Source organism: Streptomyces sp. NPDC046977, from assembly GCF_040644455.1.
Taxonomy (GTDB): Bacteria; Actinomycetota; Actinomycetes; order Streptomycetales; family Streptomycetaceae; genus Actinacidiphila.
The window spans coordinates 349659-403944 of the sequence record NZ_JBEYWO010000005.1 but is presented as its reverse complement, the minus strand read 5'-3'; the positions used below and the strand labels follow the sequence as shown (position 1 = coordinate 403944).

General features: G+C 73.4%; 59 protein-coding genes (2 of these 59 only partly in view). 25 read left to right on the top strand and 34 right to left on the bottom strand.

Going from position 1 to position 54286, the window contains the following annotated elements; all coding sequences use genetic code 11:
- From ABZ883_RS11160 to ABZ883_RS11150, 3 genes are all read right to left on the bottom strand, one after another.
- A protein-coding gene (locus ABZ883_RS11160) for a hypothetical protein (protein WP_360905104.1) crosses the window boundary here: on the bottom strand, positions 1-547 show its beginning. The gene continues 704 nt to the left of window position 1, outside the view; 547 of the gene's 1251 nt are visible here — the first part of the coding sequence; the start codon lies at positions 545-547; its stop codon lies beyond the left edge, outside the window.
- 84 nt (positions 548-631) lie between these two features.
- A complete protein-coding gene (locus ABZ883_RS11155; protein WP_360905102.1) occupies positions 632-1147 on the bottom strand; it encodes a SigE family RNA polymerase sigma factor in 516 nt (171 codons plus the stop codon).
- Positions 1148-1292: 145 nt separating this feature from the next.
- Positions 1293-1517, bottom strand: a complete 225-nt coding sequence (locus ABZ883_RS11150; protein WP_360905099.1) for a hypothetical protein — start codon at positions 1515-1517, stop codon at positions 1293-1295.
- Positions 1518-1935: 418 nt separating this feature from the next.
- Here ABZ883_RS11150 and ABZ883_RS11145 point away from each other — a divergent pair, with 418 nt between their 5' ends.
- Both ABZ883_RS11145 and ABZ883_RS11140 read left to right on the top strand, forming a co-directional pair.
- Entirely contained in the window at positions 1936-2139 is a 204-nt protein-coding gene (locus ABZ883_RS11145) for a cold-shock protein (protein ID WP_360905096.1), read from the top strand.
- 310 nt (positions 2140-2449) lie between these two features.
- A complete protein-coding gene (locus ABZ883_RS11140; RefSeq protein WP_360905094.1) occupies positions 2450-2752 on the top strand; it encodes an SCO5918 family protein in 303 nt (100 codons plus the stop codon).
- 46 nt (positions 2753-2798) lie between these two features.
- On the opposite strand, the gene ABZ883_RS11135 is transcribed toward ABZ883_RS11140, so the two are convergent.
- From ABZ883_RS11135 to ABZ883_RS11120, 4 genes are read right to left on the bottom strand one after another with little or no spacing between them, the layout of a single operon-like run.
- Positions 2799-4082 (bottom strand): ABC transporter permease, encoded by a 1284-nt coding sequence (locus tag ABZ883_RS11135; RefSeq protein ID WP_360905091.1) that lies wholly within the window; start codon positions 4080-4082, stop codon positions 2799-2801.
- Positions 4079-4759 carry an ABC transporter ATP-binding protein gene (locus ABZ883_RS11130; RefSeq protein WP_360905152.1) on the bottom strand — a complete coding sequence of 227 codons (681 nt, stop codon included), beginning with the start codon at positions 4757-4759 and terminating at the stop codon, positions 4079-4081. Before ABZ883_RS11130 ends, ABZ883_RS11135 begins: the two co-directional genes overlap by 4 nt.
- A gap of 59 nt (positions 4760-4818) precedes the next feature.
- A complete protein-coding gene (locus tag ABZ883_RS11125; RefSeq protein ID WP_360905088.1) occupies positions 4819-6249 on the bottom strand; it encodes a peptidoglycan-binding protein in 1431 nt (476 codons plus the stop codon).
- On the bottom strand, positions 6246-7208 hold the full coding sequence (locus ABZ883_RS11120) for a hypothetical protein (protein WP_360905085.1): 963 nt from the start codon (positions 7206-7208) through the stop codon (positions 6246-6248). Before ABZ883_RS11120 ends, ABZ883_RS11125 begins: the two co-directional genes overlap by 4 nt.
- Positions 7209-7446: 238 nt before the next feature.
- Between ABZ883_RS11120 and ABZ883_RS11115 the strand changes: the two genes are divergently transcribed.
- A complete protein-coding gene (locus ABZ883_RS11115) occupies positions 7447-8235 on the top strand; it encodes a hypothetical protein (protein ID WP_360905082.1) in 789 nt (262 codons plus the stop codon).
- A gap of 18 nt (positions 8236-8253) precedes the next feature.
- Here the strand turns inward: ABZ883_RS11115 and ABZ883_RS11110 are convergent, their stop codons facing one another.
- The 4 genes from ABZ883_RS11110 to ABZ883_RS11095 form a co-directional block, all read right to left on the bottom strand.
- Entirely contained in the window at positions 8254-8997 is a 744-nt protein-coding gene (locus ABZ883_RS11110; RefSeq protein ID WP_360905079.1) for a carbonic anhydrase, read from the bottom strand.
- Between the two features lie 184 nt (positions 8998-9181).
- A complete protein-coding gene (gene fmdA / locus ABZ883_RS11105; protein ID WP_360905076.1) occupies positions 9182-10432 on the bottom strand; it encodes a formamidase in 1251 nt (416 codons plus the stop codon).
- Between the two features lie 67 nt (positions 10433-10499).
- Entirely contained in the window at positions 10500-11120 is a 621-nt protein-coding gene (locus tag ABZ883_RS11100) for an AmiS/UreI family transporter (protein WP_360905073.1), read from the bottom strand.
- A gap of 45 nt (positions 11121-11165) precedes the next feature.
- Complete coding sequence (locus ABZ883_RS11095) at positions 11166-11450, bottom strand: FmdB family zinc ribbon protein (protein ID WP_360905070.1); 285 nt, start codon at positions 11448-11450, stop codon at positions 11166-11168.
- Positions 11451-11859: 409 nt separating this feature from the next.
- Between ABZ883_RS11095 and ABZ883_RS11090 the strand changes: the two genes are divergently transcribed.
- From ABZ883_RS11090 to ABZ883_RS11075, 4 genes are all read left to right on the top strand, one after another.
- Positions 11860-12291: a hypothetical protein gene (locus ABZ883_RS11090; RefSeq protein ID WP_360905149.1), complete on the top strand. Its 432-nt coding sequence runs from the start codon at positions 11860-11862 to the stop codon at positions 12289-12291.
- Positions 12292-12463: 172 nt separating this feature from the next.
- Positions 12464-13015, top strand: coding sequence for a SigE family RNA polymerase sigma factor (locus tag ABZ883_RS11085; protein WP_360905067.1), 552 nt, complete (start codon positions 12464-12466; stop codon positions 13013-13015).
- Positions 13008-13583 carry a hypothetical protein gene (locus ABZ883_RS11080; protein ID WP_360905064.1) on the top strand — a complete coding sequence of 192 codons (576 nt, stop codon included), beginning with the start codon at positions 13008-13010 and terminating at the stop codon, positions 13581-13583. Before ABZ883_RS11085 ends, ABZ883_RS11080 begins: the two co-directional genes overlap by 8 nt.
- Positions 13584-13703: 120 nt before the next feature.
- Positions 13704-14300, top strand: a complete 597-nt coding sequence (locus ABZ883_RS11075; RefSeq protein WP_360905061.1) for a hypothetical protein — start codon at positions 13704-13706, stop codon at positions 14298-14300.
- 21 nt (positions 14301-14321) lie between these two features.
- Here the strand turns inward: ABZ883_RS11075 and ABZ883_RS11070 are convergent, their stop codons facing one another.
- The 6 genes from ABZ883_RS11070 to ABZ883_RS11045 form a co-directional block, all read right to left on the bottom strand.
- Positions 14322-15260, bottom strand: coding sequence for a DUF4232 domain-containing protein (locus ABZ883_RS11070; RefSeq protein ID WP_360905059.1), 939 nt, complete (start codon positions 15258-15260; stop codon positions 14322-14324).
- A gap of 91 nt (positions 15261-15351) precedes the next feature.
- Positions 15352-16077, bottom strand: coding sequence for an SMI1/KNR4 family protein (locus ABZ883_RS11065; protein ID WP_360905056.1), 726 nt, complete (start codon positions 16075-16077; stop codon positions 15352-15354).
- Between the two features lie 36 nt (positions 16078-16113).
- The gene (locus ABZ883_RS11060; RefSeq protein WP_360905053.1) at positions 16114-16362 is read right to left on the bottom strand and encodes a hypothetical protein; all 249 of its coding nucleotides are present in this window, start codon (positions 16360-16362) and stop codon (positions 16114-16116) included.
- Between the two features lie 118 nt (positions 16363-16480).
- On the bottom strand, positions 16481-16705 hold the full coding sequence (locus ABZ883_RS11055) for an isocitrate lyase/phosphoenolpyruvate mutase family protein (protein ID WP_360905147.1): 225 nt from the start codon (positions 16703-16705) through the stop codon (positions 16481-16483).
- Between the two features lie 20 nt (positions 16706-16725).
- Positions 16726-17508: an isocitrate lyase/phosphoenolpyruvate mutase family protein gene (locus ABZ883_RS11050; protein WP_360905050.1), complete on the bottom strand. Its 783-nt coding sequence runs from the start codon at positions 17506-17508 to the stop codon at positions 16726-16728.
- A gap of 105 nt (positions 17509-17613) precedes the next feature.
- Positions 17614-18072, bottom strand: coding sequence for a PepSY domain-containing protein (locus ABZ883_RS11045; RefSeq protein WP_360905047.1), 459 nt, complete (start codon positions 18070-18072; stop codon positions 17614-17616).
- Between the two features lie 146 nt (positions 18073-18218).
- Here ABZ883_RS11045 and ABZ883_RS11040 point away from each other — a divergent pair, with 146 nt between their 5' ends.
- From ABZ883_RS11040 to ABZ883_RS11030, 3 genes are all read left to right on the top strand, one after another.
- On the top strand, positions 18219-18881 hold the full coding sequence (locus tag ABZ883_RS11040; RefSeq protein ID WP_360905044.1) for a response regulator transcription factor: 663 nt from the start codon (positions 18219-18221) through the stop codon (positions 18879-18881).
- Positions 18882-18913: 32 nt separating this feature from the next.
- Positions 18914-20494 (top strand): HAMP domain-containing sensor histidine kinase, encoded by a 1581-nt coding sequence (locus ABZ883_RS11035; protein ID WP_360905145.1) that lies wholly within the window; start codon positions 18914-18916, stop codon positions 20492-20494.
- Positions 20495-20735: 241 nt separating this feature from the next.
- Entirely contained in the window at positions 20736-22565 is a 1830-nt protein-coding gene (locus ABZ883_RS11030; protein WP_360905041.1) for a sulfatase, read from the top strand.
- Positions 22566-22582: 17 nt separating this feature from the next.
- On the opposite strand, the gene ABZ883_RS11025 is transcribed toward ABZ883_RS11030, so the two are convergent.
- Positions 22583-22897: a hypothetical protein gene (locus ABZ883_RS11025; protein ID WP_360905038.1), complete on the bottom strand. Its 315-nt coding sequence runs from the start codon at positions 22895-22897 to the stop codon at positions 22583-22585.
- A gap of 117 nt (positions 22898-23014) precedes the next feature.
- On the bottom strand, positions 23015-23419 hold the full coding sequence (locus tag ABZ883_RS11020; RefSeq protein ID WP_360905035.1) for a hypothetical protein: 405 nt from the start codon (positions 23417-23419) through the stop codon (positions 23015-23017).
- Between the two features lie 205 nt (positions 23420-23624).
- On the opposite strand from ABZ883_RS11020, the gene ABZ883_RS11015 reads away from it, so the two are divergent.
- On the top strand, positions 23625-24590 hold the full coding sequence (locus ABZ883_RS11015; protein ID WP_360905032.1) for a DUF1152 domain-containing protein: 966 nt from the start codon (positions 23625-23627) through the stop codon (positions 24588-24590).
- Here ABZ883_RS11015 and ABZ883_RS11010 read toward each other — a convergent pair.
- Together ABZ883_RS11010 and ABZ883_RS11005 are read right to left on the bottom strand one after the other, a co-directional pair.
- On the bottom strand, positions 24529-26400 hold the full coding sequence (locus ABZ883_RS11010) for an ATP-binding protein (protein ID WP_360905029.1): 1872 nt from the start codon (positions 26398-26400) through the stop codon (positions 24529-24531). The genes ABZ883_RS11015 and ABZ883_RS11010 overlap by 62 nt on opposite strands.
- The gene (locus ABZ883_RS11005) at positions 26397-27095 is read right to left on the bottom strand and encodes a response regulator transcription factor (protein WP_360905026.1); all 699 of its coding nucleotides are present in this window, start codon (positions 27093-27095) and stop codon (positions 26397-26399) included. Before ABZ883_RS11005 ends, ABZ883_RS11010 begins: the two co-directional genes overlap by 4 nt.
- 123 nt (positions 27096-27218) lie before the next feature.
- Between ABZ883_RS11005 and ABZ883_RS11000 the strand changes: the two genes are divergently transcribed.
- The 7 genes from ABZ883_RS11000 (at position 27219) to ABZ883_RS10970 (ending at position 32721) form a co-directional block, all read left to right on the top strand.
- On the top strand, positions 27219-27854 hold the full coding sequence (locus ABZ883_RS11000; RefSeq protein ID WP_360905023.1) for a hypothetical protein: 636 nt from the start codon (positions 27219-27221) through the stop codon (positions 27852-27854).
- A complete protein-coding gene (locus ABZ883_RS10995) occupies positions 27847-28455 on the top strand; it encodes a hypothetical protein (RefSeq protein WP_360905020.1) in 609 nt (202 codons plus the stop codon). Before ABZ883_RS11000 ends, ABZ883_RS10995 begins: the two co-directional genes overlap by 8 nt.
- Entirely contained in the window at positions 28439-29575 is a 1137-nt protein-coding gene (locus ABZ883_RS10990; RefSeq protein ID WP_360905017.1) for a hypothetical protein, read from the top strand. Before ABZ883_RS10995 ends, ABZ883_RS10990 begins: the two co-directional genes overlap by 17 nt.
- On the top strand, positions 29572-30282 hold the full coding sequence (locus ABZ883_RS10985; protein WP_360905014.1) for an ABC transporter ATP-binding protein: 711 nt from the start codon (positions 29572-29574) through the stop codon (positions 30280-30282). Before ABZ883_RS10990 ends, ABZ883_RS10985 begins: the two co-directional genes overlap by 4 nt.
- Positions 30279-31475, top strand: coding sequence for an ABC transporter permease (locus ABZ883_RS10980; RefSeq protein ID WP_360905011.1), 1197 nt, complete (start codon positions 30279-30281; stop codon positions 31473-31475). The genes ABZ883_RS10985 and ABZ883_RS10980 overlap by 4 nt, the downstream gene beginning before the upstream one ends.
- Positions 31476-31717: 242 nt before the next feature.
- Positions 31718-31999, top strand: coding sequence for an ABC transporter permease (locus ABZ883_RS10975; protein WP_360905008.1), 282 nt, complete (start codon positions 31718-31720; stop codon positions 31997-31999).
- A gap of 323 nt (positions 32000-32322) precedes the next feature.
- The gene (locus ABZ883_RS10970) at positions 32323-32721 is read left to right on the top strand and encodes a helix-turn-helix transcriptional regulator (RefSeq protein WP_360905005.1); all 399 of its coding nucleotides are present in this window, start codon (positions 32323-32325) and stop codon (positions 32719-32721) included.
- Between the two features lie 20 nt (positions 32722-32741).
- Here ABZ883_RS10970 and ABZ883_RS10965 read toward each other — a convergent pair whose 3' ends face one another.
- Positions 32742-33920, bottom strand: coding sequence for an NAD-dependent formate dehydrogenase (locus tag ABZ883_RS10965; protein WP_360905002.1), 1179 nt, complete (start codon positions 33918-33920; stop codon positions 32742-32744).
- A 115-nt stretch (positions 33921-34035) separates the two neighbouring features.
- Complete coding sequence (locus ABZ883_RS10960; RefSeq protein WP_360904999.1) at positions 34036-34980, bottom strand: LysR family transcriptional regulator; 945 nt, start codon at positions 34978-34980, stop codon at positions 34036-34038.
- A gap of 78 nt (positions 34981-35058) precedes the next feature.
- On the opposite strand from ABZ883_RS10960, the gene ABZ883_RS10955 reads away from it, so the two are divergent.
- Together ABZ883_RS10955 and ABZ883_RS10950 are read left to right on the top strand one after the other, a co-directional pair.
- Positions 35059-35475 (top strand): hypothetical protein, encoded by a 417-nt coding sequence (locus ABZ883_RS10955; RefSeq protein WP_360904996.1) that lies wholly within the window; start codon positions 35059-35061, stop codon positions 35473-35475.
- Between the two features lie 94 nt (positions 35476-35569).
- Positions 35570-36424 (top strand): class II glutamine amidotransferase, encoded by an 855-nt coding sequence (locus tag ABZ883_RS10950; RefSeq protein ID WP_360904993.1) that lies wholly within the window; start codon positions 35570-35572, stop codon positions 36422-36424.
- 46 nt (positions 36425-36470) lie between these two features.
- Here ABZ883_RS10950 and tsaA read toward each other — a convergent pair whose 3' ends face one another.
- The 3 genes from tsaA to ABZ883_RS10935 form a co-directional block, all read right to left on the bottom strand.
- Entirely contained in the window at positions 36471-36887 is a 417-nt protein-coding gene (gene tsaA, locus ABZ883_RS10945; protein ID WP_360904990.1) for a tRNA (N6-threonylcarbamoyladenosine(37)-N6)-methyltransferase TrmO, read from the bottom strand.
- Between the two features lie 9 nt (positions 36888-36896).
- A complete protein-coding gene (locus tag ABZ883_RS10940) occupies positions 36897-38906 on the bottom strand; it encodes a TerD family protein (RefSeq protein WP_360904987.1) in 2010 nt (669 codons plus the stop codon).
- A gap of 174 nt (positions 38907-39080) precedes the next feature.
- Complete coding sequence (locus tag ABZ883_RS10935; protein WP_360904984.1) at positions 39081-39776, bottom strand: Clp protease N-terminal domain-containing protein; 696 nt, start codon at positions 39774-39776, stop codon at positions 39081-39083.
- 197 nt (positions 39777-39973) lie between these two features.
- Between ABZ883_RS10935 and ABZ883_RS10930 the strand changes: the two genes are divergently transcribed.
- Together ABZ883_RS10930 and ABZ883_RS10925 are read left to right on the top strand one after the other, a co-directional pair.
- A complete protein-coding gene (locus tag ABZ883_RS10930) occupies positions 39974-40900 on the top strand; it encodes a hypothetical protein (protein ID WP_360904981.1) in 927 nt (308 codons plus the stop codon).
- Positions 40901-40973: 73 nt separating this feature from the next.
- On the top strand, positions 40974-41984 hold the full coding sequence (locus tag ABZ883_RS10925; RefSeq protein WP_360904978.1) for a hypothetical protein: 1011 nt from the start codon (positions 40974-40976) through the stop codon (positions 41982-41984).
- A 21-nt stretch (positions 41985-42005) separates the two neighbouring features.
- Here ABZ883_RS10925 and ABZ883_RS10920 read toward each other — a convergent pair whose 3' ends face one another.
- From ABZ883_RS10920 to ABZ883_RS10885, 8 genes are all read right to left on the bottom strand, one after another.
- Positions 42006-42797, bottom strand: coding sequence for a maleylpyruvate isomerase family mycothiol-dependent enzyme (locus tag ABZ883_RS10920; protein WP_360904975.1), 792 nt, complete (start codon positions 42795-42797; stop codon positions 42006-42008).
- 113 nt (positions 42798-42910) lie between these two features.
- Positions 42911-43918, bottom strand: a complete 1008-nt coding sequence (locus ABZ883_RS10915; RefSeq protein ID WP_360904972.1) for an ABC transporter permease subunit — start codon at positions 43916-43918, stop codon at positions 42911-42913.
- Positions 43915-44850 carry an ABC transporter ATP-binding protein gene (locus ABZ883_RS10910; protein WP_360904969.1) on the bottom strand — a complete coding sequence of 312 codons (936 nt, stop codon included), beginning with the start codon at positions 44848-44850 and terminating at the stop codon, positions 43915-43917. The genes ABZ883_RS10915 and ABZ883_RS10910 overlap by 4 nt, the downstream gene beginning before the upstream one ends.
- Positions 44847-45287: a GntR family transcriptional regulator gene (locus tag ABZ883_RS10905; protein WP_360904966.1), complete on the bottom strand. Its 441-nt coding sequence runs from the start codon at positions 45285-45287 to the stop codon at positions 44847-44849. Before ABZ883_RS10905 ends, ABZ883_RS10910 begins: the two co-directional genes overlap by 4 nt.
- 181 nt (positions 45288-45468) lie before the next feature.
- On the bottom strand, positions 45469-45927 hold the full coding sequence (locus ABZ883_RS10900) for a transglycosylase SLT domain-containing protein (RefSeq protein ID WP_360904963.1): 459 nt from the start codon (positions 45925-45927) through the stop codon (positions 45469-45471).
- A 758-nt stretch (positions 45928-46685) separates the two neighbouring features.
- Positions 46686-47495 carry a putative protein N(5)-glutamine methyltransferase gene (locus ABZ883_RS10895; RefSeq protein WP_360904960.1) on the bottom strand — a complete coding sequence of 270 codons (810 nt, stop codon included), beginning with the start codon at positions 47493-47495 and terminating at the stop codon, positions 46686-46688.
- Between the two features lie 105 nt (positions 47496-47600).
- Entirely contained in the window at positions 47601-48476 is an 876-nt protein-coding gene (locus ABZ883_RS10890) for a hypothetical protein (RefSeq protein WP_360904957.1), read from the bottom strand.
- On the bottom strand, positions 48473-49276 hold the full coding sequence (locus tag ABZ883_RS10885; protein WP_360904954.1) for a MerR family transcriptional regulator: 804 nt from the start codon (positions 49274-49276) through the stop codon (positions 48473-48475). The genes ABZ883_RS10890 and ABZ883_RS10885 overlap by 4 nt, the downstream gene beginning before the upstream one ends.
- A gap of 388 nt (positions 49277-49664) precedes the next feature.
- Between ABZ883_RS10885 and ABZ883_RS10880 the strand changes: the two genes are divergently transcribed.
- The 3 genes from ABZ883_RS10880 to ABZ883_RS10870 form a co-directional block, all read left to right on the top strand.
- On the top strand, positions 49665-51734 hold the full coding sequence (locus ABZ883_RS10880) for a putative Ig domain-containing protein (RefSeq protein WP_360904951.1): 2070 nt from the start codon (positions 49665-49667) through the stop codon (positions 51732-51734).
- 93 nt (positions 51735-51827) lie between these two features.
- On the top strand, positions 51828-52271 hold the full coding sequence (locus tag ABZ883_RS10875; protein WP_360904948.1) for a hypothetical protein: 444 nt from the start codon (positions 51828-51830) through the stop codon (positions 52269-52271).
- Positions 52272-52496: 225 nt separating this feature from the next.
- Positions 52497-54286: the 5' portion of an Ig-like domain repeat protein gene (locus ABZ883_RS10870; RefSeq protein WP_360904945.1), read on the top strand. 190 nt of this gene lie beyond the right edge of the window; 1790 of the gene's 1980 nt are visible here — the first part of the coding sequence; the start codon lies at positions 52497-52499; its stop codon lies beyond the right edge, outside the window.

Sequence of the window (54286 nt, the reverse complement as noted above, 5' to 3'; positions counted from 1 at the left end):
CGTCGGCCAGTTTCGTGATGGTGCACAGGTCGTAAGGGACCTGCAGCCGGTCCGGGCAGGAGGGGCGCTCGCTTCCCACGGTGACGCGGTTCAGCCCGACGGAGACCGCGCCACCGCCCTTGCCGTCGTCGTACACGACCTGGGCGTACGCCATGAGCCGCACGTCCACGCCCCGCCCCTGCTCGTCGCGGACCTTCCCCGCGGGGAGCAGTCCCTTGAGGGTGCGCACCATGTCGGCGGCGGAGAACTCGCCGTCGCTCTTCGAGGGCGGGGAGGGGACCGTCCGCTGGGCGGCCGCGGTCTGCTGTCCGTGCCCGTCACCGGCCGTGGGCACGAGCAGCGACCCGCCCACGCCGACGACGGCGACCGCCGCCACACCGGCCGCGACGGCGGCCCTGCGCCGCCGCAGCAGCGTGCGACCGCGCGCCCTGCCGGCGGCGGTCAGGGCGCTCCGGTCGGCCTCGAAGGCTCCGCTGGCAGTGAAGAGGGCCGCGCCGAGCCGCTCCTCGAAGTGGTCGCCGGATTCCTGGGGGTCTTCAACGGGCATGGCAAAACCGCCGTTTCTGCACGGGTGTCGGAATGTCAGGGATGTCGGGCTGTCGGACGGTGAAGCGAGGGGTGTGCGGGCCGGTCAGGGCGAGGCGTACTCGCCGATGCCGTCACCGAGCAGCACACGAAGGCGGGCCAGGGCGCGGACACAGCGCGTGCGCACCGCGGCCGAGCTGACGTCCATCACGTCGGCGGTCTCCTCGATGCTGCGGTCCTCCCAGTACCGCAGGAAGACCACGGCCCGGTCCTTGGGGGGCAGTTGGCCGAGGGCCTCGATCAGCGTCATCCGCAGCAGCGGGTCCGGGTGGGCGCCCCGCGCGTCGGGGAGCTCGGGAAGGACGTCGGTGGCCCGTTCCTTGCTGCTGCGACGCCGCTGATGGGTGAGGAAGACGCGGGTGAGGGTGGTCTGGGCGTAACCGGCCGGGTTGCCGACGCGGGAGACCCGTCGCCAGCCGGCGTACAGGCGGCCGAGCGTTTCCTGGACCAGGTCCTCGGCGAGATGGGTGTCCCCGCCGGTGAGCAGACAGGCGGAACGGTAGAGGTGCCCCGCGCGCGCCTCGGCGAACTGCGCGTAGTCGTCGTCCCGCCCCTGCCCCATCGCCCGCCCCTGTGTCTCCGGCTCCGCTGTCACCTCATTGATGCGGTGGGGTCCCGGAAATGTTTCACCGCCGGGCGCGGCGCCGCGGGGCACGCGAAAAGGTGGCCCCACGGCACTCGGGGCCACCAAAGAGGGGTCGCGTCGGTCAGAGCTTGTGCATGCCCTGGTAGGGGCTGACGATGCGGGTCAGCTGGGAACCGAAGTCGACGAGCAGTGCCCCGCCCGCGGCTTCCTCGGCCATGACCTTTCCCAGGCCGTGCTGGTCGTGGGAGACGCGGTCCCCCACGGCGAAGTGCTTGACGACCGGTTCGGCGGGCGCCTTGAAGGGACTCGTGGGCAGGTGGCGCGGGGGCGCGGATCTCTTCGTCATTGCCGCCAGTATGCGTGGTGCGGACGCCCGGTGCATAGGCTCGGGCCCGCACCCTGACGGGGCACAGACGTCCGGACGACGTCCCCCTGCCCCGCCGACCTGGCGCGACGGCCCCGGCGGGGCCCGCGGGCCGCCCCGAATCCGCTGCCCGGGAACGAGAAATTGATCCGGCGCGCGGTGGAGGGGGTTTCCGCGGCACCGGGCGGCGCGCATTCACCCACCGCGCACGACCGGTCGCTCCGTGCTACCGTCGAATGCAGTTGCCGTTGTGATACCCGAGAACTTCCGGTGCCTTCACCGGTCTCCACGCCGGTGGAAGTGCCGAGAATTTCGGTCATTTCCCGGGCGGGGTCTCATCACCGCGACGTGGGGTCCGCACAGTGCGGATTCCGGGCACCGCCCGAAGGAGATCGGTCACATGACTACTGGCACCGTCAAGTGGTTCAACGCGGAAAAGGGCTTCGGGTTCATCGAGCAGGACGGCGGCGGGCCGGACGTGTTCGCCCACTACTCGAACATCTCCGCCCAGGGTTTCCGCGAGCTGCTGGAAGGCCAGAAGGTGAGCTTCGACATCGCGCAGGGCCAGAAGGGCCCGACGGCCGAGAACATCGTTCCGGCCTGATCACCGCGCCGCAGTCCGCCGCCGGGGCCCGCACCGAGGGGTGCGGGCCCCGGCGTGTTGCCTGCCGGGGCCCGGCCGGGGCAGCGGCAATTCACCGGCCCGGCAGACCCGCCGTACGAAGGATTTCTCCCCCGGCATCGCGTACGCGCGCCGCCGGGATTTTCCGCGCGGTGCCCGGACCGCTTTCTCCCGGGGATCGCGCCGGCCGCCTCCGCCGCCTTTCCGGCCCGTTGCGGCGATTCTCCGTGCGGTGCGCCGCCGCGGGCATTCCCCTTCCGTCCGGACCCGTTCCCTCCCCCTGAGAGGCACCATGCGCTGCGTCATCGCCCGTTTCCCGTTCGAACTGACCAAGAGCGGAGTGCTGGCGTCGATGAAGGGCGTCAAGCCCGAACCGGTCACGGGCGAGTCCGTGATCATCGGCCGTCGGCAGTACCCCGTGAAGCAGGTGGGCGAGATCGTCACCCGGCAGGACCGCCGCGACTTCACGGCCGCCGAGGTGACCCGGGCCATGACCCGTCTCGGTTTCACCTGCCGGACGGCCCCCGAGGCCGAGAGCGCCCCAAGTCCCCTGGAGGAGGCGTCGGCCCTGCTCGGCCTCACCGACCGGCTGTGAGCGACAGACCCACGCCGGGTCGGCGGCCCGGCCCGGCGCACACCGCTCAGGAGGGCGCGCGCAGGGCGTCCACGGGTTCCATCCGGGCCGCCCGCAGCGACGGGTAGAGACCCGCGAGGAGCCCGACGAGGGCGCCGGCGACCGGGGCGCCGAGCGCGAGGCGCAGGTCGAGCACCGGGGTCCAGTGCTTCACGGCCGCCACGACGACCACAACGACCACGCCCAGGGCGGCCCCGACCACACCGCCGAGCAGCCCGATGGTGGTCGACTCCGCCAGGAACTGCCCGGCCACCTGGCGCCGGGAGGCCCCCAGGGCGCGGCGCAGGCCGATCTCGCCGACGCGTTCCATCACCGTGACCAGGGTCACATTGGCGATGCCGATGGCGCCGACGACCAGCGAGACGAGCCCGAGCACCAGGAACAGGCCGTCGACGTCGCCCTGCACGCCCTTGCGGGCCTTCGACAGATCGGGCGGGGCGACCACCGTGAGGGCGTCCTCGTGACCGGGCGCGAGGGCGATCGGCGCCTGCCGGGCGACCTGCCGGGCCGCGCCGAGCGAGGTGTTCACCAGGACGCGGGTCACGTCCTTCAGGCCCATGCGGTCGGCCGCCGTGGTGGGCGGCAGGATCACCGAGGTGGACAGCCGCTGCTCGCGGCGGAAGCCGCCGAGGACACCGATCACGGTGAACGACTGGCCCTCGAAGAAGACCGCGGGGGCGTGCCGGACGTCGCCGATGCCGAGCAGCCGGGCCGCCTGGTCGCCGAGGACCGCCACCCGCTCGTGGCGGGCGATGTCCCCCGCGTCGTAGAACCGGCCGGTGGCCATGGTGCCGCGCACCGCCGCGGGCAGCGACGGGCCGGCGGCGACTACGGCGAGGGTCTGCCCGCTCAGTTCGCCCGGGGCGACCACGTCGTTCGCCCGTACCTGGACGTTCGCGGTGCTCTGGGAGTCCGACAGGGCGGCGGCCGACTCCACCCCGGCGAGGCGCTCCACCGCGTCGACGCCCCGCCACCCCACCAGCGCGGGGTCGGTCGAGCCCGGCGCCGGGGCGGGTACGACAACGCTCACCGAGGTGGCGGTCAGGGCGTCGAAGCGGCCGACGATCTGGTTCGCCGCCGTCGACGCCACACCGATCGTGATCACCAGCGTGCCGATGCCGAGCACCGTGCCCAGCGTGGTGAGGGCGGAGCGGACCGGGCGGGCGAGCACGCCGGCCAGCGACTCCGACCACAGGTCCCGCGGGTCGATCCAGGGGCGCTCCGCGCGGCGCGCGCGGCGACGGCCGCGGGGGCGGGGCTGAGCGGTGTCCGCTCCCGTGCCGGTCGTCATGTGCTCTCCTGACTCAGCCGGCCGTCGTGGATCCGCACCCGCCGCCCGGCGCGCCGGCTCACGGACTCGTCGTGCGTGATCACCAGCAGCGTCATGCCCTGCGCCTGGAGTTCGGCGAACAGCTCCAGCACCGACTCGGTGTTCTCGCTGTCGAGGTTGCCCGTCGGCTCGTCGCACAGCAGCAGGGCGGGCTCGCCCATCAGGGCGCGGGCGATGGCCACCCGTTGCCGTTCGCCGCCGGACAGCCTCCCGGGCAGGAAGCCGGTGCGGTGCCCGAGGCCGACCCGGGTGAGGGCCTGCCGGGCGCGGTCGGCCCGGGTGCGGCGCTCGCGGCCCGGCCGGGGGGCCCGGTAGGTCTCGGCGAGCATGACGTTCTCGTCCACGGTCCGGTAGGGCAGCAGGTGGAAGGACTGGAAGACGAAACCGATGCGGCTGCCGCGCAGCGCGGTCCGCTCGCGGTCGCCGAGGCCGCCTGTGAGGACGCCGTCGAGCCAGTAGTTCCCCGACGTCGGCCGGTCCAGCAGCCCGAGGGTGTTGAGCAGCGTGGACTTCCCCGACCCCGAGGGGCCGACGATCGACAGGTGCTCACCGCGGCGGACCGTCAGTTCCACCTCGCGCAGGGCGTGCACGGGCGGTTCGGAGTCGAAGACCCGGCTGAGCGCGTCCAGCCGGATCACGGTGTCCGAGTCCGGTACGTCCGGTGCGTCCGGTACGTCCGTTGCTGCGGGCTCGCGCCTCACGTGCCGACCACCACTTGGTCGCCCTCGTCCAGCGAGCCGCCGTCGGCCGTCACCGCGACCAGCCCGGCCGCGGACAGCCCCACGGTCACGCGCACGTCGACGACCTTGCCGGCCCGCAGCACCCCGACCCTGGCCTGCCCGTCGGCGGACGTGCGGACCGCGGCCAGGGGCACGACCAGCACGGCCCCCTTGGAGGCGCCCACGTCGACGGTCACCTTGGCGGAGAGGCCCGCCTGGTTCCGCAGCGTCCCGGGATCGGGTACCGAGATCACCACCGGGACCGGGGCGGACGGGTCGCCGGGGGCGCTTCCGCCACCGTCGCCCGCGTCCGCCTCGCCGCCGGCGCCCTTCTCGGCGTCGCCGGTTGTGTCGCCCGCCGGGGCGCCCGGGCCGCCGACCCGGGACACGACCCCGTTCACGCGCGTGCCGTCGCCCGTCTCGATCCGCGCCGCCATGCCCTTGCGCAGCGCGGCACCGTCCGTTCCCGGCACCACCGCCTGCACCACCACGTCGGCGCTCGTCACGGTGGCGACCTCGCCGTCCGGGGCGGCCCCGAGACGCGCCTTGACCTTGTCGACCCGTACCGGCAGGTCCGGCAGGAAGACGACCTCGCCCGCCGGCACCTTCGTGCCGTAGCCGGCGGTGAACGCGCTGAGCGCCGCGTTCGCCTGGTTCAACTGCTGCTGCGCGGCGTGCAGTTCCAGGGCGCGGGTCGCGGCGTCGGACCCCGACCCGGCCCCGGACCCGGACCCGGAACCCGTGCCGCCGCCGTTCCGCGCGGACAGCAGGGCCAGTTGCGCCTGCGACACCGCCGCCTGAAGGTCGCCGAGCCGCGACGCGTCGGCCGCCCCGGGCTCCAGCGGCGTGTACCCCTTGCTCTCGTACCAGTGGTTCACCGCCGCCGCCGTGCCCTGCCGGTAGTTGCCGCTGACGGCCCCCGGGTCGTGGCCGAGCCTGCGCAGGGCGCCCTGCAACTGGCGTACGTCGTCGCCCGACATGCCCGGGCCCAGGGTGCGGTACATCGGCACCGGGCCGCGCAGTACGAACACCGGACGGCCGCTGACCTGCATCAGCACACTGCCCTCGCGCAGCGTGGCGCCCTCCGTCGGCAGCTTGGTGACCAGCTGTGCCGTGGCCTGCGCGTCCCCGGAGGCGTCGGGGGAACCGACGGGCCCGGAGAGCGAGATGGCGTGCGGCGCGCCGAACTCCACGCTGCCCTGGGTCACCACACTGGCGGTCAGTTTCTGCCGCACCACGGCGATGGTGACCGGACCGGCCTTCGGCACCTGGTGCGCGGCGGCCGCGTCGGCGGGCGACTGCATCTGCGAACCCGCGAACCAGCCGCCCGCCCCCACGAACGTCACCACCCCGACGATCAGCGCCACGGTCCTGCCGCGGTTCGCCGGGCCCCCGCGGAAGAGGCTCATCCGGTGACCCCGGAGAGGGGGTGCCGGGCGAGCGCGGGGAAGTACGCGGCCCGGAAATCCTTGCCGCAGGCCAGGTCCTTCTTGGCGAGGTCGATCTCACGGGTGAGCCTGGTGAGGGCGGTGCCCTTGTCCAGGCTCAGCACGCCGTCCATCGGCATCTGGGCGCTCACCTGGAACTTCACCATGTCCCCGATGGAGGTCGGCTGCGTCGTGGTGACCGGGATGCCCTCTCCGCGCAGGCAGCCGGCGAACTTCTGCGCCAGCGACACCAGTTGGGGGTCGCCGTCGAGGGCCTGGTGCGCCTGCCGGTCCTGCTCCTGGTCGGCGGCGGTCTGCCGGTCGATCTCGGCCTGGGACTTGTCGGGCCCGTACGCCTTGAGGTACGCGTCCTTGACGCACCCCGGGCTCATCTCCTTCTTGCCGCCCGAGGCCATGCGCGCGCCGCCCATCGCCTGGTCGTAGGCCTTCCGCTGCGTGGGGGTGAGCGCGTTCAGGTAGGCCTCGTCCGGGCTGGTCTCCTGCTGGTCGTTGTACGCCTTGCTGCCCCACACGTCCGGGTCGTCCCGGTAGACGGCTCCGGCGTAGATGCCGAAGCCGTACTTCTCGCGGAACGTCTTCGCCAGGGCGTAGTCCTGGCCGTCGACGGCGCTGAGGGCGTCGGCACCGTAGTCCGTCACGTGCGGGGTGTAGGTGAATCCCTTGGCGCGCATGCAGGCGGCGGTGGCGTTCTGCGCGATGTACGAGCGCTTGGTGTCCTCGTCCGCGTCCGCGGGGATCTCCAACTGGCCGCCGGCAGGGGCCGTCGACGCGGCGGCCGGCGTGGTGGCGGAGGACGCCGCTCCCGCGGAGGCAGCGGCGGAGGCGGGGTCGCCGTCGCCCTGGGAGCATCCGGACAGCGCCAGCGCGGCGGCCGCGGCCACCGTCGGCCAGACGCCGCGGGTCCTGAGCATGAGAGCCATGTCGTTCCATCACTTCGTTCGGAGACGCTCGGCGCGGGGTGGTCGACCCCGTCGCTCTCTGAACCGGGTGGACCGCCGGGCGGGGCGTAGCCTCCGCCGCCGATGTGGCGCACATCACAGCACGCGCGGGCGTGAACGCCCCTGAATGCGCCGCGGAGTCCGCAGGGCAACCGAAAAGGGGTTCCGCCCGGTTGAGGCGAGCGTGGGCACTTGCGAGCGGCGGAGGGGAGTGAGGCGGATGCGGGCCACGGCCGACGACAAGCGGTGGAACGAGGCGGAACGGGCCGTACGGCTCCTCCTGAGGGACACGGTGCCGCAGCCGGCCACGCCCGCCGACCGGCTGGTCCGGGTCCGGCTGCGGATCCGGCGGCGCCGGCGGCGGCGCGGCGCGGCGATCGGAGCGGCCGCCTCGCTGGCCGCCGCCGCGGCCCTGGCCGTCGTCCTGCCGGGACCGGGTTCGCCGCAGGTCGTGACGGACCGCGCGACACCCGCGGGGCCGCCCCCTCCGGCGTCCTCGGCGCCCGCGCTGTCCCCCTCGGCGACCCGTGACCCCGGGCTCACGACCGTCCGCCTGCCGGTGCTGTCCGGGCTGACGCTGCGGGTGCCGCGCGGCTGGCGGGCGCTGGACGTCACCGACCCGAAGGGGAACCGGGTCGGTTACGTCTCCTCGCAGCCCCTGACCGCGCCGGCGCACGCCGTATGCGGCGGTTCCGCGGACCAAGTGCTCGCCGACTGCGCGCCCTTGGCGTCACTGGACGAGGGCGGCGTCCTGATGCTCTTCCGGTACGACGGGGCGGGCGGGACGAGCGACACGACGCCGCTCCGGATGGGAGGCGCCGCCCCCGCCGGGAAGGGCTGCCGCGTACTGAGGGGCACTACGGGGACCACCGGCTGGGGCCACGGCCGTTCGGCCCCCTTCGACAAGCCCTTCGAGGTGTCGGTCTCCGTCTGCATGCGCGCCCCCTCGGACGGCACGCTCGCCGCCGTCACCAAGGCCCTGGAGACGGCGTTCCCGCAGGGCGGTTGACCCCGCACCCGGTCGCGGTCAGGACGGTGCGCCGGTGAGGACCTGCACCTTCCCGGTGTCGAGCGAGTAGTACGCGCCGACCACGGCGAGGGAGCCCTTCTTCACCAGGGGCGCCAGGTCGCGATTGGTCCGCAGGCCATCCGCGGTGATCCTGATCTGGGCCCGGGTCATCGCCTCGACCGGATCGGAACCGCCCTCCTTGACCGTCTGCTCGTACGCGGGACGCAGGGCCCGGGAGATCGCCTCCAGATTGCCGGGCAGCGACTTCCCGTCGTGCATGGCCTTGTACGCCGCCTCGATCGCACCGCACCGCTGATGGCCGAGGACGACGACCAGCGGGGTCCCGCCGGTCATCGGCCCGTACTCCACGGAGCCGGTGACCACGGGGCCGACAGCCTGCCCGCCGGTCCGCATCACGAACAGGTCGCCGAGGCCGGTGTCGAAGAGCAGCTCGGGCGGCACACGGGAGTCGATGCAGGACAGGACGGAGCCGAAGGGCTCCTGCTTCATGGCGACGAACTGCCGCCGGCTGGGATCGCGGTCGGGGTGCTGGAGGTTCCCGTTCACCCAGCGCTCGTTGCCGTCCATCAGCCGCCGGAAGGCCTCCGACGGGCCGGCCGGCCGGGACTGGCCGCCGGGTGACGACGTCATCGCGCTCGGCGCGATACTGCTGCTCGACGAGCACGCGGTGAGCGCGCCCGCAGCGGCCACGAGGCCGCCGGCGAGCAGCGTCCTGCGCTGCGGCTGTCCTGCGCTGTCCATCCTCGTCCCCTCAACTCTCACCGCCGCCGGGCCCCGGCGAACGTCTCGACCACGGCGAATCCTCGGCCCGGCACGGCCGATCCGGCGGCAGGCACCGGCGGACGCGCGCACCGTTAACACCGACGGCCCACGCCCCCGGGGCAATGGGCCGTCGGTGCGGCAAGGGGTGACGGGGGTGACGGGGTCAGGTGCTCGTCAGCGCCGCCCGGCCGCGGTCGACGCGCACGGGGCCCGAGGCCGACGGACGGACGTCGAAGTCGAACATGGCGGTCGGCAGGTACAGGGAGCAGCACGCGTTGGGGATGTCGACGATGCCGCTGATGCGTCCCTCGATGGGGGCGGAGCCGAGCAGGAGGTAGGCCTGCTCGCCGCTGTAGCCGAAGCGCTTGAGGTACTCGACGGCGTTGAGGCAGGCACGGCGGTACGCCATCGTCGCGTCGAGGTAGTAGTTGGTGTCGGTGTCCTGGTCGACGGAGATCCCGATGAAGGTCAGGAAGTCCGAGTAGCGCGGCTCGACGTTGCCGGGCATGAAGACGGGGTTGGTGGAGATCCCGTACGTCTCCATGCCGCCCTTGATCAGGTCGACGTGGAAGTCGACGAAACCGCCCATCTCGATGGCGCCGCAGAAGGTGATCTCCCCGTCGCCCTGGCTGAAGTGCAGGTCGCCGCCGGAGAGCTTGGCGTCCTTCACGTGCACGGGGAAGAAGACCCGCGAGCCGCGCGTGAAGTTCTTGATGTCGTGGTTGCCGCCGTTCTCACGCGCCGGAACTGTGCGGGCGCCCTCCGCCGCGATGCGTGCGGCGAGGCTGCCGGTGGCCGTGCCGGTGAGGGCGTTGAGGGTTTCCGGGGGGTAGGCGAGCGGCGGGACGCGCTGCGGGTCGGTCTCGATCAGCGCCTGCTCGCGGGCGTTCCACCGGGCGAGCAGGTCGGCCGAGGGTGCGGTGCCGAAGAGCCCGGGATGGGTGATGCCGGTGAAGCGGATGCCGGGCAGGTGCCGGGAGACCGCCTGCTGTCCGTGGAAGTCCCACACGGCCTTGTAGGCGTCCGGGAAGTAGTCGGTCAGGAAACCGCCGCCGTTGACCTTGGCGAAGATCCCGGTGTAGCCCCAGCCCTGCCCGGCCGCGTCCCCGGTCTGCTGCGGTACGGGACCCAGGTCGAGGATGTCGACGACCAGCAGGTCGCCGGGTTCCGCGCCCTCCACGCCGATCGGGCCGCTGAGCATGTGCGTGAGGCTCAGGTCGATGTCGCGGACGTCGTTGGCGGAGTCGTTGTTGCCGATCTGGCAGTCGGTCCAGTCACGGCACTCCATCCGGAACTCGGACCCGGGCTTCACCATGGCGACGTTCGGGATGTCGGGGTGCCACCTGTTGTGTCCTGGCGTGGCCTGCTCCCGCATCGACTTGGTCTGGTCGACGCTGAAAACTACGTCGGGCATGACTGCCCCTCCTCGTCTTTCTTCTTTCTCCAGGTCCGGTCGGGCCGGACGGGCCGGACAGGGCCGGTCAGGACGCCTCGCGGGCGATCCGGCCGGCCTGCCGCGATTTCCGGGTGAGCGGCCACAGCGCGCCGAACACCACGACGGCGAACACGCCCAGGGCGATGGCGATCTCCGTGGTGTGCTTCCAGTAGCCGGACAGCAGCAGTGCCGCGGGGATCACTCCGGTGATCCAGCCCTCGATGGCCGTCACCCAGCCCACATAGGAGGTGAGTTCCGTCCGCCGGAGAGCGAACAGCAGGAAGAACAGCCCCCACAGGAATGACCAGTACAGCCAGATCACCCCGAAGGGGTAGTCCTTCAGAAGGTGGAAATTGGCGAACGAGTACCCCAGGGCCACCACCGCGACGAACAGCGAGTAATGGCCGACGCAGATGTTGTCCATGCCGGTGAGCAGGACGATGCCCACGTAGAGGTAGGTGAATCCGAACAGATAGATGCCGGACGCCGCGAGAATCTTGTCCGGGTCATTGCCGGCCGTGAAGATGAGATAGGTCGGGGTGAGGACCTGCAGTGCGCCGATGAAGAGGTTGAACACCCCCGCGGACCTGGGGTCGGCTTTTCCCAGGAGCAGCAGGCCGTTCATGAACAGGACCGCACCGACGAAGAGCAGTCCCACGTTCGACACGGGGACGCACCTCCCAGGTACGTGTGGGGACGGGAACCGCCCCCGTCAGGGGCGGGGCAGCCGCGAGAGCGCGGGATGCGGCGCCGGCTCCGGCCGGCGGCGCGGGCGGGACGGCACGGCGGACACGACGTCCGGGGCTTCGCGGGACCGCTCCTCCCGTTCCCTGAGGGAACGGGCCGACGGCGGCGTCGCGGCGAGCGAGGGCGCGGAGAAGACCCGCCGCGCCGGGCCCGCGCACGCGGGGCAGCCGTGCCCGTCGGGCGCGGTGCCGATCGCGAGCCTCACCTCGAAAGGACCGCAGTGGTCGCAAACGTATTCATAGGTCGCCATGCAGTTGCCTCCGTGAAACGGCGCACTTCGGCCGACCTCGGCGTCGTCGCCCATTTCCACGACGTCCGCCGGGGAACGATCCCTCATTCCAGGAGACGTCACGGCAACACCGTTGTCAAGGTGACGCATGAGGATTCTGCGACGCCCTTTGCCCCTGTTTTCAGGGACTTTCGGCCCTGTTCGCCACGGTCGGCCGTGGCTCCGCGTGACCACCACCGCACATTCCGCGGACCCCGGCACCGGGAGCCGTTGCGCCTGCGCTTCGCAGCCTTGTGAGGCGATTCACTGAGCTTTTCCTGGACGCGTTCCGCCCCCGCATTTAGCGTCGATATCCGGCCGCTTTCCCGAGAAACGCGGTGACTACGGCGTGCGGATCACCGATGAACGCCGGAAAGGTGGAGACGTGACGATGGACGCCGTGTGGGTCCGGGGCGTGACGGGCATTCAGCTGCACCACGTGACCGACCTCCAGGACGCCGGCCGCTTCCTCGGCAACGCCGCGATGGCGCTGCGGGCGGCCCATGTACGGACCGGGGCCGACCACTACGCCGGCATCGCCGCCGAGCTCAAGACCCTGGTGACGCGGGTGCGCGAGCTCGAGCAGGAGGCCCGCACCGCGATGCGCGAGCTGCACGCCACCGACCCGGAGCGGTTCGCCCGCTGCCGCGAGGGGCACGAGCCGTGGCCCGGCGAGATCCAGGCCGGCTTCATCCCCCGCCACACCTGCCGGGACGAGTGCCTCTACCACGATCACGGTGTGCTGGCGGCGATCACCCAGTGCACCTGCGGGCGGCCGCCCTGCCAGGCCTGCGCGATCGGCGGGGAGCCCGCGCCGAACTGACCCCGCGCACCGAAGGCCCCGACCGAGTCCCCGGACCGGCCGGGGCCTTCGCCGTACCGCCCCGGGCGTCGCGGCCGGCCGGTGGCCGGTCCTGGGCCGCTTGATACCGGCGGGCCCGGCCAGCACAATGGGCGCCGCTTTGTCGATCGTGCGGAGGGGCGCGGGCCGAGGCATGCGACTGCCCGAGAACCCGCCGGGGCGCGGCGCGGAGGAGGCCGACTTCGATGCCTTCTACAGCGCGAGCGTGGGCCGTCTGATCGGGCAGCTGTACGCGATGACGGGCGACCTCGCGGAGGCACAGGACGTCGTGCAGGAGGCCTTCGTCCGGGCCTGGGAGCGCCGGGCCGAGCTGGACCTCGACGGCGCGCCCGAGGCGTGGGTGCGGACCGTGGCGTGGCGGCTCGCGGTCAGCCGGTGGCGGCGGATGCGGGGCGCGCTGGCGCTCGCCCGCCGTCAGGGTCCGCCGGCCGCGGTGCCACCCCCGGAGCCGCACCACGTGCTGCTGGTCGAGGCGCTGCGGCGGATTCCCGAGGCGCAGCGGCGGGCGGTGGTCCTGCACCACCTGTGCGACCTGTCGGTGGAACAGGTGGCGGCCGAGACCGGGTCGCCCGTCGGCACCGTCAAGGCGCACCTGAGCCGGGGGCGGGCGGCACTCGCCCGCCTGCTGGAGCACACGGACGTGGATCCCGCGACGGACCGGCTGCCGGAGGCGAGACGTGGCTGACGAGACCGAACTGGGCAGACGCCTCGCCGGGCTGGCCGAATCCGGGCAGGGCCACGTCGTGCCGCTCGCCGCGCACCAGGTGCGGGCCCGCGGCGAACGGCGGACGCGCCGCAGGCGGGCGGCCGCGGCGGGCGGCGTCGCGCTGCTGGCGTGCGCGCTGGTCGCGGGCGGCCTGACGCTCGCCGCGTCCCCGCGCGGACCCGAGCCCGCCACGGCCGGCCCGGCACCCGTTGCCCCGCCCTTCACCCCTCCCTCGCCGGCCCCGGACGAGGAGTACGCCGGCGAACTCGGCCGCGTCTACGGCGCGGTGGCCCAGGGCGACTTCGTCCGCGTCACGGTCCAGCAGCTGCGGGCCGCCCCGGGCGGCGCCGAGCCCACGGGGGTCGTGCACACCCTGACACTGCCCGGCGCGACCCTGGTCGAGACACGTCTGCTCTCCGGCGGACACCGTGCGGACCTGCGCCTGTCCGAGCTCGTCGGCCGGCTGGCCGGCGGTCCGCGGTGGACGTTCGAGATCGACTACGACGGCGAGGGCCGGGTCGAGTCGCTGCGGGAGGCGGAGGCATGACCGCCCGGCGGAACGGCTTTACGGTGTCGTGACCTTCGGGGTGTAACCGCCGGGGCGGGCGGGTGCGTAGAGGCCGTGTACTGCTGCCCGATCGCCCACCGACCGATGGGACCCCGCACGATGCTCACCTCACGCCGCCGGACCGCCGCCCTGGCCGCCCTCGCCTGCCTTGCCCTCAGTTCCTGTTCCGGCGGGGGCGGCGGCGACGAGGGGCGCACGGCTGCCTCCGTACCGGCCGCGGTCCCCGCCCCGGCGTCGAGCCCGGCGCACCCGCCGTCGTCCGCGCCCGCCTCCCCGGCGGCGTCCGCGCCGCAGGTGACGTCCGCCTCCGTCTCCCCGGCGGCGTCCGCGACGCCGGCCGGTGCGCGCTGGGCCGGCACCAAGCAGTTCGTGCAGATCAAGGACGCCTGGATGAGCGGCGGGCGCACCTACCTGGCCGTGCGGTCCGCCCGCAAGCAGTCCGCCACCGGGCCGATCGAGGCGTGGGAGATCATCCCCGGCCACGGTACCTACGCCACCGTCCCGCTGGCCCGGGACGGCCGCATCCTGCTGTCCGTCCCGCTGGGGGACGACTCCTTCCCCTATGCCTACTCGGCGACCGAATTCATCAACCGGCTGAAGGCCGAGTCGCCGTCCTTCCGTGAAGGGCTCGGCTTCGACCTCAGTTTCGACGCGAACGGCGCCGTCGTGCGGCTCCAGTCGCTGTACACCCCCTGACGGCCCGGCCGGGCCCGGTGCTCAACGTGCCGTGTCCGCCTCGGACTTGTGCCAGGCGCTCACGCCGAGCTTCCCGGTCGTGCCGAGGTCGAGCTCCGGCGTCACCATCACGGGGTCCGCGCCGGGCCTGGCGCGGACCCGGACGTAGGGCGCGTCGACAGGCGTGCCGTCGGTGACGGTGTTGCGCCAGGTCAGACCGGAGGAGGCGGTCTCGCCCGGCTGGAGGGTCAGGGGCCGGGGCGGGGCGTCGAACTCCGCGCCGACGGAACCGGAGCTGCCGTGGCGGATCTTGATGCCGGTGACGGGCCGGTGAGCGGCGTCGAAGAGCTGGAGCTGCGGATATCCGTCGAGGTGGTAGGGCGCGGCCGAGCAGTTCTCCAGGTGGAGGCCCACGACGCGCAGCCCCATGGCCGCGTCCCCCTGGTCGGCGGTGAGGCGCACCCCCGAGGGCGGGCAGGCGCCGGACGGCACGGGCGCCTCGTCCACCGGGACGCTCCGGACCTTGAGGACTTTGACGTGCCGGGGGGTGCCGGCGCCCGGTCCCGAGCCGGCCCCGGCGGCCTCCGCGGCGGCGAGGTCCACCGGCCGCCGCACCGTCTGACCGGGACCGACGGCCGGAACGGTCTGCTCGGTGTTCAACATCGCCGCCCCGGAGTCGGAGAGGAAGCTGAGGGTGACGGTGTAGGTGAACGGTTCCCGCTCGTGGCTGGTGATCCGGATCGCCGGGGCGCAGGCCGGCGACGCCACGTCCGAGCCGACGATGTCGACGATGTCGACGTCGCCCGTCCCCTCGTCCCCGGCCGGGTCCGTCCCGCCGGTGGCGGCGGCGGCCGTCTCGGGTCCGCACGACGGCCCCCCGGCCCGCGGGGCGCCGGCCCCCTCGGTGCCGCACGCCGCGAGGGCCAGGACACCCGCGAGCACGGCGGGCACGGTCAGAGGGGTGAGGCGAAGGGTACGCATCGGCCCAGCCCATCAGGGCGGGTGCTGCCTCGGCCGTGGTGGAGGCCACAGTTCCGGTAACACCCTCGTCACAGAGCGGGCCGCACCGTTGTCAGCCCACGACCCAGCGGGCGGGCAGGGCGGCGCGGACGGCGTCGAGGTCGGCGGCCGTCCGGCCCCCGGCGTGCACCCAGGCGTGGTCCTGCACGCCGTCGCGGCGCAGCAGCAGCCCGGGGGCCGCGTACCAGCGCAGGGGCGAGTCGTCGGGGCCCACCCACATCGGGTGGTCGGGCAGGTCGACGCGCTCGTAGCGGCCGTGGAACTCCGCGAGGAGCTCCGGCGGGAGCTCGCACGCGTCATACCTGGAGTCGTGGACGAACAACGTCTCGCTGAGGAGGAGTTCGACCCAGGCCTGCGACATCCGGTCCAGGAACGGGAGCCATCGGCCGTCCGAGTCCACGACCACGGGGGGATCGTCGCGCTCCACCTGGCCGAGGGGGATGCCCCAGAACGCGCAGCTCTGGTTCTCGACGCGGAAGATCAGCACGCCGTCGTCGACGAACAGCCCACCCGGCGGGAGCAGGGGGTCCTGTCCGCACGTGAGGTCCGCGCGTCTCCCGAAGAGCGCGTATCCCTCGCGCAGGACGGCCGGGAGCAGGAAGCCGAGTTCCTTTTCCGCGGCGTGCAGTTCGGCGCCGGGGACGCCGTCCTCCGGCAGCAGCGGGCGGTCCGTCCACGCGGCGGCGAAGTCGCGGGCGAATCGCCACGCCTGCTGCCGGCCGGTGATGCCTCCGCGCAGGGCGGCGGCCACGTCGAAACCGGGCAACGTCGCGTCCACGGCGGCGACTCTACGCGGCCGCCGCCGCGGAGCCGGCTACCGGGACCCGCAGCTCCGCACGCCGCCCTGCCGCGTGGCGGCGGCGCTGTCGATCCAGGCGACGACGGCGCCGACCGTGGCGTCGTCGAGACTCCGGGCGAGCGCGCGGACGGCGGAACTGTCGCCCGGGAGCGGGGGGACGCCCGCCGCGATGAGGGCGGCGTGCAGGTCGACCCAGCGGGCGTCGACGGCGGAGAGGGCGGGGGTGGTGTCGTGCGACCGCAGCGGAGTGTCGAGAAGGCTCATGGTGTTTCCCCTCGGATCCCGGACGGAATCGACCGGACTTGCCGTACACGACTGCCGCCGGGGAAGCCCCGGTTGCGCTCCCGGACCCGGCTTCACCCGTCCGGCCCACGCATCGCGGTCAGCGGGCGGATTCCTCGTACCGCAGGAGCCGTTGCTGCATCCGCGGGTACGGCGTCGCCGCGGGGAGCGGGCCGCCGTCGCGGACGGCGGTCGCCGTGCCGACCGCCGCGTCGATCGCGGCGCGGTACGGCAGGGAACCGGTGCTGACACGGCGGATACCCAGAGCCCCCAGGTCGGCGAGGGAAAGCCCCGCCACCACCAGGACGTTGACCGGCACCGGGATCCCCGCGGCCAGCCGCCGCGTCAGCGGGCGGATTCCTCGTACCGCCGGAGCCGCTGCTGCATCCGCGGGTACGGCGTCGCCGCGGGGACCGGGCCGCCGTCACGGACGGCGGTCGCCGTTCCGACCGCCGCGTCGATCGCGGCCCGGTACGGCAACGAACCGGTGCTGACACGGCGGATGCCCAGGGCGCCCAGGTCGGCGAGGGAAAGCCCCGCCACCACCAGGACGTTGACCGGCACCGGGATCTCCGCGGCCAGCCGCCGCAGCTCCTCGGGGCCGGTCGCGCCGGGCACGAAGACGCCGTCCGCGCCCGCCTCGACGTACGCCGCCGCCCGGCGCAGCGTCCCGGTGAGGCCGGCGTCCTGGCCCAGCCAGTACGTGTCCACACGGGCGTTGACGAACAGTTCCGGGGCGTGCCGTTTCACCGCGCGGATCTTGCGGGCGTGGTCCTCCGGCGCGATCAGCCGGCCGGCCGTGCTGTCCTCGATGTTCACGCCGGCGACGCCGAGCGCCCCGAGGGCCGCGGCGCAGGCCGCGACCTCCTCGGGGTCCTCGGCGTAGCCGTCCTCGATGTCCGCGGTGACGTGGACGGGCAGCGGAGCGAGGGCGCGGGCGAGCGCGAGGGTCGCGTCCTTCGTGGCCCGGCCGCCGTCGGCGTGCCCCGCGGCGGCGCCGACCCCGAAGCTGGTCGTGCCGACCGCGGGGAACCCCGCCTCGGCGAAGGCGAGGGCCGAGGCGACGTCCCAGGCGTTGGGGAGGAGGAGGGGCAGTTCGCCCGCGAAGTGCAGCTCACGGAAGGTCATGGGTGAGGAGGCCTTTCATGGGTCGCGCGGGGAGGCGGCGGGCGGGTGCGCCCGCCGCCACCCCATCACCCGGCCCCCTCCGGAGGCGAGCCGGCCGGCGCTCCGTCAGTGGTCGTCGCCGCCGTGACCGCCCCGGCCGCGGCCGCGGCCGTGGTCGTCGCCGGGGCGGTCGTCGCCGCCGCCGCGCCGGTCCAGGGTGACGGCGCCCGTGCGGGGGTCGACGCGCACTTCGCGGCGGACGTTGTCGGCGCCGACGAGGTGCACCTTCCACGAACCCGGGTGGTGGCGGTCGGGCTCGACCTCGGTGACGGTGCCCGGGAACGCCTTCCGCGCGGCGGCGGCGGCCTGCGCGGCCGTCATGGACACCGGAGCCGATGAGGTCGACGGGGCCGCCGGGGCCGAGGAAGCCGACGGGGCCGACGCGGACGCCGTCACCGTGGGCCGGTCCTCGGCGCCGGTCCCGTGCCGGTGACCGCCGCCCGTGGTGGCGAGCGCGGAGTAACTGCCGCCGCCGATGAGCACGGCGGCCGCGAGGGCGGTGGCGATGGTGGTGGTGCGCTTCATGACGGAAGCCTCCCCGGCCGGACGGCGCCGGCCTGTGTCGAGTCTGTGTCCTGTTCGTGCCGTGCCGCCAATGTGCCGGGGAGAGGCTGAAGGGGACCTGAAGGCACCTGAAGAGTCCTTCAGGTTCTCTTTGGGAGGCTTGGCTCATGCGCTTGTTGATCGTGGAGGACGAGAAGCGGCTCGCGCTGTCGCTGGCGAAGGGGCTGCGGGCCGAGGGGTTCGCCGTGGACGTCGTCCACGACGGCGACGAGGGTCTCCGCCTCGCCGCCGAGGGCGTCCACGACCTCGTGGTGCTCGACATCATGCTGCCGGGCCTCAACGGCTACCGCGTCTGCGCCGCCCTGCGCGCCGCGGGCCACGACGTGCCGATCCTGATGCTGACGGCCAAGGACGGCGAGTACGACGAGGCGGAGGGCCTGGACACCGGGGCCGACGACTACCTGACGAAGCCGTTCTCGTACGTCGTGCTCGTCGCGCGCGTGAAGGCGCTGCTGCGCCGCCGCGGCTCCGCCGGCGCGTCCCCGGTGCTGCGCGCCGGGGGGCTCGTGATCGACACGGCGGCCCGCCGGGTGTGCCGGGACGAGACGGAAGTGACCCTCACCGCGAAGGAGTTCGCCGTGCTGGAACAGCTCGCGACACGCGCCGGGCAGGTGGTCGGCAAGCCCGAGATCCTGGAGCACGTATGGGACTTCGCCTATGACGGCGACCCGAACATCGTCGAGGTCTACGTCAGCACGCTGCGCCGCAAGCTCGGCGCGGACGCCATCCTGACGGTGCGCGGCGCCGGTTACCGGATGGTGGCGCCGTGAGGCGGCGGCTGTTCGGTTCCGTCCAGGCCACGATGGTGATGGGGGCGACGGCCGTGGTGGCGGTCGTTCTGGTGGCCGCGGGGCTCGCGGTGCTGATGTCGCTGCGCGCGAACCTCACGGAGCAGGCGCAGAACCAGGCCAACGACACCGCCCGCAGCGTCGCTCTCGGGGTCGCCACCTGGCGCGGGGGCGGCGCGAGGCTGAGCCTGCCCGAGGGTGTGCCCGTGCAGGTGACGGACGAGCACGACCAGTTGCTGGCGGTCGGCCCGGGGCTGGAGAGCATCAGCGGCACCGGTGTGAGCGCCGTGCGGGTGTCGCGGCCCGCCGCTTCACCGTCCCCGTCACCGTCACCGACCCCCGTGGCCGGCCGGAACGCCGAGCCCGCCGACAACCACGGCGGCGGCCACGGCAGAGGCCGGGGCCGGGGCGGCGACAGCGGATCGGACGACCACCAAACGGACGACCGCGCGACGCCCCGGGCGAGCGACCCGGCCGTCGGGACCATCGACGGCAAGGCCCGGGAGAGCTCCGGGCGGGCGGTGATCGACGGGCGCAGCGCCCCTTACCGGTTCGCCACGGTCGAGGCCACGGACCTCGGCGGCCGGACGGTTCTCGTCCACGCCGGCGCCTCACTGGCCGCGCGCGAGACCGCCGTCCGCAGCACCGGGCTGGCGATGCTGGCGGGACTGCCGCTGGTGCTGCTGGTCGTCGGCGGCGTCACCTGGCTGGTGACGCGGCGCGCGCTGGCCCCGGTGGAGGGCATCCGCAGGGAGATGGCGGCGATCACGACCTCCGAGGACCTCTCCCGGCGTGTGCCGGAACCCGCCTCGCGCGACGAGGTCGCCCGCCTGGCGCGCACCACCAACGAGACGCTGACCGCGCTGGAGGCGGCGGTCGACCGGCAGCGCCGCTTCGTCGCCGACGCCTCCCACGAACTGCGCAGCCCCATCGCCTCGTTGCGCACCCAGCTGGAAGTGGGATCGGCGCATCCCCAGTTGCTGGACGTGCCCGGCGCGGTCAAGGACACCGAGCGGCTGCAGCACCTCGCGGCCGACCTGCTGCTGCTGGCCCGGCTCGACGCGGGGGAGCGTCCCGGGCAGGGGCGCGTCGACCTGGGGGCGCTGCTCCGCGAGGAGGTGGGCCGCCGGCCCGCGGACCGCACCCCGGTGTCCGTCGAGGTCGGCGGCGGCGGACGCTGCGAGGTGACCGGATCACGGAGCCAGCTGGCCCGGGTGATCGGCAACCTCGTGGACAACGCCCAGCGGCACGCGCGCACCCGGGTCGCCGTGTCCGTACGGCGGCAGGACGAGCGGATCGTCCTCACCGTCGCGGACGACGGTGCGGGTGTGCCGGCGGCCGAACGGGAGCGGATCTTCGAGCGGTTCGTACGGCTGGACGACGCGCGCGCCCGCGACGACGGCGGCGCGGGCCTGGGTCTGGCCATCGCCCGTGACGTGGCACGCCGGCACGGCGGCACGCTCACCGCGGGCGAGGCACCGTCGGGCGGCGCGCTCTTCGTGCTGCGCCTGCCGGTGGCGGAGGGCGGGGACTCGCGGGCGAACGCGACCGCGACCGCGACCTCGGAGAACGCCCAGGAGCCGTCGGCGGGGTGATCAGGACACGTATCCGGCGGGCCGGCCGACCGCCGTCGCGGACATATGGGGCCGCGTGTGGCAATGGGGAGGCAAAACCCGCCGGGGCGTTGAACCTGGCGCCCCGTGAGGTCGTACAGCACCGTAGAAGCGGCGGTCCAGCACTCCGGCCCGCCACGCCGTCAGCGGGGCCTCGCACGGAAGGACCTTCGGGTTGTCGCTCTTCACGCGCTCTCAACAGACGCCGGGCACGGACAAGGACGTGCCCGCGGACACAGCCGGCGTCCCCGCGGACCCCGACCCCGGTACGGGTCCCGAAGCCCGGGGCGAACGGGACCAGCCCGACGCGGAGCCCCCCGAACCCGCCGGGCCCGACCCCGCCGAAGCGCAGGACACCCAGGCGGCCGAACACGACGAGCCCGCCCCGGAGCCCACCGAAACCGCCGCCGGCCGGCGGGCCCGGTATCCGCGCGCCGCGCGGAACGTGGCGCGGGCGACGACGGGGATGGCGGCCGTACTCGTGCTGGGTGCCGTGCTGCTCCCGGACGCGCTGAACGAGCTGACGGTCACGCAGTTCGTACGGATCCCGGCAGAGGCCCTCATCGGCACGGGGCTGGTGCTGCTGCTCCCGCCGCGGCCGCGGCGGATCGCCGCCTTCGCGGGCGGCGCCGTCCTCGGCCTGCTCACCGTCCTGAAGTGCCTCGACATGGGCTTCTACTCGGTGCTCAACCGCCCCTTCGACCCGGTGCTGGACTGGGTCCTGGTCAACGACGGTGAGGAGTACCTGAAGGAGACCTCGGGCCAGGCTCTCGCCGTCGCCGCCCTCATCGGGGCCGTACTGCTGGTCCTGGTCCTGCTCGTCCTGATGACGCTGGCCGTCGTACGGATGAGCAACGTCGTCACCCGCCACAACGTCGTGGCCACCCGCACCACGCTCGTGCTGGGGACGCTGTGGATCGCGCTGGCGGCATTCGGGGTCCGGATCTCCGGCGATCCGCTGGCCGCGAAGACCACGGCCGAGCAGGCGGCCTCGCACGTCGAGCAGTTGCGCGCGAGCCTGGAAGACGGGCAGAAGTTCGCGAAGGAGGCGGCCGTCGACCCGTTCGCCGACGTTCCGCCGGACCAGTTGCTGAGCGGGCTGCGCGGAAAGGACGTCATCTTCGCCTTCGTGGAGAGCTACGGCCGCAGCGCGGTCGAGTCCCCCGAGATGGCGCCCCAGGTGAACGCGATGCTCGCGGACGGGACGCGCCGGCTCCAGGCGGCCGGTTTCTCCTCACGGAGCGCGTTCCTCACGTCGCCGACGTTCGGCGGCGGGAGCTGGCTGGCGCACTCGACGTTCCTGTCGGGGCTGTGGATCGACAACCAGCAGCGCTACCGCACCGTCACCTCCAGCGACCGGCTCACCCTCACCGGCGCCTTCCAGCGCGCGGACGCCTGGCGCACGGTCGGCATCATGCCGGGCGTCATCCGGTCCTGGCCGGAGGGGAAGTTCTACGGCCTGGACAACATCTACGACTCCGATCACCTCGGCTACAAGGGCCCCAACTTCAGCTGGTCGCCGGTACCGGACCAGTTCAGCCTGGAGGCGTTCCAGCGGCTGGAGCACGGCAAGAAGTACGACAAGCCGCTGATGAGCGAGATCATCCTGGTCTCCAGCCACCGTCCCTGGGCGCCGATCCCGCGGACCGTCGGCTGGAACGAGCTCGGCGACGGCTCGATCTTCAACGCCATCAACAAGGAGGGCAAGAACCCCGACGACGTGTGGAAGAACTCGCACTCCGTGCGCCAGGAGTACGCACGGTCGATCGAGTACTCGGTCAACAGCCTGGTGTCATGGGTGGAGAGGTACGGCAACGACAACACCGTGCTCGTCTTCCTCGGCGACCACCAGCCCACCCCCATGGTCAGCGGGCAGCACGCCAGCCACGACGTGCCGATCGCCATCGTCGCCCACGACAAGGACGTGCTCGACCGCATGTCGGGCTGGGGCTGGCAGGACGGGCTCCAGCCGCATCCGGACGCGCCGGTGTGGCGCATGGACACCTTCCGCAACCGCTTCCTGAGCACGTACGGGGCGAAGACCGCGCCGTAGCGCGGCCTTCGCGGAACTCAGCCGACGAGGGCCCGGGTGATCTGCTGGACGTTGTTCCAGCTGTTGTTGCCCGGGCCCTCGTACGTGTTGGCGCTGTTCGGTGAGCCGATGACGTTGTTGGGGTTGCCGCTGTTGTTCGTGGTCCCGTTGATCGTGACGTTCTGGCTGTTGTGCAGATTTCCGCTGTTGACCGGACCGTTCGCGCAGAACCGCGCGTCGGGTGTGCAGCGGGCGCGGATGTCGGCGGGAGCGGCGAGCGCGGGGGCTGTGCCGCACAGCAGCAGGGTCCCGGCGCCGGCGGTCACCAGGGCGTATCGCACGGCTTGTGTCATCGCAGACCTCTCGATCCTCACGCCCCCCGTGGGCGGAATCAGCACATGCGCCACCATTGTCCGACGGACCCCCGTACCCGACCACCCGGCGCCGCGGACGGCGGGGCGGACGGGCGGCTAGCGGCTGCGGCCGCCGTGCCCCCGGATGACCTGGGTGGAGTTGGAACTGTCCACGGCGTCGCCGTTGACCTCGTTGTTGGAGCCGGTGGAGCCGTTGGAGCTGGACAGGTTGCCGCTGTTGTTGGGGTTGCCGCGGTTGACGAAATTCCCGCTGTTGCGGCTGTTGCCGCTGCGGACCGGCCCGTTCACGCAGGTCACAGGACCGTGGTAGGTGAAGCCGATCAGCGGCCCGCAGACCACGGCGGGTCCGGCCTGGAGCACCGTGCCGACGTCCGCGCCCGCCACCGCGTGCAGCAGCGACGGTTCGGGGTGCACCCCCTGGGCGGCGGCCTCCCCGGGCGCGGTGCCCAGCACACCGAGGGCTCCCGCGACGACGGCTCCCACTTGGGCGATCCTGTTCACCGTTCCCCGAATCCCTCGGCCCCTCGGTCCCGCCGGGCCCTTGTCGTACGACTCCGACACGGCGGTTATACACCGCTTGTCCCGTCCCGTCCGGCGGTCCGCCGCCCGCTCCGGGGCAGCCGTCCGCAACCCGCCGCGGTTTTCCCCCGAACGGCCCAACGTTTCCCCCGGGCGGCCGCTCCGGAGGAGCTGTTACCGTCCCCCGGTGTTCTCCCTTGACGAGCCGGCCCTCTTCACCCGGCTGCGGGACGCCCGGCGGGTGCTCGTGGCCGGGGCGGGCGGCGGATTCGACGTGTACGCGGGACTCGCGCCGGCCCTGGCGCTGCGCGCGGCCGGCAAGGAGGTGGTGCTGGCCAACCTGTCGTTCGCGGACCTGTACGGCCTGGACACGGACGTGTGGGTGGAGCCCGGAGTGGCCGCGGTCCGCCCGGACACCGCGGCGCGCGGCACGTACTTCCCGGAACGCACCCTGGCGCGCTGGCTGGAGCTGCACAGGATGCCGTCCACGGTCTACGCGCTGGAGCGGGCGGGCGTGGAGCCGCTGCGCGCGGCCTACCGGGCGCTGATCGAGCACGTGGGCGGGGTCGACGCGATCGTGCTGGCCGACGGCGGCACCGACATCCTGATGCGCGGCGACGAGAACGGCCTCGGCACCCCCGAGGAGGACATGGCGAGCCTCGCCGCCGTCGACGGGCTGACCGGCGTGGCCGAACGCCTCGTGCTGTGCCTGGGTTTCGGCGTGGACGCGTACCACGGCGTCAACCACGCCCTGGTGCTGGAGAACCTGGCCGCCCTCGAACGGGACGGCGCCTACCTCGGCGCCTTCTCCCTGCCGCGCGACAGCCGGGAGGGCGCGCTCTACCTGGACGCGGTCGCGCACGCGCAGGCCGCGACGCCCGACCACCCGAGCATCGTCAACGGCTCGGTGGCGGCCGCCGTGCGGGGCGAGTTCGGGAACGTCCGGTTCACCGAGCGCACCAGGAACAGCGAGTTGTTCGTCAATCCGCTGATGGCGCTGTACTTCTGCGTGGACGCCGTCGGCCTGGCCCGCCGCAACCTCTACCTGGACCGGCTGGAGGGAACGCAGCTCACCCGGCAGATCAGCTCGGTCATCGAGGAGTTCCGCGACGGGCTTCCCCGTCAGCGTCCGCCCCGGACGTTCCCCCACTGACCGGCAGCCGCAGGGTGAAGACCGAGCCGGCGCCGAGGGTGCTCCCGGCAGTGACCGTGCCGCCGTGGGCGTGCGCGAGGTTGCGGACGATGGCGAGGCCGAGGCCGCTGCCACCGGTGCTGCGGCTGCGGGACTTCTCGGCGCGCCAGAACCGGTCGAAGACGTGCGGCAGGTCCTCGGGGCCGATGCCGGTGCCGGTGTCGGCGACCGCGACGAGCACGGTGTCCCCGTCGCGCCGGCCGCGCAGGGTGACGCTGCCGCCGGGCGGGGTGTGGCGGACGGCGTTGGAGACCAGGTTGCCGACCGCCTGACGCAGCCGCACCGGGTCGGCGTGCAGGTCGCCGAGGCCGTCGGCGGCGTCCACGGCGAGGACCACCCCGGCCTTGTCGGCGCGGCCGCGGTGCGCGGTGGCGACCTGGCGCAGCAGGTCGGCGAGATCCACCGGGCCCTTGTGGAGCCGCAGTTCACCGGCGTCCGCGGCGGCGAGGTCCTGGAGGTCGTCCACGACGTGCTGGAGCAGCAGCGCCTCCTCCAGCAGTGAGGAGATCAGCGGCCCGTCGGCCGGGACGATGCCGTCCTCGGCGGCCTCCAGCCAGCCGCGGATGGTGCTGAGCGGGGTCCGCAGCTCATGGGCGACGTCGCCGACCATGGCGGTGCGCAGCCGCTCCAGTTCGGCCCGCCGCCGGGACATCTCGTTGAAGACCTCCGCGAGCCGGCTGATCTCGTCGCGGCCGGTGACCGCCACCCGCACCGAGACGTCACCGTCCTTGAACCGCCGGGCCGCCCCGGTCAGCGCCCGCAGCGGCCGCACGAGGCGCAGGCCCAGCACGACGGTGACCGCGACCGTGAGCAGCAGGACACCCCCGACGACGCCCGCGATGCGCACCCGGTTGGGCGCGGACAGGTCGAAGGGGGAGGAGGGGACGGCGGCCTCCGGGTCGGGGGCGCCGACGAAGAGCAGCGCGGGCGGCGCGACGTACGGGGTCAGCTGCTCGCGGCGGGCGGTGGCCAGGCACTGCGCCTGCGTGCGCCGGGCCGCCGGGCTCCGGGACCCGGTGGTCGTCCAGGTCAGGTCGAGGGCCAGTTGCAGGGGCGGGGCGTCGCGGCGGGCGAGGCAGGTGTCGGCCAGGGTGTTGAGCCGGGCGAGCGCACGGGCCTCGGTGGCGGTGGGCTCGTCCAGAGCGGCCGCCTCGCAGCGGGAGCCGGTGGGCGGCTGGACGAGGTAGGTCTGCAGCCGCGGCCGCCCGCTGGGCGCGGTGGTGACGGTGGAGTCGATACCGAGGAGGTCGTGCAGGCAGGCCGCCTCCCGCTGGGCCAGTTCCCTCAGGTGGTCGCGTTCGCCGGGCGGCAGCCGGAACGGGCCGACCGCGCGCGGGTCGATGCGGTCGGAGTCGCCCGCGCCGGGCACGAAGACGGAGTCGACCGCGAGCGGGTCCACGGTCGCCGACGCCCGCTCCGGCAGCGGCACGGAACGGCTGCCGGACGCACCGGCGGAGGGGGCCGGGGCGGCGGAGTCCGCGAACGGGCGGCGGTCCTGGTCGGTGAGGGCGATGCGGTGCCCGGTCTCGCGGGCCAGCCGGTCGACCAGTTGCTGCGCCCCGCGCCAGTCGTCCTGCCGCGCCGCGAGTCCCAGCAGGGTGTCGTAGATCCGCGCGTCGTCGGCGAAGACCTGGCCCTGCTCCTGGTGGATCGCCCGCGCGGTGGTGCGGACGGCCAGCCAGGCGGTCGCGCCGATCGAGCAGACGGATATCAGCACGGACAGCACGAGCAGCCGCAGGACCAGGCTGCCGCGCCGGCCCGGCCGCCTCACACGTCCCCCGCGAGCTTGTAGCCCACGCCGTAGACGGTGAGCAGGCGTATCGGGCGGGCGGGGTCCGGCTCGATCTTGCGGCGCAGGTTCATCACGTGCGTGTCCACCGTGCGTACGGTGAAGTAGCGGCCGGTGCCGTGCAGTTGGGCGAGAATCTGCTCGCGGGTGAAGACCCGGCCCGGCTGCTCGGCGAGCGTCTCCAGCAGCCGGAACTCCCCCGGCGTGCAGTCGACCGGCTCGCCCTCGCAGCTCACCTCGTGGCGCACCGGGTCGACGGCGAGGCCGCCCACGGTCAGCACGGGGTCGGGGCGGGGGGCGGCGGCCGGCGCGGGGCGGGCCCGCCGCAGCAGGGTCCTTACCCGGGCGACCAGCTCACGCGGGCTGTAGGGCTTGGCCATGTAGTCGTCGGCGCCCAGGTCCAGGCCGAGCAGCAGGTCGTCCTCGGTGCAGCGGGCGGTCAGCATGAGCACCGGCAGGTCGGACTCGCGGCGCAGGATGCGGCAGACGTCGAGGCCGTCGACCTTGGGCATCATCACGTCCAGGACGAGCAGGTCGGGCGGGTCGCGGCGCAGTTCCTCCAGCGCGGCGCGGCCGTCGTGGACGACGGTGACCGTGTGGCCCTCGTGCTCCAGGTAGAGGCGGACCAGCTGGGCCTGCTTGGTGTCGTCCTCGGCGACCAGGATGCGTGCGCTCATGCCGGGAGTATAGGTATGACAAATGACGCGTTTCCCTGGTCGCGGGCGCTTCCGGGACGGGACCAAGGGACCGCGAACGCTTCCTGACAGGTTCCCCACATTCGCCGCCCACGATGGGGCGGCATGACCCGCTCACGTATCCCCCGGCCCCTGGGAGCCGCCGCCGTCCTGGCCGCCGCGCTGCTGCTCACCGGCTGCGGAGGCTCCTCCGCACCGGCCGGCGACACCGCCGGCCACGACGACGTCGCCTCTTTGCAGACCCCCTCGGGCCCGTCCGCCCCCGCCGCCGAAGCGCCCTCCTCGTCGTCGGCCGCCGCTCCCTCGGCCGACGCCCCCTCCCCGGCCGCGAACGGCAACGGCCGCCCGCAGCTCCGCCTCGACATGACCGACGCCGAGACCCAGGTCTACTGGGAGGGCTACTGGAAGTGCCTCAAGGAGCACGGGCACAAGATGATCCTCCAGCGCGGCCCCTACTCCGTCGACCAGAACGACAACAGCCCCACCGCCAAGGCCGCGGAGAAGGCCTGCGCGGGGCGGATGCCCCTCCAGCCGCCCGAGACCGAGCGGGAGACCAACCCGCACTTCGACGAGGACTACCGCGACTACGTCGCCTGCCTCAACGACGGCGGCCTGCACGTCGAGGCGCTCCCCGGCAACACCGGCTGGACCTTCAAGGGCCAGAACACCCTGAGCGACGAGAAGATGGCCGACCTCGACCTGAGCTGCAAGGTGAAGTCGTTCGGCGGCGGGAATGGCTGAGCACCGCACGTCACGCTCCCTGGGGGCCGCCGCCGTCCTCGCCGCCGCGCTGCTGCTCACCGGCTGCGCAGGCTCCCCCGCACCGGCCGGCGACACCGCCGGCCGGGACGACGTCGCCTCCCTGCGGACTCCGGCCGCCCCTGCCGAAGCACCCTCCCCTTCGGCCACCGCCCGGCCCGGCAACCCCGGCACGGGCCGCCCGCAGCTCCGCCTCGACATGACCGACGCCGAGACCCAGGTCTACTGGGACGGCTACGGGAAGTGCCTCAAGGAGCACGGGCACCGGATGGTCCTCGGCCGCGGCCCCTACTCCGTCGACCAGAACGACACCAGCCCCACCGCCAGGGCCGCGGAGAGGGCCTGCGCGGGAAAGCTCCCCGAACAGCCGCCCGAGACGCAGCCGGAGACCAACCCGCACTACGCCGAGGACTCCCGCGCCTTCTTCCGCTGCGCCGCACGCGCCGGGCTGAGGATCCATCCCGTCGCGGGCGGCTGGACGTACGACGAGAACGGCGCGCACGGCACCGCCATGAGCGCGCGGAAGCAGGAAGAGATCGAGTTGAGCTGCAAGGTGGAGGCCTTCGGTGGCAAGAACAGCTGAGCACCGCCTGCCCGCCCGGCGGCGGCGCCGACTCACGGTGACCCTGGCCGTCCTGCTGACCGCCGGCACGGCCGGCGCGGGCACCGTCGCCTGGAACGCACGGGCCGGCAACCACCAGGCCGCGCCCGAGGACCCGGTCCGCGTCCACACGGCCAAGGTGGCCAGGACCGACCTGTCGACCCGGCGCACGATGCCCGGCACCCTCGGCTACGGCCGCCCCCTGCCCCTGCGCGGCAAGGGCGCGGGCACGGTCACCAAGCTGCCGTCCCCCGGTACGCGGGCCGCCCGCGGCAAGCCCCTGTACTGGGTCGACGACCAGCCCGTCACGGCCTTCTTCGGCGACACCCCGTTCTTCCGCGCACTGGACAAGCCCGGCCTGCACGGCCGTGACGTGACCGTGCTGGCCGACAACCTCAGGGCCCTGGGGTACGACACCGGGGACACCGGGTGGTCGTCCCGCGACGCGGCCACGGCGGGCGGCGCGACCGGCGGGGACGAGTTCACCCCCGCCCTCAGCGCCGCGCTCAAGCGGTGGCAGCGCGACACCGGCCGGCAGGCGACCGGCACCCTCCCCCTCGGCCGCGCCGTGGTCCTGCCGGGGCCGGTACGGGTCAACACGGTCACCGCCGTCCTCGGCGACCCCGCGGAGGGGGACCTGCTGACGTACAGCGCGACGGGCAAGTCCGTGTCGGTCACCGTGGATGCCACCGACGTGGGCGCCATCCGCACCGGCCAGGCCGTCACCGTCCTCCTGCCCGACAACCGGGAGATCCCGGCCACGGTCACCGTGGTCGCCCGCGCCGTCCAGGGCGGCTCCTCCGAGGAGGAGCAGACGCAGGCCGGGCCGCCCACGGTCGCCGTCACCGTCGTGCCGCGGCGGGCCGCGGACGTGCAGGCGCTGGACTCGGCCTCCGTGCAGGTCGTGTTCACCGGCACCGAACGCAAGGGCGTCCTCACCGTGCCCGTCACCGCGCTCGTCGCGCTCCGCGAGGGCGGGTACGCGGTGCAGCGGCCCGGGGGAGCGCTCGTCGCGGTGCGGACCGGGATGTTCTCCGACGGCGCGGTCGAGATCAGCGGACCGGGCGTGACGGAGGGCATGACCGTGGTGACCGCCTCATGAGCCGGCCCCCCGCCACGCCCGTCCTCGTCGTGCACGAGGTGACCAAGACCTACCCCGGCGGCGTCACGGCCCTGGACCGGGTGTCGCTCACCGTCGGGAAGGGCGAACTGCTCGCCATCCTCGGCCCGTCCGGGTCCGGCAAGTCCACCCTGCTGCACATCATGGGCACCCTCGACCGGCCGAGCTCCGGCACCGTCGAGATCGCCGGGCACGCCGTCTCCGGGCTGGACGACGGGCGGCTGTCCGCGCTGCGCGCCCGGCTGCTCGGCTTCGTCTTCCAGCACTTCCACCTCACCGACGGCCTCGACGCGGCGGAGAACGTCGCCACCGGCCTGCTGTACGCGGGCGTCCCGCGCCGGCTGCGGCGCCCGCGCGCCGAGGAGGCACTGGCCCGGGTGGGCCTGGCGCACCGCACCCGCCATCTGCCGCACCAGCTGTCCGGCGGCGAACGGCAGCGGGTCGCCATCGCCCGCGCCCTCGTCAACGAACCCGCGCTGGTCCTCGCGGACGAGCCGACCGGGGCCCTGGACAGCGCCAACGGGCAGGCCGTGCTGGACCTGCTGACCGCGCTCAACCAGGAGGGCACCACCATCGCGGTCATCACCCACGACCGGGATGTCGCCGCCCGGCTGCCGCGCCGGGTCGAACTGCGCGACGGCCGCGTGTCCTCCGACACCACCCGCACCCCCGCCGGGAGCCCCGCATGAACCAGCGCATCAGGCTCGCCCCCCTGGACGTCCTGCGGCTGGGCCTGCTGGGCCTGCGCACCCGCAGGACCCGCGCCGCGCTGTCCGCGCTGGGCATCGCCATCGGCATCGCCACGCTCGTCGTCGTCACCGGCATCCCCGCCTCCAGCCAGCGGGCGCTGATGAACGAACTGTCCGCGCTGGGCACCAACATGCTGCGCGCACAGCCGCCGCCCTCGGGCAGCGGGCCGCAGGCGCTGCTCCCCGAGGCGGCCGACGCGATGGCCGCCCGCATCGGCCCCGTCACCAGCGCGAGCGCCGTCGCCAACACCCATGCCACGGTGCGGCGTTCCGATCTGGCCGACCCGAACGACTCGATCGGCATGACCGTGCTCGCCGCGAGGACCAATCTGCTCGGCACGATCGGCGGCAGCATGGGGTCCGGCCGGTTCCTCAGCCCCGCGACCGAGCACTTCCCGACCGCCGTCCTGGGCCACCGCGCCGCGTCCCGGCTGGGCTTCGACCGGATCGTCCCGGGCAGCGAGCCGCTGGTGTCCGTCGACGGCCACGCGTTCACCGTCATCGGCGTGCTCCGGTCGATGCCGCTCACCCCCGAACTGGACACCGCCGTCCTGGTCGGCTGGGACGCCGCCCGCGACACCCTCGGCTTCGACGGCCACCCGACGGTGATCTACGTGAAGGCGGTCGAGTCACGGATCGAGGCGGTGCGCGACGTGCTGCCCGCCACCGTCAACCCCGAACTGCCCGGCCTGGTGCAGGTCAGCCGCCCCTCGGACGCGCTGGCCGCCAAGCGCGCCACCCAACACACCTTCTCGGCCCTCTTCCTGGGCCTGGCCGGGGTCGCCCTGCTGGTCGGCGGGATCGGCGTGGCCAACACCATGGTGGTCTCGGTACTGGAGCGGCGCCGCGAGATCGGGCTGCGCCGGGCCCTGGGCGCCAACCGCCGCCAGATCCGCGGGCAGTTCCTCGCGGAGTCCGTCGCCCTGTCCGTCCTGGGCGGCCTGACCGGCACCGTGCTCGGCGCGGCGGCGACCGCCGGCTACGCGCTCTCCCGGTCCTGGCCCCCGGTCCTGCCACCGCTCGCGCTCGCCGCGGGCGTACTCGGCGCGGTCGTCGTCGGCGCCGCCGCCGGCGTCTACCCCGCGGTACGCGCCTCACGGCTCCCCCCGACGGAGGCACTGGCAGCGGTGTGACACGGCCCGACACCGCGAAATCGGGCTGCGCCGGGCAGTTCCTCGCGGAGCCCGCCGCCCGGCCCGTGCCGGGCATCCACCCCGCGATACGCGCCGGAGGCACTGGCGGCGGTGTGACACGGCCCCCGGGGCACGGGCGGCGGCGCCGCGAGATCGGGCCGCGCCAAACAGCTCCTCGCGGAGCCGGGCGCCCGGCCCGTGCCGGGCGTCCACCCCGCGGTACGCGCCGGAGGCACTGTGCCGTGCCGGCCCGACACCGCGAGATCCGGCTGTGCCGGGCCCTGGGCGCCAACCGCCGCCAGATCCGCGGGCAGTTCCTCGCGGAGTCCGTCGCCCTGTCCGTCCTCGGCGGCCTGACCGGCACCGTGCTCGGCCCGGCGGCAACCGCTGGCTACGCGCTCTGGGGGCGATGGCCCCCGGTCCTCCCGCCGCTCGCGCTCGCCGCGGGCGTACTCGGCGCGGTCATCGTCGGCGCCGCCGCAAGCGTCTACCCCGCGGTACGCGCCTCACGCACTGCGGTGTGACACGGCCCCGGGGGCACGGGCGGCGGCGCCGCGAGATCGGGCCGCGCCAGGCAGTTCCTCGCGGAGCCCGCCGCCCGGCCCGTGCCGGGCGTCCACCCCGCGGTGCGCACCGGAGGCACCGGCAGCGGTGTGACACGGCCCGACACGCGAGACCCGGCCGCACCGCGCCGCCAGACCCGCGGGCAGCTCGCCGAGCCCGCCGACCCCGGCGGGCTCGGGCAGGCATCCACCCCGCGGTACGCGCCGGAGGCACCGGCGGCGGCGCCGCGCCCCCGGGCGGAGGGCGGGATATCGTCGGGCCGAGGCGAGAGGAATCCGACGACATGCCCTCTTACACCATCGGCCAGGCAGCCCGGCTGCTCGGCGTCAGCCCCGACACCGCGCGCCGGTGGGCCGACGCCGGGCGGGTCGCCACGCACCGCGACGAGGGCGGCCGCCGGCTCATCGACGGCCGCGACCTCGCCGCGTTCTCGGTGGAACTCGCCCGCACCGGGGGAGGCGGTGAGGACGAGGTGGGGCACACCTCGGTCCGCAACGCCTTCCCCGGCATCGTCATCGCCGTGAAGCTGGGAGACGTCGCGGCCCAGGTGGAGATCCAGGCCGGCCCGCACCGGCTGGTCTCCCTGCTCACCCGCGAGGCCGTGGAGGAACTCGGCCTGGAGGTCGGCATGGAGGCCACCGCCCGCGTGAAGTCCACCAACGTGCACATCGACACGGTCTGACGGGCCCGGGCCGGCCCCTGTCAGGAGGCGCTGCCCGCCGAGGCGTTCGTCGAGTACGAGTGCGCGCCGGTCCCGGCCAGCGCACCGCCGTCGACGATCAGGTACTCGTCGCGGATCGGCTTGCCGTCGAACCAGGACTCCAGGATCTCCCGGGTGCCGGCGGCGTACCGGGCCTGCGCCGACAGCGAGGAACCCGAGATGTGCGGGGTCATGCCGTGGTGCGGCATGGTCCGCCAGGGGTGGTCGGCCGGGGCGGGCTGCGGGTACCAGACGTCGCCCGCATAGCCGGCCAGCTGGCCGCTGCGCAGCGCCCGGTCGATGGCGTCGCGGTCGGCGATCCGGGCCCGCGCGGTGTTGATCAGGTACGCGCCGCGCTTCATGGTGCCGAGCAGCTTGTCCCCGAACAGGCCCTCGGTCTCCGGGTGCAGCGGCGCGTTGATGGTGACGACGTCGCAGTGCGGCACCATCGAGGCCGTGTCCGCGTGCCAGGTCAGGCCGAGCTCGCGCTCGGTCTCCTCGGGGAGCCGGTGCCGGTCGGTGTAGTGCAGCTTCACGTCGAAGGGCGCCAGCCGGCGCAGCACCGCGAGCCCGATCCGGCCGGCGGCGACCGTGCCGACGTGCATGCCCTCCAGGTCGTAGCTGCGGGCCACGCAGTCCGCGATGTTCCAGCCGCCGTCCAGCACCACCTTGTAGGAGGGCAGGTAGTTGCGGACCAGGGACAGCGTCATCATCACCACGTGCTCGGCGACGCTGATGCTGTTGCAGTAGGTCACCTCGGCGACGGTCACCCCGTGCGCGATCGCCGCGTCCAGGTCGACGTGGTCCGAGCCGATGCCCGCGGTGACCGCCAGCTTGAGGTTCTTGGCGGCGGCGATGCGCTCGGGGGTGAGGTACGCGGGCCAGAAGGGCTGCGAGATCACGACGTCGGCGTCCGGCAGCTCGCGGTCGAAGACCGACCCGTCGCCGTCCTTGTCGGAGGTGACCACCAGCGTGTGGCCGCGGCTCTCCAGGAAGCGGCGCAGGCCGAGCTCACCGGTGACGCTGCCGAGCAGATGGCCGGGGGTGAAGTCGGTGTCCTGCGGGGTGGGCGTGGTCTGGCCGCCGGGGTAGTGGTCGATGCGCGGCAGGTCGTCGCGGGCGTACGTGGTCGGGTATCCGTCGGTCGGGTCGTCGTACAGGACGCAGAGCACCTTGGCCATGATCGCGGCTCCTCAATACCGTTGCCGGAAGGTGCCTTTCACGATCCTCGCCCGAGATTCCGCAGGTCAAAGCGATTGTGGCTATGCCGGGATAGCCGGCTCCTATCACCGGCGGTCACGGCCGTCGCAGGTGGCTGCGGAGCAGTTCGTCCAGCGCGTCCCGCACCCCCGCCTCACGCGCCACCTCCAGCAGCGCCCCGCCGAGCACGGACCCCGGCTCGTGGTCCGCGACGACCAGCCCCACCCGCGGCCCCCGCGCCGGACCCCGCAGCGGCAGCACCCGCATGCCCTCGGGCACCCCGAACATGTGCAGCCACGCGTGCGAGATGACGCTCGACCAGCGGCCGCCCGCGAGGTGCGCGTACAGGCCGGCCACCGTGTCGGACTCCACCGCCGGATCCGCCGACACCCCCTCGGCGGCGAAACACCCGTCGATGATCCGCCGGTTGCGCATCCGCGGCGCCAGCAGGCACAGCGGCAGCGCCGCGACCTGCGCCCAGCTCACCTTCTCCGCCGGCTCCGGGCCGAGGACGGCGCCGGCGCCGTCCGCGGGCGTCAGCAGCACGTAACGCTCCTCGTACAGCGGGAACTTGCGGACGTGGACGAGCGTGTCGTCGTCCAGGTACGTCATCGCCACGTCGAGTTCGAAGTCGGCCAGCCGGCGTGTGATGTCCCCCGAGGACAGCGACTCCAGGCTCACCCGCGCCCGCGGGTGCCGGGCGCAGAAGGGCGTGGTCAGCAGCGACGCGGAGGTCAGCGCGGTGGGGATCGCGCCCATCCGCAGCGTGCCGCTCAACCCGCCGCGCATCTCCGACAGTTCCTGCCGCAGCGCGTCCCGCTCCGCCAGGATGCGGTGCCCCCAGGCCAGCACCCGTTCGCCCTCGGGGGTCAGGCCCTCGAAGCGGCGTCCGCGCATCACGATCGGCACCCCGAGTTCGTGCTCCAGTTTCCGTATGGCCGCGGACAGCGAGGGCTGGGAGACGTAGCAGGCCTCCGCGGCGCGTGCGAAGTGCCGTTCGCGGGCGAGCGCGACCAGGTACTCCAGTTGACGAAACAGCATGTGGCGGAGCCTACGGACCGAGCGGCCCCAGGGGCTCCCCCTCGGGTGGATCCGGACCCCTGACATACCATCCGCGGCATGGGGAGAACACAGAACGTGCTGCTCGGCGGTGCGGTGGGGGGCGCGGCGGTCGCGCTGGTCGCGGGCGGCTGGGTCCTGGGGGCGTCGGAGGACAGCGCCGCCGAGGAACGAGCGGCGTCCTGCGCCGACGCGCGGCAGGCGTTCACGAAGCTCACCGCGCAGGTGCGCACGGCGCAGCGCCGGGAGAACGAGGCGTCCGGATCGGACTACAACCCGTGGTACGGCTTCGAGCAGGGCCGTATCCGCATCCTGTCCACCGCGGTCACGCAGAACCCGGCGTGCTTCGACACCGTCACACGCGCGACGGCGACCGTCCTCATGGGCGGCCGGAAGGAAGGGGACGAGGCGGAGTGGGACGTGGCGCTGTGCACGATCACCGGGACCAAGGACGAGGACTGCGCCGTCGCCGGATGAACCGCCGCGGGCCCTCGGCCTGCGGAGGGGCCCGCGGAGGGGTAAAGAGGTAGGAGAGGGAAAGAGGGGACACCCGGGGAAGAGGGTGGTGCCGATGTGCCGGTGGCTGGCCTACACGGGCACGCCGATGCTGCTCGACAACATTCTGTACAAGCCCCAGCACTCTCTGATCGACCAGAGCCTGCACTCCCGCATGGGTGTCGAGACGACCAACGGCGACGGCTTCGGCATCGGCTGGTACTCCCCCGGGCTGGAGACCCCGGGGATCATCCGCGACACCGGCCCGGCCTGGAACAACCGCAACCTGCGGGAGATCGCGCACCACGTCACCTCGCCGACCTTCTTCGCCCACGTACGGGCCTCCACGGGCACCGCGATCCAGCAGACCAACTGCCATCCCTTCCGGGTGGGCCGCTGGCTGTGGATGCACAACGGCGCGATCACCGACTTCCACCGGCTGCGCCGCGACCTGTCGCTCGCGATCGACCCCGCGCTGTTCTCCCGGCTGGAGGGGTCCACCGACTCCGAGGTGATGTTCCTGCTCGCCCTCAGCCTGGGCCTGGACCAGGAGGCGCCGGCCGCCGTCGCGCGCATGGTGGGGCTCGTCGAGGAGGTCGGCCACAGGCACGGGGTGGAGTTCCCGATGCAGATGACCGTGGCCACGACCGACGGCCACCGGCTGTGGGCGTTCCGCTACTCCAGCGAGGGCCGTTCGCGCTCGCTGTTCTACAGCAGCCGCGTGAAGTCCCTGGAGGAACTCCACCCCGACCTGTGGTGGCTGCACGACGTCTCGCCGTCGACCCGGCTGATCGTCTCCGAGCCCCTGGGGGACCTGCCGGACGCCTGGCACGAGATGCCGGAGAGCACGTACGGCGTCGTCCAGCCGGGCCGCGACGAACTCCTGCCCTTCACCCCGCTCCCGTGCGACCCGCGCGAGAGCCTGGTCTGAGACCAGGAAATCCAAGGCGGCGCCGCGGCCGTCCGGCACCTCCTGATCACCGCTCGTCGAACCGCGGGAGAACGGGCTTGACGTCCACCACAGGCGTGCCGTCCAGGGCCTCCAGCCGGCGCACCAGCACGCGCAGGCCGTCGATCCCGGCGATCTCCACCCGGTGCAGGCCCACGGGATTCGGCCGGTCCGGCGACCGCGTACCGAACACCCCGGTCAGCGGCCGGTCCGGCTCCCCACGCGGTCGTACCTCCAGTACGTCCCGGCGCGCCCGGTCCAGCCACGTCAGCACCAGCACCTCCATGCCGGTACGCAGCCCGCGCAGCCCCTCCGCCACCGCCGGCTCGAACACCAGCCACGCCTCCGGTGCCTCCTCGTCCGCCTGCTTCGGCGCGTCCTGCCTGCGCCGCAGCGGTGACTCGACCCGGCCGACGGGCCGCAGCACGTACTCGGGCTCATCCATCCCGCCCGATCACTCCTCACCCCGGGCGGCGGGCCTGCGCCTGCCGGGCGCGGGATCGCGTTCCAGGCGGGCGAGAACACCGGCGTAGAAAAGGTCGACCGCGTCGTCCACGCTGCGTATGAAGCCCCGCTCGGCGCTGCCCCGTGTCGTCCCCATGCCCTTGAACAGTGACAACCGGAACCCGGTGATCACAGCGTCGCCCTTGGGCAGCAGGTCGGCCGGCTCCGGCCGCAGCCGTTCCAGGGTGCCGCGGGGACCGTTGCCCTGACCGGCCACAAGCGTCTCGATGTGCAGATCGGCGGGAGATTCGGCCAGCTGACGGATCAGGCGCTTGACCCAGGTGAGGGGGTATCCCAGTTCCGGCGCGGGAATGTCGACAGAAGTCCTGAGCTTTCCGGTGCGCAGGTCCGCGACAAGCGTCAGGATGCCCGGCGTGCCGTCGACCAGCAGCTCCGCGGTGAGTCGTCCGTCCTCGCACAACCGGTCGGCGAGAGCGGTACGGCGGAGATGCGGGTCCGTCCCCCGTCGGCTGCGCTGCACGGGGAGGACCTTCGTTCCCAGCTCGCCCCCGAGCCTGAGGCACACCTGCCGGATCAGCCGTTCCCAGCTCTCGACGACCTCGACGGTACGGCCGTCGCCCTGGCACAGGGTCTCGTCGTCGATGCCGTTGCGCACGGGCACCCAGGCCGGACCCATGTTCTGGAAGCCGTGGCACCCCGAGTTCTCGTGCTGGAGATAGTGCAGCAGTTCCTGCAGCAGCCATGCGTGGGCCGCATTGCCCACCCCTTCGTGGCGGATGAGCATGTGCGCCTGATGCGTCACCTCGGCCCAGGACAGGTGCCACAGCGCGACCTTGTGCTTACGCCTTCCGTCGATCTTCACGTCGACGAGCGGGCTGCCCTCCAGGGCAACGTCGTTGGACAGGGTGATCACGGCTTCGTACCCGCGACGCGCCGCGATGTCCATGTAGTCCTGCACCTGCTGGGACTTCAGCCCGTTGCCATTGGTCTTCGTCTCCACCAGGGCCGTCCACAGCTTGCCCGCCCGCTCCACACGGATGACGCCGTCGGGACGCCTGGGCGAGTCCCCGTGCGGCAGCGACACCTCGGCGAACGTCTCCATCCGGCCGGCCGGAGCACCGAAGGCGGCAGTGAGCCTGCGCCCGAACTCCGGTACCTGGGCCATCACCGACAGCAGCACCGACGTCGCACGTGTCTCCCGCTCATGGTCACTTCGGAGCGACGAGGCAGGGAAGAGGCGGGCTTCCCGCCAGGCGTCGTTCTCAGCGAGCGACTTCCTGGGCGACTTCGGAAGCGTGACCTTCTTCTTCGCCGTACGGGGACGCCGCACTGGCTGGGCGGCATCCGGCGGGACCGGCTGAGCGGGAACCGTGGCGATCGGCACCGACGCCGGGAGCCCGGCCGGCGGGCCGGACGGAGCGGCTTCAGGTGCTGCCCCGTCGTTGTCATCGGCGTCGTCGTCCACGTCGATCCCGAAATCCGTGGCCAGACCGGCAAGACCGGTCTCGTAACCCTGCCCGACAGCGCGGAACTTCCATTCCTCACCGCGTCGGTAGAGTTCCGCGAAGATGAAAGCGGTCTCGGCGCCCGCATCGTCAATGGTGAAGGCGAGAACCGGCTCGCCGGCCTGGTCGCTCAGGGTCACCCGGAGATCGTCCAGTTCACCGAAGCTCGCACCGCCGTACCGGCTGGCCGCGACGACGACGCGCTCCACACCTGGTGCGATCGCCGTGAGGTCGAGGCCGATCCGGTCCTCGTTGCCGGCGGCGGCCGGTGTTTTGTCGAGGAGTTGGACGCTGCCGTCCGCGGCGGCCGGGTTGTTGTAGAAGAAGAAGTCCTCGTCGGTGCGCACCTTCCCGTTCCCGTCGAGCAGGAGCACGGAGACGTCCGCGTCCCCGTCCCCCGTCGCGCTGCTCCACGCCAGGCTCACAACGACGGAACCCGTGTTCTCACTGAGCGCCGCCAGACCCACGTTGGCGCCCTTGGCCATTTCGTGCATACGTACCCCCCTGCCTCCGCAGCGCCCGGCGCTGTCCGGGCGTACCGCACCACGGGACGTGTGACGCAAGACACACAACGCCCGCTTGATCACCCTAGCGCCGGGACAGCGACGTTACGTCCGGGAATACGAAGTACGGGCCGAAGGGCACCCACAAACACCGCGCCGCAGGCGCTATTTGCCGCGGGCCGCGGCCGCGACCATTTCGGTGACGGCGGTCTCCGTCGTGAACTTGTCGATGCCGAGGGAGGTGAGCGGGCCGGTGCCGTCCTCGAGTTCGAGGAGGGCGAGCAGGATGTGCTCGGTGCCGATGTAGTTGTGGCCGAGGCGCAGCGCCTGGCGGAAGGTGAGTTCGAGGGCCTTGCGGGAGCGCAGGTCGTAGGGGACGACCTCGGGGACGGCCTCGCCCGCGGCGGGGGGCAGGGCGGCGGCGAGGTGTTCGCGGACGGCGGGGAGGGGGTGGCCCTGCGCGGTGAAGACGCGGGCGGCGATGCCCTCCGGTTCGGAGAGCAGGCCGAGGGCGAGGTGCTCGGGGGTGATCTCGGCGTGGCCCGCGGTGCGGGCCTCGGTGTGGGCGGCCATGACGGTGCTGCGCGCGCGGGGCGTGAAGCGGCTGAAGCCCTGACTGGGGTCGAGGTCGGGGACGAAGCGCTTCTGGGCGGCCTGCTTGGTGACGCCCATGCTCTTGCCGATGTCGGTCCAGGAGGCTCCGGAGCGGCGGGCCTGGTCGACGAAGTGGCCGATGAGGTGGTCGGCGACCTCTCCGAGGTGCTCCGCGGCGAGGACCGCGTCGGAGAGCTGGTCGAGCGCGTCGGGGTGGGCCTTCTTGATGGCCTCGATCAGGTCGTCGAGGCGGATGGGTTGCGTCATGCGTCAACGGTAGGTTGACGCATCGCGTGCGTCAACCCGGAGTTGACGATTGCATCCGGCCGATCCGGGAATCGTCACGGTCGCGTCTCGGCGCGATCCCGTCCGAACCGGTCGGGAACGCCGTCCGTGGCAGGGGTGTGCAACCGCCCCGGGGACGCCGGGGCGCCCGACCGAACCGATACCCCGGGGGTACTCAGATGTTCCGCACTCGCGCCACCGCGCTCGCCTCCCTCGCCGCCGCGAGCCTGCTCCTGCTGTCGGCCTGCAGCAGCAGCAGCGGCGCCACCACCCCGTCGAGCGCGCCGACCGCCGGCACCGCCGACCTGTCCTTCCGCACCGGCACGGCTCAGCAGAACAACGCACAGCCGAACACCGGCGACCTCGCGCCGGGTGCCGCCCCCGCCGCGGCGGCGCGGAAGCCGGTGGCCCGCACCTGGGTGCAGTTGTCGGCCGGCAGGGCCGGGGCGCTGGACCCGGTGGTGCTCAACGGGGCCGGTTTCACGCTCTACCGCTTCGACAACGACTCGGCGAATCCGTCGAGGTCGACCTGCTTCGACGCCTGCGCGAGCACGTGGCCGCCCTACCTGGTCGCCAAGGGCGGCAAGGTCTTCATCGACGGCATCCGGAAGTCGGCGATCGGCTTCATCCCGCGCGACGGTGCCCTGCAGGTGACGATCGGCGGCTGGCCGGTCTACCTCTTCAGCAAGGACACCAAGCCCGGCGACACCAACGGGCAGGGCGCCGGCGGCACCTGGTTCGGCGTCACCCCGGACGGGCAGAAGGCCGGCCAGACCGCGGGCGGCGGCCAGAACGGCCAGACCGGCCAGAACGGCGGTCAGAACGGCGGCCAGAACGGCGGCCAGAACAACGGCGGGAACCCCTCGGTCGCGCCCGCGACCAGCGCCACGTTCTTCGACACCGCGAACTTCGCCGACCCGGCCGAGGGCATCACCGGCCCGGGCTGCCGGCCGGTCCGCTTCTCCGGCTCCCTGCAGATCAGCGGCTTCGCCAAGATCTGGGACGGCCCCGACTGCACCGGCAACTCCCTGGTCGTGCAGGGCAACGTCAACGACTTGGCGGCGATCGGCTTCCCGGCCGTGAAGTCCGTCCGCTTCTTCAACTGACCGACGCCCACAGGCCTTCGGGGCGGAAGCCTCCGCCCCGGACATGCCCCTCCGTACCCGAGGAACCACGACGATGCGCTCCGCACCCCGGCGTCCGTGGACCGGCGTCTGCCTGACGGTCCTGCTCGCCCTGGCCGCCGTGACCGGCTGCTCCGGCCCGGCACGGCAGGCGCTGCCCGGCTTCTCCAACCCCGTTGTCCCCGGCCTGTGGACAACGGAGCGGATGGCCGGGGCCGCCGCGGCGGACACCCGCGTGCCCGCCGGCCTCGGCGCCGACGCGGGCGGGACCGACCCGGAACCGGCGCCCGTGGCGGCCGTGCCCGAGCGCACGCCGTACCGCGCCGCCGCTCCCGTGCTGGGCAGGATCTTCTTCGACACCCCCCAGGGGCCGGCCGTCTGCTCCGGCACCGCGGTCGAGGACCCGGCCCGCCCGGGGCGGTCCGGCCTGGTGTGGACGGCCGGGCACTGCGTGCACGGCGGCGCCGGGGGCACCTGGTACCGCAACATCGTCTTCGTGCCCTCGTACAACGACCGGGGTCTGGACGGCGGCGACCGGGCGGCCGCCGGGGCGGACGGGATCGCGCCCTTCGGGATGTGGTGGGCGGACCGGGCCGCGACCTCCGCGGAGTGGACCGCCGAGGGCGCCGCCAGCGGCGGCGCCGGTTCACCGGGCGACTACGCGGTGCTGCACGTGAGCATGCCGGGCGGCGGCACGTCCCTCCAGGAGACGACCGGCGCGGCCGCTCCCGTCTGGTTCGACGCCCCGCCGACGGCCACCGTCCCCGCGATGAAGGCCTGGGGCTACCCGGCGGCCGCGCCCTTCGACGGGGAGCGGCTGTTCTCCTGCCAGGACCGCCCCGGACGGCTGTCGCTCCGCGCCGACCGGGCGTCGCTCTACCGCATCGGGTGCACCATGACCGCCGGCGCCTCCGGCGGCGGCTGGTTCGCCGAACGGCCCGACGGCACGCTCGCGCTCGTCAGCGACACCTCCATCGGCCCCCCGGCTGCCACATGGATCGCCGGCCCGCGCCTCGGCGCGGAGGCGCGGTCGGTGTACGCGTCGGTCGCCGCGGACGCGGGCTGAACAGTCCCGGGGCACCGCGCCTCAGGGCGCGGTGAACAGCGACGGGAAGCCCGGCGCAAGCCACGGCCTGCGCCCCCAGGCGAGGATCTTGCCGCGGGCCACGGCGCCGGTGGCGGTGCGGCGGCCGAGCGCGATGAGCAGGAACGTCACGGGTTCGGCGAGGATCGTCACATCGGGGCGGCCCGGGAGTTCCGGCGTGACCCGCGCCGCACCGTCGGTGAAGGTGACGGCGAAGCGCGAGCCGCCGCGGACCCGCAGGTCGTAGCAGGCGGAGTGCCCGGCGGCCGCGGCGCTGAGGACGCGTGGCATCGCGGCCATGACGAACGGCACGGTCGCCTCCACGGCCGCCGCGTCGATCATGTGCGGGCGGCGCAGCGCGGCGGCGATGTCCCAGCCGTGGCCGAGCATGTGCGCCACCAGGTACGACCCGAGGGTGGCCAGGTCCATCGGGCCCAGCGGGGTGACGACGGGCTGCTCCGCCGGGCGGACCGCCGCGGCGTCGGCGAACGCCTCGGCGTGGCGCACGATGCCCTCGGCCAGCACGGCCGGGTCGCGCTCGGTGAACACCTCGAGCGAGGCCTCGTTGGCGGCGGCGAGGCTGCCGGCGGTGCCGTCTCCGTAGGGCCGCTCGTGGCCCTGCGCGAGCGCCGCCATCAGCTCGTTGGCCAGCATCAGGTGTGCCGCCGCCTCGCCCACGGTCCACTGCGCACCGGGGATGCGGACGGAAGGGTCCGCGCCGGCGCGGAGCAGTTCGGCGATCCGCCCGGCGGTGGCGTGGACGGCGGCGGTGACCTGCGGTGCGGCGGATGTCATGGAGGAGAAGGGTGGCCGAGGCGGGTCTGCCTGTAAAGACCCGTGACGCGCCCCGGACCCGGACCCCGCCCTGGTGAGGGGCGCAGGCCGGGTCCGGGGGACGCCGTGCGGGATCAGACCAGTCGCCTGCGGCCCCGGACGACGACGACCGCGACGACGACGGCGGTGAGGCCGAACAGGATGCCCGCGCCGAGCCACTGCATCGACGACAGCTGCGAGATCGGCAGGTACTTGGTCGACCAGCCGACCACGTCCGCCTTGCGCAGGCAGACCTCGACGGCCTTCTCGCTCGCCTCGTGGGCACAGGTGCTCCAGCCCATCAGCTTGCCGGAGCCGGTGATGTAGTTGGAGTCGATCTCGTACGCGCCGGTGGGCAGCGTGGGGGACTGGCCCGGCAGACCCGCGGCGTGGTGGGTGGTCGCGTTGACCTCGGAGCCCAGGCTCAGCCGGGACATGCTCCAGACGACCTCCACGGCGATCGAGAGGAAGAAGGTCACCACCATCGCCGTCAGGGTGCGCCGCGCCAGCATGCCGACGAGGACGCCCAGGGAGACGAGGAAGAGGGTGAGCGCGACCGCGACCGGGCCGGTGGTGTTGAAGTAGGTGGCCTCGGTCCAGCCCGCCTGGCTCTTCACTGGAGCCCACCACCAGGTGTAGGCGGCCGAGATCAGCGCGGTGCCGGCCACCAGGAGGACCCCGGTGATGACGAGCTTGGTGCCGATCCACCGCACCCGGCTCACGGACTGCGCGGCGACCAGCTTGGCGGTGCCGTTCTCCAGGTCGGGGGCGAGCAGCGGGGCGCCGACGAAGACCGCGAGGAGGACGGGGACGCAGGTGAGCGCCAGGCCCGCCTGGCTCAGGTGCCCGGAGTAGGCGGTGAAGCCCTGGACCCACTCGTCGCCCTTGAGATGGGGCCAGCCGTACTTGGCGAGGTAGTCCGTCAGCTGGGACCGCTGCCACGCGACACCGGCCAGGCAGGCCAGGGTCAGGCCGACCAGGGTCCAGTACGCGGCGCGGTGCTGCCGCCACACCAGCCAGGTCATGCCGCTCAGGTGCGGGCGGCGCGGGCTCTTCGCGGCCGGGGCCGCGACGGGGGTCCTGGGGTCGGTCACGGTGCTCATGCCGCCACCGCCACGCGGGCCGTGGGGCTGATCAGCGCGGGGGCCCCGGGGTTGCGCAGGTAGGCGAGCAGGAGTTCCTCCAGGTTCGGGGTGTCGGTCTGCCACGGGGCGCCGACCGGACCGTCGGGACGTATGAGGGCGGTGAACTGCCGCCCGTTGACGCGGGACTCGACGAAGGTGTGCCGCTCCAGGCCGGCCGGCAGGCCCGCCCCGCCCTCGGCGACACCGGTCAGCAGGGCGTGGGCGGACAGCAGTTCGTCCACGTCGCCGGCGAGGCGCAGCCCGCCGCCCGCGATGACCATGAGGTAGTCGCAGATGCTGCCCAGCTCGGCGAGCATGTGCGAGGACATCAGGACGGTCGTGCCGTGCTCGGCGACCTCGGCCATCAGCAGGCTCATCATCTCGTGACGTACCAGCGGGTCCAGGTCGGACAGCGGCTCGTCGAGCAGCAGCAGGTCGGGGCGCTTGCCGAACGCGACGGCGAAGGCGACACGGGTGCGCTGGCCGCCCGACAGGGTGCCGACCCGGGCGCTCATGGGCACGTTCCCGGCACGCACGATGCCCTCGGCGGCGGCCTGGTCCCAGCCGGGGTTCAGCTCACGGCCCATGCGCAGCGTCTCGGCCACGGTGAAGCGCCGGTACAGCGGCTTCTCCTGGGCGAGGAAGGCGACCCGGCGGCCGGCCTCCGCCGATTCGGGGGCCGCGCCGAACACCCGCAGCGTGCCGGAGCTCGGCTCCAGCAGGTTGGCGGCGATGCTCATCAGCGTCGTCTTGCCCGCTCCGTTGGGCCCGACCAGACCGCAGATCCGGCCGGCCGGCAGCCGGAAGGAGCAGTCCTGCAGCGCCCAGCCGCGCCGGTACTTCTTCCCGACGCCGAAGGCCTCGATCGCCGACTCCTCCGGTGGTCCCGGAAGGTCCATGCCGTCACTCATCCGTGCTTCCCGCTTTCCGTGTTCCCGTGCGTTTCCGCGCCCGCGGCGGCCGCCAGGGGCTCGGCGTACCGCTGCTCCAGTACCGAGGTGACCAGGGCGGTCACGTCGTCCCGCTCCAGACCCGCGGCACGGGCCCGGAGCATCCACGCGTCGAGCTCACCGCGCAGCGGCGAGTCCGGCCCGGCCTGCGGGCGGGCCAGGGACCGGCGGACGAACGTCCCCAGACCCGGCCGGGGCTCGACGAGCCCCTCCCGCTCCAGCTCGCGATAGGCCTTCAGCGTCGTGTTGGGGTTGACCGCACTGCTCTGCGCGACCTCTTTGGCCGTCGGCAGCCGGTCCCCGGGCACCAGCACACCGAGCCGCAGCGCCTGCTTGGTCTGCTGGACGATCTGCTGGTAGGCGGCGACGCCGCTCCGCCGGTCGATGCGGAACTCCACGTTCCCAGCACCACCATTCCACTACTTGATTAGTGGAACGATGATGCGCCGGGCCCGCGACGGTGTCAAGCACGGGCCCGCCGACCGGTGCGGACGCACAAAAAAAAGAGCGCCCCCCGGCAGTGGCACTGCCGGGGGCACTCTTCACGGGAACGCTGCGTGGGCGCTGTCGCGCACGGCCTCAGTAGGCCGAGTTGACGTTGTCGATCGAGCCGTAGCGGTGCGCAGCGTAGTTGCAGGCCGCGGTGATGTTCGCGACCGGGTCGTAGATGTCCCGCGAGGTTCCGGGCACGTGGTACGTGTTGAACGTCGGGTCGATGACCTGCATGAGGCCCTTCGACGGGATGCCCTTGGCGGCGTTGCTGTCCCAGTTGTTGATCGCGCGGGGGTTGCCGGAGGACTCACGCATCAGGTTCTTGTAGATCCCGTTGTACGTGCCGGGTATGCCGTTCTTGCGCATGACCTCCAGGCTCTGGTTGATCCAGGAGCTGACGGAGCCGGAGTGCGTCGGAGCGGCGGAAGCGGTGGGGGCCATGGCCACACCACCGGCGACGACGGCGGCGCTGGCGGCGACGACACCGAGGGACATCTTCTTGGCCTTGGCGGCGGAGGCGAACTTCGTCATGGCGGAGGTCTGCATTCGTTTCTTTCCTTTTCCGTGGGGTACGCCATGAATTGTTGGCCCAATTCCTGACAGGGGTCAATGCCCCCCATTACGACCGCGATTAGTAGCCGTCTCAGGGTCCAAAGTCCCGCCGCCCAGTCACCGGACGGGAATTGAGGGCCGCCGACTACTAAGAACCCCGGACTGTGGCGTGCGCCATATCTGCTACGTCACACGCGAACCCGCACAAATCGCCCCTTGAGTGACCGGCGCCACGTGGCCCCGGTCACGTATTTCGCCCCGATGTCGCGCTGTGCGCCCGCACGGTGGCGCTGTGTGGCCCGCCCCGGAGCGGCACAGGCACGCAGAGGCTCCGCGCGGCGGGAGACGCGGCCCTCACACAGGGATGAGACCCCTCGTGGACGTGCGCGAACGTGCCGGAGGCCGCCGCCACGGCACCCAGGTACCGGGGCGGCGGCCCCTCGCCATCACCCCTCGCCGGCGCCGTGGCCGACCCGGGTACACCCCCCTTACGCGCGTACGCGCGGGCGCGCGGGCGCGGCAGAAAGAGGAAGCGCGGAACCCGGCCGGAAGGGGGCGCGGATTCCCCTCCGCCAGGGCGGGAGACTTTCCCTTCCGGGCGCCAGGACTTTCCACTCCACGGGCCGGGACTTTCTCCCTTCCACACTTTCCCGCGTTATTGCTTTCTGCCTTTCAGCACCCGGGGCTTTCGGTAGCGCGCCGACGGGACTTTGGTCCCGTCGCACCGTGGGACTTTTCTCCGACAACCCTTGTCATGCCGGGGCGGCGGTCCCGACGATCACCGTGGCGTGCCATTCCCCGGAGAAAGCGACGCGCGCCCGCAGGCCCGCCCCGGTCACGGCGGCGACCGCCGCCGGGGCCTGCCGCTCCCCGGTCTCGAAGAGGAGGTGGCCGCCGGGTCCCAGCCAGTCGGGGGCGCCGGCGATGACACGGCGGAGGATGTCGAGGCCGTCCAGGCCGCCGTCGAGGGCGGTGCGCGGTTCGTGGTCGCGGGCCTCGGCGGGGAGCAGGCCCACCGCGTCGGTGGGCACGTACGGGGCGTTGGCGACGAGGACGTCGACGCGGCCGCGCAGTCGCGCGGGCAGCGGCTCGTACAGGTCGCCCTCGTGGACGGTGCCGCCCGCGGCGGCGAGGTTGCGGCGGGCGCAGGCCACCGCGGCGGGGTCGATGTCGGCGGCGTGCAGCCGCGGCCGTTCCACCTCGGCGGCCAGCGCGGCGCCCACCGCGCCGGACCCGCAGCACAGGTCGACGACGACCGCGCCGGGGCGGGCCAGCCGGACGGCCTCGCCGGCGAGGAACTCGGTACGGCGCCGCGGCACGAAGACACCGGGGTCGACGGCGATGCGCAGACCGCGGAACTCGGCCCAGCCGACGACCTGTTCTATGGGGAAGCCGGCCGCGCGGCGCTCGACCATGACGGCGAGTTCGGCGGGGCCGCCGGCGGCGGAGAGGAGCAGTCGGGCCTCGTCCTCGGCGAAGACGCAGCCGGCGGCGCGCAGCGCGGCGACAACGGCCTCGGGGTCGACCGGGGCGGGGGGCACGGAAGGAGGTACTGCGGGCATGAGGGCCTTTCGGGATGCCGAAGGGCGCTCCCGCGGTCTCCTACGCCGGGAGGGCAGCGGAGCCGTACGGGGGGAGCACCCAACCTGACGTGGCGGTAATGGGTCTCACCTCCTCGGTCCGTCCACTGCTGGCGACGTCACGTTACCCGAAGCCCCGCGCCCCGCCCAGCCCAGGGCGGCGACGGCGGCACGCGGGTCGTCGGCGTGGAAGCGCAGCACGCGGGCCCGGGCCGGGGCGCCCAGCGGGCGCAGGAAGGCGACCGGTTCGGTGAGCTCGACGGTCACCGTGGTCTGGCCGCCGACGACCAGGTCGGCGGTGCCGTCGCCGGCGAGTGTCAGCAGCCGTCCGTCGGGGAAGCGCCGGTCGACGCGGGCGGTCGCTATGCGGTCCGCGGGCACGCGGATGTCGACGAGCGCGCCGTACCGCACACGCAGCGAGCCGTCCGCCCCGACAACGTGCGGGCGGACCACGCAGGCCGCGTGCAGGGCCAGGACGAAGAAGCAGCCCCACAGGTCGAGGACGAGGGTCACGGCGTGCACGGCGGGCCAGGGGATGATCAGCGCGAGCAGCACGGTCTCGACGACGGAGACGAAGAGGAAGCCGTACATCGTCGCCGCCTGCGCCCCGCTGTACGGCACCGCTGTGTCGCCCTTGCCCACGCCGTGCCGCGGCCGCCGCGTGATCCACCGCAAGAGGCCTGCCGCCAGGGCGAGTTCGTGGCGCGCCAGTCGCCGTACGGGCACCGGTACCGCGTCCCGTACGGCCGCCCGCAGCGCGGCCGGGCGCGACAGGCCCCGGCGCCGCGCCTGCCGGTGGGCCCGGACGAGGCGTGGCAGCCGCCACGCGGCCACGGCGACGGTGCACAGCTCCGTGCCCCGGAGCACCGGCGGCGGCACCGGCACGCCGGCCAGCAGGCACGCGGCGAGGACAGCCTCCGCCGCGACGAGCAAACCGAGCGCCCAGCCGCGGACAGCCCTCACAAGGCACGCTCGCGCAGCAGCCGGATCGCCTGCCGTACGGCCTCGGCCTGGGCGGGGGCGTGGTCGTCGAGGAACGCGGCGACAAAGCCGTCCTGCTCGGCGGCGGCCACCACGTCGTCCTCGCCGGTCGCGGCCAGCGCCGCGACGATCTCGTCGGGCACGGCGTCGGCGATGGCCCGTGCCGTCTCGCCCACCTTGGGGTCGTCGACGGGGGCCGTGACCAGTTCGTCCATGAGCGCGTAGACGGCGTACGCGCGGCGCATCGCGTCGGGGCCGGTGTCCATGGACCGCACCAGGCCGGTCAGCCAGCCCCGGGTCTGCGGGGAGGCCGCCGTTTCCAGGAGGGCGAGCAGTTCGCGTTCCTTCGCCGCCATCGCGGGCTCGGGTCCGGGCAGGTCCGCGGTGACGCGGGCCATGTCGGCGAAGAGCGCGGCGAGTTCGGGGGAGACGGGCCCTTCCGCGGGCAGCCCGCCGCTGCCTGCGCGGCGCAGCAGTTCCGCCAGGCGGGCGCGGCGGCCGCGGATGGCCTCCTCCTGGCGGGCGAGGTCGGCGTCGAGTCCGGCGAGGACTTCGGCGAGGTCCTTGCCGGCGTCGTCGGCGAGCACGTCCCTGATCTCGTCCAGGGCCAGGCCGAGTTCGGCCAGGCGGCGGACCCGGGCGAGCTCGACGGCGTCGCGCAGCCCGTAGTCCCGGTAGCCGTTGACGCGGCGCGCGGGCTCGGGGAGCAGTCCGATGCGTTGGTAGTGCCGGACCGTGCGGGTGCTGACCCCGGCGAAGGCGGCGAGTTCTCCGATGCGCATGGGGCCAGTAGAGACCTTGACGTTGCGACAAGGTCAAGGCAGGCGCGGCCACAGCGGGGCGTACAGGGGAAACCCTACGGAAATCGGGCCGGACCGAGGGAGGTAGAGGGGTCCCGTCTCGGTCCGGGCAAACGCCCCTCAAGCAGCGGTAAAGATCTTCGTCCCGTGCTGTTCGGCGGTGGCGGCCCTGCAATAGCTTCGGCGCGTCACCCGTCATCACCGTACGCAGCCGCAGCACAGGGGTGGTCTACGCGTGTCGAAATGACATGCGCATGACGATCAGCACGACGATCGGATCCATGACCGCACACCCCGCGGCCGCCCAGGAAACGCGCCACCCGCACCGCGCCGTGACACCCCCACTCCCGGCACTCGACGGAGGCACCTCGTGCACCTCTCCACGCACCGACTGAGACGATCGGTCGCCGCGGCCCTGCCCGCGCTCGCCCTGGCCGTCGGCGGACTGCTGGCCGCCGGTCCCGCGGCCCAGGCCGCCGCGCACCCCGCCCCCCACACCACCTCGGCCCGCGACACCCAGAACGCCCGGGCCCTGCAGTCCCCGCAGGCCCAGACGGTGCACTCCACCGGCACGGCGGGCGCCCACGTCCCGACCCGGCACCTGTGCGCCGCCCCCGCGGCGGGCCACGCAAGCTGCCTGGCCCAGCGCCGCACCGACATCGCGATGCTGCGCGACAACACGCTGTCGCCCCAGGCCACCCCGTCCGGCCTCGGCCCGGCCAACCTGCACAGCGCCTACAACCTGCCCTCGACCGGCGGTTCCGGCCTCACCGTCGCCATCGTCGACGCCTACGACGACCCCAACGCCGCCGCCGACCTGGCCACCTACCGCTCCCAGTACGGGCTGTCGGCCTGCACGACCGCCAACGGCTGCTTCAAGAAGGTCGGCCAGACCGGCAGCACGACCAACCTGCCGAGCCCCGACAGCGGTTGGGCCGGTGAGATCGCCCTCGACCTCGACATGGTCAGCGCCGCCTGCCCGAGCTGCAACATCCTGCTCGTCGAGGCGAACTCCGCGAGCATGCAGGACCTCGGCACGGCCGTGAACGAGGCCGTCGCGCTCGGCGCGAAGTTCGTCTCCAACAGCTACGGCGGCGGCGAGGAGTCCGCCGACCCGTCGTACGACAGCGCCTACTTCAACCACCCGGGCGTCGCCATCACCGTCTCCGCGGGCGACGAGGGGTACGGGGCCGAGTACCCGGCGGCGTCCCGCTACGTGACCGCCGTCGGCGGCACCTCGCTGAACACCTCCGCCACCACCCGCGGCTGGACCGAGAAGGTCTGGGGCACCACCTCGGGCGGCGACGGCACCGGCTCGGGCTGCTCCGCGTACGACACCAAGCCGACCTGGCAGACCGACACCGGCTGCTCCCGGCGCACGGTCGCCGACGTCTCCGCGGTGGCCGACCCCGCCACCGGCGTCGCGGTGTACGACACCTACGGCGGCTCCGGCTGGGCCGTCTACGGCGGCACCAGTGCCTCCTCCCCGCTCATCGCGGGCGTCTACGCGCTGGGCGGCGCCCCGGCCGCGGGCAGCAACCCGGCGTCGTACCCCTACGCCCACACCGCCAACCTCTGGGACGTGACCACCGGCGCCAACGGCAGCTGCTCCAGCTCCTACCTGTGCACCGCCAAGACCGGCTACGACGGCCCGACCGGGCTCGGCACCCCGAACGGCGTCACCGCCTTCAAGAACGGCACCAGCAGCGGCAACACGGTCACCGTCACCAACCCGGGCAGCCAGACCGGCACCGTCGGCACCGCCCGCAGCCTGCAGATCTCGGCCACCGACAGCGCGGGCGCCGCACTCACCTACAGCGCGAGCGGCCTGCCCGCCGGGCTGTCCGTGAACGCCTCGACCGGTCTGGTCTCCGGCACCCCGACCACCGCCGGCACGTACCAGACCACCGTCACCGCCTCCGACTCCACCGGCGCCTCCGGCTCGGCCTCCTTCGGCTGGACGATCGCACCGGCCGGCGGCGGCACCTGCACGGCGGGCCAGTTGCTCGCCAACCCCGGCTTCGAGTCGGGCGCCACCGGCTGGACCGCGTCCAGCGGTGTCATCACCAATGACGCCGGTGAGGCCGCGCACGGCGGCTCGTACAAGGCCTGGATGGACGGCTACGGGTCCACGCACACCGACACGCTCACCCAGTCGGTGACCGTCCCGAGCGGCTGCCGGGCCACCCTCACCTTCTGGCTGCACATCGACACCGCCGAGACCACCACGTCCTCGGCCTACGACAAGCTCACGGTCACGGCCGGGTCCACCACCCTGGCCACCTACTCCAACCTCAACAAGGCCACCGGGTACGCCCAGAAGAGCTTCGACCTGTCCTCCTTCGCCGGCTCCACCGTCACCCTGAAGTTCACCGGCACCGAGGACTCCTCCCTGCAGACGAGTTTCGTGGTCGACGACACCGCCCTGACCACGGGCTGAGCCCCTTCCGCCCCGCGCAAGGTCCCGGTCGCCGCGAGGCGGCCGGGACCCTTTTGCGTCCGGGACACGTCACAGAGAAAAGGAGGCTCATCCATGCAGCGACTGCACCGGCCGACAGCCCTCGCCGCGGCGGCCCTCTCGGCGTTCGCGCTCAGCGCCTGCGGCGGCACCGCCCAGCAGCCGGGCGGCGGCCCGGCCACCGGCGTGAAGCCGTGCCCCACCCGGCTCGACCTCGGCGCCGCCGACACCGGCCGCACCTTGTGCGTGAGCACCGGCGCGACGGTCCGCGTCGCGCTCGACGGCAGCGCCGACCGCCCCTGGTCCCCGGTCACGCTCAAGGGCGGTGGCCTGCGGGCCGGCAACGCCGGCATCGGCGCCCCCCGCGGGGACACCATCGCCGCCTACCGCGCCACCGCCACCGGCACGGCCCGCCTCACCGCCACCCGCCCCCTGTGCGCCCAGCCCACCGCCCCGGACCAGGTCGCCTGTCTGGGACTGCAGGAGTGGACCGTCACCGTGCGGGTCTCCCAGGGCTGACCGCACCCGCCCCGCCACATGGTTGTACGGATCCCCGCATCGAATCGGCCACAGTGCGGGCGGGACAGTGGTAACGGATCGGTCCGGAGCACCAATGCGGTAGCCCACTGTCATCAGCATGTCGTAGCGTTCCTCCTTGCGGCCGAGGAAGGCGCGCCGGGCACGTTCGCGGTTGCCCGCGCCCTGCGGCGCACCCATACCCACGCCTGTCTGGGGGGAACCAGCTTGCGCACCCGTCACATAGCGGGCGGGACGGCCCTGTCCGTCCTGCTCGCCACCGCATCCCTGATCGGCGTCACGGCCACGCCCGCCGCCGCCACCGACGGCGGGACCGCCGTCCCGCCGGTGACCTCGCACAGCCTGGAGGAGTCGGCCCAGGCCGCCACCGCGCTCACGGTGAACGCCCCGGCCACCGCCCTTCCCGGCGACGAGATCACCCTCACCGGCACCCTGGCCTCCTCCGTGCCCTTCGCGGACGGCACCACGGTCACCGTGACCCGCACCGACTCCGCCACCACCGACGCGCCCCTGGGCACCGCGACCGTCGGCGCCGACGGCACGTTCTCGCTCACGGACACCCCGTCCACCCTGGGCACCACGACCTACACGGTCAGCTACGCCGGCGACACCGACCACGACGCCGCCACCGGCAGCGCCGCCGTCAGCGTCGCCCGCACCGCCACCGCGCTCACGGTGAACGCCCCGAGCACCGCCCTTCCCGGCGACGAGATCACCCTCACCGGCACCCTGGCCTCCTCCGTGCCCTTCGCGGACGGCACCACGGTCACCGTGACCCGCACCGACTCCGCCACGACCGACGCGCCCCTGGGCACCGCCACGGTCGCCGCCGACGGCACGTTCTCGCTCAAGAACACCCCGTCCACCCTGGGCACCACGACCTACACGGTCAGCTACGCCGGCGACACCGACCACGACGCCGCCACCGGCAGCGCCGCCGTCAGCGTCGCCCGCACCGCCACCGCGCTCACGGTGAACGCCCCCGCCACGGGCATCCCCGGCCGCGAGATCGTCGTCACCGGCACGCTCGGCTCGCCCGTGCCCTTCCCGGCCGGCACCAAGGTCACCGTGACCCGCACCGACTCGACGCACCCCGCCGGCACGCCGGCGGGCACCGCGACGGTCGCCGCCGACGGCACCTTCTCGTTCCGGAACACCCCGTCCGCGCTGGGCAACAACACCTACACGGTCAGCTACGCCGGCGACACCAAGCACGCAGCCGCCACCGCGAAGGACACCGTCAGCGTCGCCCGGGTCGCCTCGACCCTCACGGTGAGCGCCCCCTCCTCCGCGAAGCGGGCCGCGAAGATCACGGTCACCGGAAAGCTCACCTCGAGCGTGTCCTTCCCGGCCGGTACCAAGGTCACGGTGACGCGCACCGACCTCACCGACCCGAAGGGCAAGTCGCTCGGCACCAAGACGGTCGCGGCCAACGGCACGTTCAGCTTCACCGACGTCCCGTACACCGGCGGCAACGTCACCTACACCGCCGCCTACGCGGGCAACACCCAGCACAACCCCGCCACCGGCAAGGACACCGTCGCGGTCTCCCGCGCGGCCACGTCGGTCAGCATCAAGACCAACCTCTCGACCTACTCCTACGGGGCCACGGCCACCGTCACCGGCCACCTCGGCAAGACGGGCAAGAGCCGCGTCGTGTCGATCTGGGCGCAGCCGGCCGGCGGCACGAAGAAGCTGATCAAGACCTCCAAGGTCAACTCCGCGGGCGACCTGAAGGTGACCTACAAGGTCAGCCGCAACACCACCTTCTGGGCGTCGTTCGACGGCGACTTCTACTCGGCGCCGAAGTCGGCGTCGCGTTACGCCGGTACGAAGGTCAAGCTCTCCACCTCCGTCTCCCGGTACTACAAGACGGGCAAGGTCGGCTCGACCAACTACTACTGGTTCCGCAAGAACGCCGCGCCGGTGTTCACCACGACGATGACCTACGCGACCAACCGCCAGGAGCGGTTCGAGCTGGAGGTCTACTACCAGGG

What these genes read in the sequence shown, in the direction of transcription:
- ABZ883_RS11155 (WP_360905102.1), bottom strand. Translation starts at nt 1,147, where the DNA reads ATGGGGCAGGGGCGGGACGACGACTACGCGCAGTTCGCCGAGGCGCGC.
- ABZ883_RS11150 (WP_360905099.1), bottom strand. Translation starts at nt 1,517, where the DNA reads ATGACGAAGAGATCCGCGCCCCCGCGCCACCTGCCCACGAGTCCCTTC.
- ABZ883_RS11145 (WP_360905096.1), top strand. Translation starts at nt 1,936, where the DNA reads ATGACTACTGGCACCGTCAAGTGGTTCAACGCGGAAAAGGGCTTCGGG.
- ABZ883_RS11140 (WP_360905094.1), top strand. Translation starts at nt 2,450, where the DNA reads ATGCGCTGCGTCATCGCCCGTTTCCCGTTCGAACTGACCAAGAGCGGA.
- ABZ883_RS11135 (WP_360905091.1), bottom strand. Translation starts at nt 4,082, where the DNA reads ATGACGACCGGCACGGGAGCGGACACCGCTCAGCCCCGCCCCCGCGGC.
- ABZ883_RS11125 (WP_360905088.1), bottom strand. Translation starts at nt 6,249, where the DNA reads ATGAGCCTCTTCCGCGGGGGCCCGGCGAACCGCGGCAGGACCGTGGCG.
- ABZ883_RS11120 (WP_360905085.1), bottom strand. Translation starts at nt 7,208, where the DNA reads ATGGCTCTCATGCTCAGGACCCGCGGCGTCTGGCCGACGGTGGCCGCG.
- ABZ883_RS11115 (WP_360905082.1), top strand. Translation starts at nt 7,447, where the DNA reads ATGCGGGCCACGGCCGACGACAAGCGGTGGAACGAGGCGGAACGGGCC.
- ABZ883_RS11110 (WP_360905079.1), bottom strand. Translation starts at nt 8,997, where the DNA reads ATGGACAGCGCAGGACAGCCGCAGCGCAGGACGCTGCTCGCCGGCGGC.
- fmdA (WP_360905076.1), bottom strand. Translation starts at nt 10,432, where the DNA reads ATGCCCGACGTAGTTTTCAGCGTCGACCAGACCAAGTCGATGCGGGAG.
- ABZ883_RS11095 (WP_360905070.1), bottom strand. Translation starts at nt 11,450, where the DNA reads ATGGCGACCTATGAATACGTTTGCGACCACTGCGGTCCTTTCGAGGTG.
- ABZ883_RS11090 (WP_360905149.1), top strand. Translation starts at nt 11,860, where the DNA reads ATGGACGCCGTGTGGGTCCGGGGCGTGACGGGCATTCAGCTGCACCAC.
- ABZ883_RS11085 (WP_360905067.1), top strand. Translation starts at nt 12,464, where the DNA reads ATGCGACTGCCCGAGAACCCGCCGGGGCGCGGCGCGGAGGAGGCCGAC.
- ABZ883_RS11075 (WP_360905061.1), top strand. Translation starts at nt 13,704, where the DNA reads ATGCTCACCTCACGCCGCCGGACCGCCGCCCTGGCCGCCCTCGCCTGC.
- ABZ883_RS11070 (WP_360905059.1), bottom strand. Translation starts at nt 15,260, where the DNA reads ATGCGTACCCTTCGCCTCACCCCTCTGACCGTGCCCGCCGTGCTCGCG.
- ABZ883_RS11060 (WP_360905053.1), bottom strand. Translation starts at nt 16,362, where the DNA reads ATGAGCCTTCTCGACACTCCGCTGCGGTCGCACGACACCACCCCCGCC.
- ABZ883_RS11050 (WP_360905050.1), bottom strand. Translation starts at nt 17,508, where the DNA reads ATGACCTTCCGTGAGCTGCACTTCGCGGGCGAACTGCCCCTCCTCCTC.
- ABZ883_RS11045 (WP_360905047.1), bottom strand. Translation starts at nt 18,072, where the DNA reads ATGAAGCGCACCACCACCATCGCCACCGCCCTCGCGGCCGCCGTGCTC.
- ABZ883_RS11040 (WP_360905044.1), top strand. Translation starts at nt 18,219, where the DNA reads ATGCGCTTGTTGATCGTGGAGGACGAGAAGCGGCTCGCGCTGTCGCTG.
- ABZ883_RS11035 (WP_360905145.1), top strand. Translation starts at nt 18,914, where the DNA reads ATGGTGATGGGGGCGACGGCCGTGGTGGCGGTCGTTCTGGTGGCCGCG.
- ABZ883_RS11025 (WP_360905038.1), bottom strand. Translation starts at nt 22,897, where the DNA reads ATGACACAAGCCGTGCGATACGCCCTGGTGACCGCCGGCGCCGGGACC.
- ABZ883_RS11005 (WP_360905026.1), bottom strand. Translation starts at nt 27,095, where the DNA reads ATGAGCGCACGCATCCTGGTCGCCGAGGACGACACCAAGCAGGCCCAG.
- ABZ883_RS11000 (WP_360905023.1), top strand. Translation starts at nt 27,219, where the DNA reads ATGACCCGCTCACGTATCCCCCGGCCCCTGGGAGCCGCCGCCGTCCTG.
- ABZ883_RS10995 (WP_360905020.1), top strand. Translation starts at nt 27,847, where the DNA reads ATGGCTGAGCACCGCACGTCACGCTCCCTGGGGGCCGCCGCCGTCCTC.
- ABZ883_RS10985 (WP_360905014.1), top strand. Translation starts at nt 29,572, where the DNA reads ATGAGCCGGCCCCCCGCCACGCCCGTCCTCGTCGTGCACGAGGTGACC.
- ABZ883_RS10980 (WP_360905011.1), top strand. Translation starts at nt 30,279, where the DNA reads ATGAACCAGCGCATCAGGCTCGCCCCCCTGGACGTCCTGCGGCTGGGC.
- ABZ883_RS10970 (WP_360905005.1), top strand. Translation starts at nt 32,323, where the DNA reads ATGCCCTCTTACACCATCGGCCAGGCAGCCCGGCTGCTCGGCGTCAGC.
- ABZ883_RS10965 (WP_360905002.1), bottom strand. Translation starts at nt 33,920, where the DNA reads ATGGCCAAGGTGCTCTGCGTCCTGTACGACGACCCGACCGACGGATAC.
- ABZ883_RS10960 (WP_360904999.1), bottom strand. Translation starts at nt 34,980, where the DNA reads ATGCTGTTTCGTCAACTGGAGTACCTGGTCGCGCTCGCCCGCGAACGG.
- ABZ883_RS10955 (WP_360904996.1), top strand. Translation starts at nt 35,059, where the DNA reads ATGGGGAGAACACAGAACGTGCTGCTCGGCGGTGCGGTGGGGGGCGCG.
- ABZ883_RS10950 (WP_360904993.1), top strand. Translation starts at nt 35,570, where the DNA reads ATGTGCCGGTGGCTGGCCTACACGGGCACGCCGATGCTGCTCGACAAC.
- tsaA (WP_360904990.1), bottom strand. Translation starts at nt 36,887, where the DNA reads ATGGATGAGCCCGAGTACGTGCTGCGGCCCGTCGGCCGGGTCGAGTCA.
- ABZ883_RS10940 (WP_360904987.1), bottom strand. Translation starts at nt 38,906, where the DNA reads ATGCACGAAATGGCCAAGGGCGCCAACGTGGGTCTGGCGGCGCTCAGT.
- ABZ883_RS10935 (WP_360904984.1), bottom strand. Translation starts at nt 39,776, where the DNA reads ATGACGCAACCCATCCGCCTCGACGACCTGATCGAGGCCATCAAGAAG.
- ABZ883_RS10930 (WP_360904981.1), top strand. Translation starts at nt 39,974, where the DNA reads ATGTTCCGCACTCGCGCCACCGCGCTCGCCTCCCTCGCCGCCGCGAGC.
- ABZ883_RS10925 (WP_360904978.1), top strand. Translation starts at nt 40,974, where the DNA reads ATGCGCTCCGCACCCCGGCGTCCGTGGACCGGCGTCTGCCTGACGGTC.
- ABZ883_RS10920 (WP_360904975.1), bottom strand. Translation starts at nt 42,797, where the DNA reads ATGACATCCGCCGCACCGCAGGTCACCGCCGCCGTCCACGCCACCGCC.
- ABZ883_RS10915 (WP_360904972.1), bottom strand. Translation starts at nt 43,918, where the DNA reads ATGAGCACCGTGACCGACCCCAGGACCCCCGTCGCGGCCCCGGCCGCG.
- ABZ883_RS10910 (WP_360904969.1), bottom strand. Translation starts at nt 44,850, where the DNA reads ATGAGTGACGGCATGGACCTTCCGGGACCACCGGAGGAGTCGGCGATC.
- ABZ883_RS10900 (WP_360904963.1), bottom strand. Translation starts at nt 45,927, where the DNA reads ATGCAGACCTCCGCCATGACGAAGTTCGCCTCCGCCGCCAAGGCCAAG.
- ABZ883_RS10895 (WP_360904960.1), bottom strand. Translation starts at nt 47,495, where the DNA reads ATGCCCGCAGTACCTCCTTCCGTGCCCCCCGCCCCGGTCGACCCCGAG.
- ABZ883_RS10885 (WP_360904954.1), bottom strand. Translation starts at nt 49,276, where the DNA reads ATGCGCATCGGAGAACTCGCCGCCTTCGCCGGGGTCAGCACCCGCACG.
- ABZ883_RS10875 (WP_360904948.1), top strand. Translation starts at nt 51,828, where the DNA reads ATGCAGCGACTGCACCGGCCGACAGCCCTCGCCGCGGCGGCCCTCTCG.